Origin of the sequence: Burkholderia lata, assembly GCF_902499335.1 — a bacterium.
Classification (GTDB): Bacteria; Pseudomonadota; Gammaproteobacteria; order Burkholderiales; family Burkholderiaceae; genus Burkholderia; species Burkholderia lata_B.
This window is the reverse complement of sequence record NZ_CABVQK010000001.1, coordinates 673,851-730,298: the sequence shown is the minus strand read 5'-3', so window position 1 is coordinate 730,298 and position 56,448 is coordinate 673,851. Positions and strand designations below refer to the sequence as shown.

General features: G+C 64.8%; 52 protein-coding genes and 1 pseudogene (2 of these 53 running past the window's edge). 28 read left to right on the top strand and 25 right to left on the bottom strand.

Annotated features, from left to right (window positions below):
- The 5 genes from BCO18175_RS03380 to BCO18175_RS03360 all read right to left on the bottom strand — a co-directional run.
- Positions 1-1,407 carry the 5' portion of a PepSY-associated TM helix domain-containing protein gene (locus tag BCO18175_RS03380; RefSeq protein WP_174979373.1) on the bottom strand. The gene continues 57 nt to the left of window position 1, outside the view, so only the first 1,407 of its 1,464 coding nucleotides appear in the window; it begins with the start codon at positions 1,405-1,407; the stop codon falls past the left edge of the window.
- A 242-nt stretch (positions 1,408-1,649) separates the two neighbouring features.
- Positions 1,650-2,135, bottom strand: coding sequence for a hypothetical protein (locus BCO18175_RS03375; protein WP_174979609.1), 486 nt, complete (start codon positions 2,133-2,135; stop codon positions 1,650-1,652).
- A gap of 103 nt (positions 2,136-2,238) precedes the next feature.
- Positions 2,239-2,784 (bottom strand): hypothetical protein, encoded by a 546-nt coding sequence (locus BCO18175_RS03370; protein ID WP_174979372.1) that lies wholly within the window; start codon positions 2,782-2,784, stop codon positions 2,239-2,241.
- On the bottom strand, positions 2,781-3,020 hold the full coding sequence (locus BCO18175_RS03365; protein WP_174979371.1) for a hypothetical protein: 240 nt from the start codon (positions 3,018-3,020) through the stop codon (positions 2,781-2,783). Before BCO18175_RS03365 ends, BCO18175_RS03370 begins: the two co-directional genes overlap by 4 nt.
- 93 nt (positions 3,021-3,113) lie before the next feature.
- Complete coding sequence (locus tag BCO18175_RS03360) at positions 3,114-3,437, bottom strand: DNA-binding protein (RefSeq protein ID WP_174915765.1); 324 nt, start codon at positions 3,435-3,437, stop codon at positions 3,114-3,116.
- A 591-nt stretch (positions 3,438-4,028) separates the two neighbouring features.
- Here BCO18175_RS03360 and BCO18175_RS03355 point away from each other — a divergent pair.
- Positions 4,029-4,661, top strand: a complete 633-nt coding sequence (locus BCO18175_RS03355; RefSeq protein WP_174915764.1) for a LysE family translocator — start codon at positions 4,029-4,031, stop codon at positions 4,659-4,661.
- A gap of 18 nt (positions 4,662-4,679) precedes the next feature.
- On the opposite strand, the gene BCO18175_RS03350 is transcribed toward BCO18175_RS03355, so the two are convergent.
- Positions 4,680-5,648, bottom strand: coding sequence for a LysR family transcriptional regulator (locus BCO18175_RS03350; protein WP_174979370.1), 969 nt, complete (start codon positions 5,646-5,648; stop codon positions 4,680-4,682).
- Between the two features lie 271 nt (positions 5,649-5,919).
- Here BCO18175_RS03350 and BCO18175_RS03345 point away from each other — a divergent pair, with 271 nt between their 5' ends.
- Entirely contained in the window at positions 5,920-7,248 is a 1,329-nt protein-coding gene (locus BCO18175_RS03345) for an MFS transporter (protein WP_174979369.1), read from the top strand.
- 128 nt (positions 7,249-7,376) lie between these two features.
- On the top strand, positions 7,377-8,543 hold the full coding sequence (locus tag BCO18175_RS03340; protein WP_174979367.1) for a M24 family metallopeptidase: 1,167 nt from the start codon (positions 7,377-7,379) through the stop codon (positions 8,541-8,543).
- A gap of 67 nt (positions 8,544-8,610) precedes the next feature.
- Here BCO18175_RS03340 and BCO18175_RS03335 read toward each other — a convergent pair whose 3' ends face one another.
- Positions 8,611-10,239, bottom strand: coding sequence for an NADP-dependent glyceraldehyde-3-phosphate dehydrogenase (locus BCO18175_RS03335; protein WP_174979365.1), 1,629 nt, complete (start codon positions 10,237-10,239; stop codon positions 8,611-8,613).
- 931 nt (positions 10,240-11,170) lie between these two features.
- Between BCO18175_RS03335 and BCO18175_RS03330 the strand changes: the two genes are divergently transcribed.
- Both BCO18175_RS03330 and BCO18175_RS03325 read left to right on the top strand, forming a co-directional pair.
- Positions 11,171-13,300 (top strand): TonB-dependent receptor, encoded by a 2,130-nt coding sequence (locus BCO18175_RS03330; protein ID WP_174979364.1) that lies wholly within the window; start codon positions 11,171-11,173, stop codon positions 13,298-13,300.
- A 96-nt stretch (positions 13,301-13,396) separates the two neighbouring features.
- Positions 13,397-13,861: a hypothetical protein gene (locus tag BCO18175_RS03325; RefSeq protein ID WP_174979363.1), complete on the top strand. Its 465-nt coding sequence runs from the start codon at positions 13,397-13,399 to the stop codon at positions 13,859-13,861.
- A 19-nt stretch (positions 13,862-13,880) separates the two neighbouring features.
- Here the strand turns inward: BCO18175_RS03325 and BCO18175_RS03320 are convergent, their stop codons facing one another.
- Positions 13,881-14,828 (bottom strand): LysR family transcriptional regulator, encoded by a 948-nt coding sequence (locus BCO18175_RS03320; protein WP_174915758.1) that lies wholly within the window; start codon positions 14,826-14,828, stop codon positions 13,881-13,883.
- 225 nt (positions 14,829-15,053) lie between these two features.
- On the opposite strand from BCO18175_RS03320, the gene BCO18175_RS03315 reads away from it, so the two are divergent.
- On the top strand, positions 15,054-16,082 hold the full coding sequence (locus BCO18175_RS03315) for a DUF1338 domain-containing protein (protein ID WP_174915757.1): 1,029 nt from the start codon (positions 15,054-15,056) through the stop codon (positions 16,080-16,082).
- A gap of 202 nt (positions 16,083-16,284) precedes the next feature.
- On the opposite strand, the gene BCO18175_RS40830 is transcribed toward BCO18175_RS03315, so the two are convergent.
- Genes BCO18175_RS40830 through BCO18175_RS03300 form a run of 4 tightly spaced genes read right to left on the bottom strand, consistent with a single transcriptional unit; the run spans position 16,285 to position 17,256 of the window.
- Positions 16,285-16,416 (bottom strand): hypothetical protein, encoded by a 132-nt coding sequence (locus BCO18175_RS40830; protein ID WP_277403709.1) that lies wholly within the window; start codon positions 16,414-16,416, stop codon positions 16,285-16,287.
- A gap of 15 nt (positions 16,417-16,431) precedes the next feature.
- A complete protein-coding gene (locus BCO18175_RS03310; RefSeq protein WP_085040850.1) occupies positions 16,432-16,629 on the bottom strand; it encodes a CsbD family protein in 198 nt (65 codons plus the stop codon).
- Between the two features lie 56 nt (positions 16,630-16,685).
- A complete protein-coding gene (locus tag BCO18175_RS03305; RefSeq protein ID WP_174979362.1) occupies positions 16,686-17,036 on the bottom strand; it encodes a BON domain-containing protein in 351 nt (116 codons plus the stop codon).
- Positions 17,037-17,091: 55 nt separating this feature from the next.
- Positions 17,092-17,256 carry a hypothetical protein gene (locus BCO18175_RS03300; protein ID WP_167316044.1) on the bottom strand — a complete coding sequence of 55 codons (165 nt, stop codon included), beginning with the start codon at positions 17,254-17,256 and terminating at the stop codon, positions 17,092-17,094.
- 392 nt (positions 17,257-17,648) lie between these two features.
- Between BCO18175_RS03300 and BCO18175_RS03295 the strand changes: the two genes are divergently transcribed.
- The 4 genes from BCO18175_RS03295 to BCO18175_RS03280 all read left to right on the top strand — a co-directional run bounded on the left by BCO18175_RS03295 (position 17,649) and on the right by BCO18175_RS03280 (position 22,466).
- Positions 17,649-19,193: a helix-turn-helix transcriptional regulator gene (locus BCO18175_RS03295; protein WP_174979361.1), complete on the top strand. Its 1,545-nt coding sequence runs from the start codon at positions 17,649-17,651 to the stop codon at positions 19,191-19,193.
- A 140-nt stretch (positions 19,194-19,333) separates the two neighbouring features.
- Positions 19,334-19,525: a CsbD family protein gene (locus BCO18175_RS03290; RefSeq protein ID WP_174915753.1), complete on the top strand. Its 192-nt coding sequence runs from the start codon at positions 19,334-19,336 to the stop codon at positions 19,523-19,525.
- A gap of 421 nt (positions 19,526-19,946) precedes the next feature.
- Positions 19,947-21,098 (top strand): branched-chain amino acid ABC transporter substrate-binding protein, encoded by a 1,152-nt coding sequence (locus BCO18175_RS03285; RefSeq protein ID WP_174979360.1) that lies wholly within the window; start codon positions 19,947-19,949, stop codon positions 21,096-21,098.
- A gap of 195 nt (positions 21,099-21,293) precedes the next feature.
- Positions 21,294-22,466, top strand: a complete 1,173-nt coding sequence (locus tag BCO18175_RS03280; RefSeq protein WP_174915751.1) for an NAD(P)/FAD-dependent oxidoreductase — start codon at positions 21,294-21,296, stop codon at positions 22,464-22,466.
- A 103-nt stretch (positions 22,467-22,569) separates the two neighbouring features.
- On the opposite strand, the gene BCO18175_RS03275 is transcribed toward BCO18175_RS03280, so the two are convergent.
- Entirely contained in the window at positions 22,570-23,751 is a 1,182-nt protein-coding gene (locus BCO18175_RS03275; RefSeq protein ID WP_174979359.1) for a serine hydrolase domain-containing protein, read from the bottom strand.
- A gap of 277 nt (positions 23,752-24,028) precedes the next feature.
- On the opposite strand from BCO18175_RS03275, the gene BCO18175_RS03270 reads away from it, so the two are divergent.
- Positions 24,029-25,156 (top strand): aminotransferase class V-fold PLP-dependent enzyme, encoded by a 1,128-nt coding sequence (locus BCO18175_RS03270; RefSeq protein WP_174979358.1) that lies wholly within the window; start codon positions 24,029-24,031, stop codon positions 25,154-25,156.
- Between the two features lie 367 nt (positions 25,157-25,523).
- Here BCO18175_RS03270 and BCO18175_RS03265 read toward each other — a convergent pair whose 3' ends face one another.
- Positions 25,524-25,973, bottom strand: a complete 450-nt coding sequence (locus BCO18175_RS03265) for a hypothetical protein (RefSeq protein WP_174979356.1) — start codon at positions 25,971-25,973, stop codon at positions 25,524-25,526.
- Positions 25,974-26,475: 502 nt separating this feature from the next.
- Between BCO18175_RS03265 and BCO18175_RS03260 the strand changes: the two genes are divergently transcribed.
- Positions 26,476-26,886: a GNAT family N-acetyltransferase gene (locus tag BCO18175_RS03260; protein WP_174970490.1), complete on the top strand. Its 411-nt coding sequence runs from the start codon at positions 26,476-26,478 to the stop codon at positions 26,884-26,886.
- A gap of 61 nt (positions 26,887-26,947) precedes the next feature.
- On the opposite strand, the gene BCO18175_RS03255 is transcribed toward BCO18175_RS03260, so the two are convergent.
- Positions 26,948-28,177: a peptidoglycan DD-metalloendopeptidase family protein gene (locus tag BCO18175_RS03255; protein WP_174979608.1), complete on the bottom strand. Its 1,230-nt coding sequence runs from the start codon at positions 28,175-28,177 to the stop codon at positions 26,948-26,950.
- A 422-nt stretch (positions 28,178-28,599) separates the two neighbouring features.
- Here BCO18175_RS03255 and BCO18175_RS03250 point away from each other — a divergent pair, with 422 nt between their 5' ends.
- Entirely contained in the window at positions 28,600-28,935 is a 336-nt protein-coding gene (locus BCO18175_RS03250; protein ID WP_254607954.1) for a NucA/NucB deoxyribonuclease domain-containing protein, read from the top strand.
- 78 nt (positions 28,936-29,013) lie between these two features.
- Here BCO18175_RS03250 and BCO18175_RS03245 read toward each other — a convergent pair whose 3' ends face one another.
- Positions 29,014-29,472, bottom strand: coding sequence for a GNAT family N-acetyltransferase (locus BCO18175_RS03245; RefSeq protein ID WP_174979354.1), 459 nt, complete (start codon positions 29,470-29,472; stop codon positions 29,014-29,016).
- Positions 29,473-29,740: 268 nt separating this feature from the next.
- Here BCO18175_RS03245 and BCO18175_RS03240 point away from each other — a divergent pair, with 268 nt between their 5' ends.
- Together BCO18175_RS03240 and BCO18175_RS03235 are read left to right on the top strand one after the other, a co-directional pair.
- Positions 29,741-30,607, top strand: a complete 867-nt coding sequence (locus tag BCO18175_RS03240; RefSeq protein WP_174979353.1) for an AraC family transcriptional regulator — start codon at positions 29,741-29,743, stop codon at positions 30,605-30,607.
- An 87-nt stretch (positions 30,608-30,694) separates the two neighbouring features.
- Entirely contained in the window at positions 30,695-31,609 is a 915-nt protein-coding gene (locus tag BCO18175_RS03235) for an alpha/beta hydrolase (RefSeq protein WP_174979351.1), read from the top strand.
- 174 nt (positions 31,610-31,783) lie between these two features.
- On the opposite strand, the gene BCO18175_RS03230 is transcribed toward BCO18175_RS03235, so the two are convergent.
- Positions 31,784-32,488 (bottom strand): hypothetical protein, encoded by a 705-nt coding sequence (locus BCO18175_RS03230; RefSeq protein ID WP_174979349.1) that lies wholly within the window; start codon positions 32,486-32,488, stop codon positions 31,784-31,786.
- Between the two features lie 234 nt (positions 32,489-32,722).
- Here BCO18175_RS03230 and BCO18175_RS03225 point away from each other — a divergent pair, with 234 nt between their 5' ends.
- Both BCO18175_RS03225 and BCO18175_RS03220 read left to right on the top strand, forming a co-directional pair.
- On the top strand, positions 32,723-33,097 hold the full coding sequence (locus BCO18175_RS03225) for a VOC family protein (protein WP_174979347.1): 375 nt from the start codon (positions 32,723-32,725) through the stop codon (positions 33,095-33,097).
- 232 nt (positions 33,098-33,329) lie between these two features.
- Positions 33,330-33,968, top strand: coding sequence for a hypothetical protein (locus BCO18175_RS03220; protein WP_254607953.1), 639 nt, complete (start codon positions 33,330-33,332; stop codon positions 33,966-33,968).
- A 92-nt stretch (positions 33,969-34,060) separates the two neighbouring features.
- Here the strand turns inward: BCO18175_RS03220 and BCO18175_RS03215 are convergent, their stop codons facing one another.
- On the bottom strand, positions 34,061-35,032 hold the full coding sequence (locus BCO18175_RS03215; RefSeq protein ID WP_174979343.1) for a LysR substrate-binding domain-containing protein: 972 nt from the start codon (positions 35,030-35,032) through the stop codon (positions 34,061-34,063).
- A 136-nt stretch (positions 35,033-35,168) separates the two neighbouring features.
- Between BCO18175_RS03215 and BCO18175_RS03210 the strand changes: the two genes are divergently transcribed.
- Positions 35,169-37,469, top strand: coding sequence for an NADP-dependent malic enzyme (locus BCO18175_RS03210; RefSeq protein WP_174979341.1), 2,301 nt, complete (start codon positions 35,169-35,171; stop codon positions 37,467-37,469).
- A 425-nt stretch (positions 37,470-37,894) separates the two neighbouring features.
- Entirely contained in the window at positions 37,895-38,878 is a 984-nt protein-coding gene (locus BCO18175_RS03205) for a hypothetical protein (RefSeq protein WP_174979339.1), read from the top strand.
- A 40-nt stretch (positions 38,879-38,918) separates the two neighbouring features.
- Here BCO18175_RS03205 and BCO18175_RS03200 read toward each other — a convergent pair whose 3' ends face one another.
- Together BCO18175_RS03200 and BCO18175_RS03195 are read right to left on the bottom strand one after the other, a co-directional pair.
- Positions 38,919-40,613: an NfrA family protein gene (locus BCO18175_RS03200; protein ID WP_174979337.1), complete on the bottom strand. Its 1,695-nt coding sequence runs from the start codon at positions 40,611-40,613 to the stop codon at positions 38,919-38,921.
- A complete protein-coding gene (locus tag BCO18175_RS03195) occupies positions 40,610-42,568 on the bottom strand; it encodes a glycosyl transferase family protein (protein ID WP_254607951.1) in 1,959 nt (652 codons plus the stop codon). The genes BCO18175_RS03200 and BCO18175_RS03195 overlap by 4 nt, the downstream gene beginning before the upstream one ends.
- Before the next feature lie 970 nt (positions 42,569-43,538).
- Here BCO18175_RS03195 and BCO18175_RS03190 point away from each other — a divergent pair.
- The 6 genes from BCO18175_RS03190 to BCO18175_RS03165 all read left to right on the top strand — a co-directional run bounded on the left by BCO18175_RS03190 (position 43,539) and on the right by BCO18175_RS03165 (position 48,975).
- A complete protein-coding gene (locus BCO18175_RS03190) occupies positions 43,539-43,844 on the top strand; it encodes a hypothetical protein (RefSeq protein WP_254607950.1) in 306 nt (101 codons plus the stop codon).
- Positions 43,845-43,856: 12 nt separating this feature from the next.
- Positions 43,857-45,500, top strand: coding sequence for a DUF2334 domain-containing protein (locus BCO18175_RS03185; protein WP_174979335.1), 1,644 nt, complete (start codon positions 43,857-43,859; stop codon positions 45,498-45,500).
- 107 nt (positions 45,501-45,607) lie between these two features.
- On the top strand, positions 45,608-46,576 hold the full coding sequence (locus BCO18175_RS03180; RefSeq protein WP_174979333.1) for a hypothetical protein: 969 nt from the start codon (positions 45,608-45,610) through the stop codon (positions 46,574-46,576).
- 312 nt (positions 46,577-46,888) lie between these two features.
- On the top strand, positions 46,889-48,088 hold the full coding sequence (locus tag BCO18175_RS03175; protein WP_174979331.1) for a PLP-dependent aminotransferase family protein: 1,200 nt from the start codon (positions 46,889-46,891) through the stop codon (positions 48,086-48,088).
- Between the two features lie 12 nt (positions 48,089-48,100).
- A complete protein-coding gene (locus tag BCO18175_RS03170) occupies positions 48,101-48,292 on the top strand; it encodes a hypothetical protein (RefSeq protein WP_174979330.1) in 192 nt (63 codons plus the stop codon).
- 95 nt (positions 48,293-48,387) lie between these two features.
- Positions 48,388-48,975 (top strand): pyridoxamine 5'-phosphate oxidase family protein, encoded by a 588-nt coding sequence (locus tag BCO18175_RS03165; RefSeq protein WP_174979328.1) that lies wholly within the window; start codon positions 48,388-48,390, stop codon positions 48,973-48,975.
- Between the two features lie 16 nt (positions 48,976-48,991).
- Here the strand turns inward: BCO18175_RS03165 and gcvA are convergent, their stop codons facing one another.
- Positions 48,992-49,885 (bottom strand): transcriptional regulator GcvA, encoded by an 894-nt coding sequence (gene gcvA / locus BCO18175_RS03160; protein WP_174979327.1) that lies wholly within the window; start codon positions 49,883-49,885, stop codon positions 48,992-48,994.
- A gap of 134 nt (positions 49,886-50,019) precedes the next feature.
- Here gcvA and BCO18175_RS03155 point away from each other — a divergent pair, with 134 nt between their 5' ends.
- From BCO18175_RS03155 to BCO18175_RS40460, 3 genes and pseudogenes are all read left to right on the top strand, one after another.
- Entirely contained in the window at positions 50,020-50,724 is a 705-nt protein-coding gene (locus BCO18175_RS03155) for an SDR family oxidoreductase (protein WP_034188601.1), read from the top strand.
- A 204-nt stretch (positions 50,725-50,928) separates the two neighbouring features.
- Entirely contained in the window at positions 50,929-52,206 is a 1,278-nt protein-coding gene (locus BCO18175_RS03150) for an epoxide hydrolase family protein (RefSeq protein ID WP_174979325.1), read from the top strand.
- 66 nt (positions 52,207-52,272) lie between these two features.
- Positions 52,273-52,441 (top strand): annotated as a pseudogene (locus BCO18175_RS40460) (SDR family oxidoreductase); the annotation flags it as partial.
- Between the two features lie 2 nt (positions 52,442-52,443).
- Here BCO18175_RS40460 and BCO18175_RS03145 read toward each other — a convergent pair.
- The 4 genes from BCO18175_RS03145 to BCO18175_RS03135 all read right to left on the bottom strand — a co-directional run.
- Positions 52,444-53,826: an MFS transporter gene (locus BCO18175_RS03145; RefSeq protein WP_254607949.1), complete on the bottom strand. Its 1,383-nt coding sequence runs from the start codon at positions 53,824-53,826 to the stop codon at positions 52,444-52,446.
- Positions 53,827-53,917: 91 nt separating this feature from the next.
- Complete coding sequence (locus BCO18175_RS40825; protein ID WP_302480636.1) at positions 53,918-54,049, bottom strand: hypothetical protein; 132 nt, start codon at positions 54,047-54,049, stop codon at positions 53,918-53,920.
- A 68-nt stretch (positions 54,050-54,117) separates the two neighbouring features.
- A complete protein-coding gene (locus tag BCO18175_RS03140; RefSeq protein WP_174979322.1) occupies positions 54,118-55,284 on the bottom strand; it encodes a CaiB/BaiF CoA transferase family protein in 1,167 nt (388 codons plus the stop codon).
- A gap of 1 nt (position 55,285) precedes the next feature.
- Positions 55,286-56,448 carry the 3' portion of a CaiB/BaiF CoA transferase family protein gene (locus BCO18175_RS03135; RefSeq protein ID WP_174979320.1) on the bottom strand. 76 nt of this gene lie beyond the right edge of the window, so the window shows 1,163 of its 1,239 coding nt (coding positions 77-1,239); its start codon lies off the right edge, out of view; its stop codon occupies positions 55,286-55,288.

The following is a 56,448-nucleotide window of genomic DNA, read 5'->3' as shown; positions in this document are numbered from 1 at the left end:
GACGATCGTCGCGCCCATCAGCGGGAAGACGATGCCGAGCAGCACGAGCCCCGCGATCCAGCCTCGCATCGGCGGTGCGCCCCGTTCGCGCGACGGCGCGCCCAACTTGGCCGCCGGGCGGCGCTTCCACCACATCACGGTGCCCGTGACGGCCATCGCGGCGAGCCCGAGCGACAGCACCGCGCAGATGATCTGGTTCGCGAGCCCGAAGTATCGGCCCATGTGCAGCGACGTGCCGTACGACACGGCCCGCGACACCGCGCCGTAGTCGTCATAGCGGATGTCCTTCAGCACGGCCCCGCTGTACTGGTCGATGTAGATCGTCCGCTCGGCCTTCGGGTCGTCCGGGAAGTACGACGCGGTGAACACGCCGTCCGCGCCGGACGGCAGCGCGAGCGTGTAGCCGCTCGTCACGCCGAGGCCCGCGACGATCGCGATCGCGCGCGCCAGCGGCAGCGGTGCCGGCGTCGGCGCCGACGGCGAATGCGGGACGGGCACGTTGCCGACCGCCCATGGCGTTTGCGGCAACGGCAAGTCGTCCATCACCATCCCCGGCATCGACTCGCCGGATTCGTGGTGATGGCCGGCCGGCGCGGCGGCCTGGGCAGGCGCGGGCGCCGCGGCGGCACCGGGGCGCGTCGAGCGCACCGACCCGCCGCCCCATGCGCCTTCCGGCGCGCCGAGGTTCACGGTCGCGGCCAGCGCCTTGAAGTTCTTGCCCCACGAGCCCGACCACGGCAGCCCCGTCAGGATGAACGCGACCGTGCCGGCCGCGAGCCAGATGCCGGCCGTCGCGTGGAGGTTTTTCCACAGCGGCCGGCCGCGCAGCGACAGGTCGGGGCGCAGTGCCTGCCCGACGCGTGCCGTGCCGCGCGGCCACCACAGCGCGATGCCGGTGCCGATCATCACGAAGGTCCAGCATGCGGCGAGCTCCATCAGCAGCTCGCCCGTCTTGCCGAGCAGCAGCTTGCGATGCAGCATCCGGTCGATCTGCATGAAGCGGTTCTCGACGCTCAGCGTGCCGAGCACGCTGCCGTCGTACGGGTTCACGTACACGCTCTCGCGGCTGCCGTCGCGCAGCCGGAACACGTATTCGGCGCTGCGGTCCGGCGCGGTCGAGACCTGGACGGACACCGGCGTCGCGCCGGCCGGCATCGCGGTGCGCGCGCTCGCGAGCAGCGCGTCGGAATCGAGTCGCGGCGTGGCGCGCGGCTCGACGACGAGCCGGTGCGGATACAGCAGCGGCTCGATCTGCGGCTGGAAGCAATAGAGCGTTCCGGTGATCGCGAGGACCACCAGGAACGGCATGACGAACAGGCCGGCATAGAAGTGCCAGCGCCAGAGCGTCCGGTAACCGGCGTGGGCGGATTGGGCGGGCGAGATGGCTCGCTCGACGGTGGTCGACATGGTGTCAGCTCCTCGTGTTCGTTGAGCGGCCACGCCGGCGCGGGCCGGCGGACGTCAACGCGCGTTGCACCCGCCTGCGCGCAGCGACGGAACGGGCGGCGCGGCGCCATGCGCAGATGGGGCGCATGACGGCGTCGCCCGCGCGAGGCGGGCATGCGGGTGAACGCTTGAATCAGGTCGTGTGAGACGAACGGCATGCAGGCCCATGCACGTCGACGTGCACGAGCCGCTGGGCGGAACCGTCAGCAGAACAGGGGAGGCGCGCGGGAGGGGGGGCGATCGTCGAAGATCGATCGCACGATGGGAATACTGTCGAAGCGAATTCGGAAGCGCCGCGGCGCGGCGGCGGGAAACAGCAGCACCAACGCCACGAACGACGCCAGCGCCGTGAACAGCGCGGCACCGAATGCGCACAGGCTGTCGCCGTTTCCGGACGACGCCGTGTTGTCGACATGCGCGTCATGCTTGAGCGCATCGGCGAGCGCCCGCGCGTCGTTGGCCGGTGTGATCGGCGCGCCGGCATCGAAACGGGCGGCGAGTGCGGCCACATTGACGATCAGCGGGCCGCGGCCCGAACACAGCACCACCGAGCCCGCATCCGGACCGTCCGGATCGAGCATCACGGCGCCCGACATCAGCGCGCGGGACAGCAGCGTCACGAGGAGGAACCCCCACAGAAGCTGTCGCGCGACGCCTTGCCGGAGCAGGAAGCGGCGAAGTGCGTTCATGGCGCGCGATTGTACCTCCGTTTGCGGGGAGGGGCGGGCCGTCACGCTGATGCGCGGCATCAGCCCGGCGTGCTGCCGGAAGCGGATGGGGCGCGCGCGGCGGCTATTCGGAACCGAACGATCCGCTGTCGGGCGGCGCGTTCGCCGGGCCATACGACCAGGTGCCGTCCGCTCGGGCGGTCAGCACGTTGCCCGAGCGCCGGTCGTACAGATGCCACTGTTCGTCGGCCGGTTCGTCGCCGTACGGCCAGGTCGTCAGCTTGCCGCCGAGGTCGAAGTCGAACGCCCACGATCCCGGCTGGGCGCAGGGCGCGACCGATTGCAGGATCTGTCCGTCGAGCCGTTGTGCGGCGGCCGCGATGTCGCCGGATCGGGATTCGCTGTGCGCGAGCTCGTGACCGTCGAGCGCGATCGACCAATGGCAGTAGCAGATCCACAGATGCCCGTTGCCGGCCACCGTCACGTGCCGCGACGCGAGCCTGTCCCGCGCCGTCGCGGACAGGCCGGGCGAGCCGGCGAGCGGCTCCCGGACATGCAGCGCGGGTTGCCCGAATTCGAACGTGAGAAAGCTGCCCTGGCCTTTTGTCACGGACCAGGCAGGGGTTTCGCAGATGGCCGGCCAGATCTGGTCGAAGTCGACAGCGTTCACGGCGTGCGTCTCACATCGGCGAAACCGGCCTCGGCCTTGGCGTCGCCCGCGCTGCCGTCATCGTCGGCCAGCAGATCGGACAGGTCCGCCGGCGACAAGCGCCGCATCGTCCGCTCGACGTCGTGATCGTAGCGGCGATCGTTCGGGTCGAGACGCTTCTGCGCCTTGCGGCCGTAGCGTTTCACGAACACGCCGAGCGCACCGGCCAGTCGGGATTTCCGGTTCCTGGGGATCATGCGGCGAGGTTATCAGACATGCGCGCGCCGCGAATCGGGAAGGGCCGCCGTGGGCGTGCGTGACGCCCGCGGCAGCCGATGCATTGCGCCGGCTCAAGCCGGATACGCATCGTCGACTTTCAGGTTCGCGAGCCGGAACAGCGTGCGCAGTGTCTGCGGGTGAATGTCGCGGTGCGCGGCGAGCGACGTCAGCATGAAGTCGAGCACCTTCGCGTAGCGGAGCAGCACGAGGCAGCGCGCGAGATCGGGCGTGTGGCCGCGCATGTCCTCGGCGAGGTGGACCATTTCGGTGGACAGCGAGCGTGCCATCTCGAGTTCCATCTGCTGTTTTTCGGTCCAGTCGGGTAACGGCTGTTCGAGCAGCTTTGCGAGAAAGAGCTGGAACGACGTGTCGGACGAATTGGGCAGCGCATTCATGACGGGCCTCGTAACTTGCTCGGATCGTTCGGGCGTATCCGGTGGATGCGCCCGAGCGTGGGTTCGTGTATGCGCGGTGATCGGCGCGGTTGTCCCCCGAATGGAATGCAGGTTCCGTACCAGCGCCGCGAGACGATTGTTGAGTAATGTTGAGCCATGGTGCGACGCGGGGCGGCGAGTCCCGCCGGTACTGGATGGCGAAGGTGATCGAGGGGGCCATCTACATGCGCGGTGCGATACGCGTGAGGGTCGCGAGACGGTGTGGCGAGGCGAAATGCTTCATGGATGTAACGTAACGCCGCGATAAAACGCGTCGCGTGGTTCCCCGTTGGTCTGACGAAACGCACCGGCATGTGCGTGCCGCCTGCGCCTGCCAAGCGTTCGACGTGCCGGAGGCGGTGGTGCGGCACGGCCGCCCAGGTCGGCGAAAGCCGATGGCGAATGTGACGGGTGTTTCAAAACCGAGACGGATTCGCGCGGCGATCCGGTTTGGCGACCGCCCAACTGGCCCAGCGAATTGTCGGCCAATTGTCCATGGGCAGACGGCGCGTGTTTGCCAACAATCCCCTGATCATCCCTGCGAGGTTCGACATGAGCGTCCACGCCTTCTTCTCGGCCAACCTGCTGCTGGCCTACACGGCCTATTTCATCGGTACGGCCAGCCCCGGGCCGAGCAATCTCGCGATCATGTCGGTTGCCGCGAACCAGGGCCGCAAGGCGGCGCTCGCGTTCGCGCTCGGCGTCATTTCAGGGTCGATGTTCTGGGCGACGGTCGCGGCGCTCGGCGTGTCGGCCGCGCTGCTGGCGTGGTCGAAGCTGCTGGTCGCGATCAAGCTGTTCGGCGGGTTGTACCTGCTGTGGCTTGCGTTCAAGTCGGGGCGCACGGCGTGGTCGGGCAAGGCGGCGGCATCGCTGAATGCGGCAGGTGAACAACGGCTGTCGCGCTTCTATGTACGCGGCGCGATGCTGCACCTGACCAATCCGAAAGCGATCCTCGTGTGGGTGTCGATCGTCGCGCTGTCGTCGAACGGCGCGGGCGCGTCGCACGGCGCTGTCGTGCCGGGCTGCATCGTGATCGGGTGCCTGGTGTTCGGCGGTTACGCACTCGTGTTCTCGATGGACGGTGCGCGCCGGCTGTACGTGCGCGGCCGGCGCGCGATGGAAGCATGTCTTGCCGTCGTGTTCGGCGTGGCGGGAATCCGGCTGCTGGTGTCGAACGTTTAAGGCGGGACGCCCGCAGATCTAGCGGGCGGCGCGTCGCGTGGTCGAACGCACGGCGTCGCCCGGCGGCTCCGTCGGGCGCGTGAACAGCGACACGATCGTCTGCCGGAGCCAGCGGTGCGCGGGATGGCTGTCCCAGCGCTGATGCCAGATCACGCAGTAAGGCCGCGCGGGCATGCGCACCGGCGGTTGCCGCGACACCAGTTCCTTTTCGTGGATCGACAGATCGAGCAGCGTGGTCGGCAGCACGCCGATGAAATCCGACTCCCGGATGATCGCCAGCGCGGGCGAGTACGCATTCAGTGTGAGGACGAGATTGCGCTGCAGGCCGTGCGCGGAGAGCAGGCTGTCGTACACCGGCACCCGCATGCCGGAAAACCCGACGTCGAGATGCCGCGCCGCGAGAAAGCGCTTCAGCGTGAGCGGCCCCTTCGCGAGCGGGTGATCCTTGCGCATCAGGCAGCTCCAGTGGATCGGCCACATCTCGTGCGTGCGCACGCCGCTGCTCGGGCTCGAATCGTTCAGGTAGCCGCCGATCGCAAGGTCGACGCCGCCGCGGTCGAACATGGCCGGCAGGTCGGCGACGCTGAACGGCGTGAGCTCGATCCGCATCGATGGCGCATGTGTACCCATGTACTGCGCGAGGCGCGGCATGATGCGCTCGACCGAGTAGTCCGACATCGCGATCGTGAAGGTGCCCCGATGCTTTTGCGGGTCGAACTGGTCCGGCGAGATCGCCTGCTTCAATGCGTCGAAGTGCGGCTGGACCGCCGACCACAGCTCGCGCGCACGCGCGGTCGGCCGCACACCCGAGACGGTCTTCTCGAACAGCACGTCGTCGAGCGATTCGCGCAGCCTGCGCAGCGCATTGCTGACCGCCGACTGTGAAAGCGCGAGCCGTTCGGCGGCGCGCGTGACGTTGCCTTCGGCCATCAATGCCGCGAACACGCGCAGCAGGTTGAGGTCGAGCTGGCGGAACACATCCTTCATCGCACATCTCCCATTCGGGTGCCGGCATCCCGCGCGTGGCGTCGGGAGCCGGCACATCGTGGCGGCCAGTGTCCGGGCCGCGGGCCGTTCGTGCAAGGCCGCGTTTGCCCTTGCGGAGAGCCGGCTGGCGCCGCGACGAAGTCGCGCGCCGCGCTCGCACCGTTATTCACGCTGGTGATGATCATATTCCGGAAATCCGTTGGACGCGGTAACGGTGCGCATCGAACATGAGCCCGAAACCACTGCAGCCAGCAGAGGGAGGAGACAAACGATGAAAGAGGATGCAGTGAATCCGGCCGGCGCCATCGCGCTCGATCGCCGTTCGGCGGCGGCGCAGCCGTCCGCGCGGGCAGGCACGATGCGCGACGTCGCGGCGGCCGCGGCAGGCAACGCGCTTGAGTGGTTCGACTTCGTGATCTACGGCTATTTCGCCAGCGTGATCGCGAAGCTGTTTTTCCCGGTGGCCGGGCAGGTCGGGTCGCTGCTGCTCGCGACGGCAACCTTCGGCGTGGGGTTCGTCGTGCGGCCGCTCGGCAGCGTCGTGCTCGGGCTGTACGGCGACCGGTACGGCCGCAAGGCGGCGATGTCCGTCACGATCTGGCTGATGCTGGCCGGCACGGCCGCGATCGCGGTGGCGCCGCCCTATGCGCAGGCCGGCTGGCTCGGCGCCACGATCCTCGTGCTGGCGCGGCTCGTGCAGGGCTTCGCGGCATCGGGTGAATTCGGCAGCACCGTCGCCTTCCTCGCGGAAAAGGCGCCGCCGCATCGACGCAATTTCTTCGTGAGCCTGCAGATGTCGAGCACGATGCTCGCCATCGTGCTGGGCGGAACGATCGGCACGATCCTGACGACGTCGCTCAGCCCGCATCAGCTCGAAAGCTGGGGCTGGCGCGTGCCGTTCGTGGTCGGCCTGCTGATCGGCCCGGTCGGCTTCTACATCCGCAGGAGCGTGTCGGAAACCGATGCGTTCGTGCACGGCGAAGCGCTGCCGGTCGCGCAGGTGCTCAAGCGCCTGTTCGGCGAGCACCTCGCGTCGTTCCTCGCGGCGATCGGCGTGACGATCGTCAGCACCGCCGCGTTCTACATGTACCTGATCTACATGCCGACGTTCGCGGTGAAGCAGCTCGGGTTGCCAATGTCCGCGCCGTTCATGAGCACGACGGTCGCCGGCATCGTGATGGTTGCGATCGCGCCGGTCGCGGGCCTGCTCGGCGACATCTGGCGCCGGCCGGTCGCGATGGTCGCGGCCGCGATCGTCGTGCTGTCCGCGATCACGCTGCCGCTCTATTTGTGGGTCATCGCGAGCCCTTCGCTGCGCAACCTGCTGATCATGCAGGCCGCTGCCGCCGCGCCGATGGGCGTGCTCGTCGGGCTGGTGCCCGCGCTGGCCGCGCGCGCGTTCCCGGCCGCGGTGCGCAGCACCGGGCTTGCGGTGTCGTACAACATCCCGACGACGGTCTTCGGTGGTTTTTCCCCGCTGATCGTCACGTGGCTGATCGCGATCACGCACAACAAGGCGTCGCCCGCGCTGTACATCGTCGCGGTGTCGGTCGTGAGCCTGGTCGCGCTGCTCGGATTCCGACGCATGCCTAGCGAATAAGCGAGCTTGATTCAGTCGACGTTTGTGTTGTTGAAATGAAGGACAACGAATTAAATGTACAGGTACGGCGATATCGCAATGACCGGCTCGTGCGGCCGCCCCCTCACCCTCAACAGGAGAAGTCACGCATGAAGTTCAAACCCACCTTTGCACCGCCCAGCGAGGCGGAACTCAAAGGGCGCCTCGACCGCGTGCGCGCTCGCATGGCGGAAGCCGGCCTCGATCGCTATGTGGCGTTCTCGCCGGACAACATCTACTACCTGACGAATTTCGCGAACATCGTGCACGAGCGGCCGTTCGTGCTGGTCATCTCGCGCAGCGGCCCGCCGCAGTTCGTCGTGCCGCAGCTCGAGCAGCCGCATGTGCGAACGCGCTCGATCGGCGAACTCGAACTGATCCCGTATTTCGAATTCCCGGCGCCGGCCGGGCGCGAATGGAGCGACCGTTTCAAGGCGCTGTTCGGGCCGGGCGAACGCGTTGGCGTCGAGTCGGTGTGTCCGTTGCAGGTCTATGCGCAGACGCCGGGCGAGCGCGTGTGCATCGACATCATCGACGACGTGCGGATGATCAAGTCCGACTACGAGATCGGCCGCCACGTGTATGCGTGCGGGATCGCCACCGATGCGCACAACCTGCTGCTGAGCGAAGCGCGCCCGGGCCTCGGGATGGCGGAGATGTCGTCGCGTATTCGCGGTTTCATCATGCAGCGGCTGCTGGCCGACGATCCGTCGCTGAACCCGTTGGCCACGCGGATCGTCGCGGTGTTCCAGCCGGGCAGCGTGTCGCACGATCCGCACAACTTCAGCAACATCGACATGCGGATGGAAGAGGGCGGCCCGCACGTGTCGATCGTCAATGCGGTGATGAACGGCTACGGCGCGGAAGTCGAGCGGACCTTCTTCCTCGGTCACGTGCCCGACGCGGCGCGGCGCGCGTTCGACGTGATGTCGGAAGGGCGACGGATCGCGTTCGACGCAGCGATGCCCGGCGCGTTGCTGAGTGACGTCGATCGCAAGGTCAACGACTATTTTCGTCGCGCGGGGATGGGCGACCGGATGCTGCACCGGACCGGGCACGGGATGGGCGTCACCGCGCACGAGGCGCCGTTCTTCGCCGAAGGCTACGACCGGCCGATCGAGAAGGGGATGTGCCTGACGATCGAGCCGGGTATCTATATCGAGGGTGTCGGCGGCTTCCGTCATTCCGATACGGTGCTGATCGGCGATGAAGGCCCGGTTCAACTGACCGGCGGGCCGCTGGAGCTGGACGCGTTGACGTTCCCGGTTCGGGCGTAGTCACGCGCAGGCGCAAAAAAAGCCGCTGCACGGGCGTGTGCAGCGGCTTTTTCGCGAACGGCTCGCTTCAGAAAATAAAGCCCGTATTGATGAACTTCGAGTAGTGATCCGACACGATCGAGTCGAGCAGCTGCTTGCTGCCTTCGGTCTGCTTCGCCGCGACCATCGAGCGGATCGAGAACGCGCGCAGCGCGTCACTCACCGACAGCGTGCCTTCCGCCGAATCCTTGCGGCCGGCGAACGGGAATACGTCGGGTCCGCGCTGGCACTGGCAGTTGATATTCACGCGGCACACCTGGTTCACGAGCGGATCGACGAGCGCGCCGATCTGCGCAGGATCGGAACCGAAGATGCTGACCTGCTGGCCGTGATCCGACGTCGTCACGTAGTCGAGCGCGGTGTCGACGTCGTCGAACGTCGCCACCGGAATGATCGGCCCGAACTGTTCCTCGCGATACAGCTTCATCCCTTCCGACACCGGGTACACGACAGCCGGATAGAACAGCGTCTTGCTGAACTCGCCGCCCGAATGGTTGACGACCTGCGCGCCCTTGGCCTTCGCGTCGTCGATCGCGTCCGTCATGTAGGCCGTGCGATGCATACCGGGCAGCGGCGTGATGCTGACGCCCTTCTCCCACGGCATGCCGATCTTCAACTGTTCGAGCGCGGCGGTGAAGCGCTTCAGGAATTCGTCGACGATCGAGCGGTGCACGAGCAGCATCTTCAGCGCGGTGCAGCGCTGGCCGTTGAACGACAGCGCGCCGAGCAGGCATTCCTTCACGGTGAGGTCGAGATCGGCGTCGGGCAGCACGATCGCCGCGTTCTTCGCGTCGAGGCCGAGGATCGCGCGCAGCCGGTGCGACTTCGGATGCTGCTTCTTCAGGTGGTCGGCCACCTTGCTCGACCCGATCAGCGCGAGCACGTTGATCTTGCCCGACGCCAGCATGTGCGGCACGACCACCGCGCCCGGCGCATAGATCGTGTTGATCACGCCCTTCGGGAACGCGTCGCGGAACGCTTCGAGCAGCGGCTCGAACAGCAGCGTGCCGTACTGAGGCGGCTTGAACACCACGGTGTTGCCCATCAGCAGCGCGGGGATCAGCGTCGCGAAAGTCTCGTTCAGCGGATAGTTGTACGGGCCCATGCACAGCACGACCCCGAGCGGCGTGCGGCGGATCTGGCCGATCGTGCCTTCGGCGATCACGAAGCGCGAGTTCGCGTTGTCGAGCTCCTTCAGCGCGTCGATCGTCTGCGTCATGTACGTGACGGTGCGGTCGAACTCCTTCTGCGAATCGGCGAGGCTCTTGCCGATCTCCCACATGATCAGGTTCACCACCAGCTCGCGCTGCGCGACCATCCGCTTGATGAAGTCCTGCATGCACGCGATGCGCTGCTCGACCTTCATCGTCGGCCACTCGCCGCGGCCGGCGTCGTACGCGCGCACCGCGGCGTCGAGCGCCGCGTCGCTTTCCGTTTCGCCCATCACCGGGTAGCTGCCGATCTCGACCTGCTCGACGCTGCCGTCCGCCTGGCGCACGCACACGGGCGACAGCACGGTCTTGGTTGTGCCGTCCCACGGCCGCAATTCGCCGTCGACGAGCGACACGCGCTGGTGAATCGGTGAAGCCAGCCGATACTCGGCGGGGATGTCCTGAAAGGCGGGAAACAGCTGCTGCAGGGAGGCGGAATCGGGCATGACGGTCTCGTTTGACGGGGTGTCCGGGAAGGACGGGCGATGCGAATCCTGAGCTGGGTGATCCTCGATCCTGAATCGGCATCATGACGCGCGGACGACGACGCGTCACGCGTGACCATGGCCGAATCAACGAATGGAACCAGTTCCATTAAAAAGGAACGCCGACGCGAATGCAAGATTTACCGAGCCAAGCCGCATGCACCGTAAGCATTCAGAAAGACTGTTGCCGAATGCTTGGTATAACACGCCAACCGCACCCGCAAACGTTTCCCTTGGGCCGGATTGCGCGGATAATGGCGCTTCGCGGCGAAGAAAAAAATGAAGTGAGCCTGAGAGCATATGTAGTGAAGAACGGAAGTAGGTCCGCCGCGTTGCCGATGCGAGGTCGGCTGCCCGGAGCGCCGGGTCGGGGTTGCCCGGTCCGGCGCGCACCGGACATCGAATGCGTTCCGCCTGCTTCGACGGATGCTTCGTGATCCTCTCCAGTCTCGTCGCCGTCGTCTCCCGAATCCCGCCTTTTACCTTGCCTTTCATCGCCTGATGTGGCCGATGGAATTCTTTCGTTTTTATTACGCAAAAGTCGCATTAAAGCCCGAAACAGAAAGGCATTCGTCAGGAATGCAGAGCGCCACGCGCATGCACGTTGCGGGCAGGCGACATGTTGAAAATTAACTAAAAATACGAATCATTCTCGTTTAATATTTCGCTCCGTTACGGGCCGTGACGGAGCGTCACGGCTTCTTTCGTGCCGGTCCTGCCGGCCGGCAGCCATCCGCGCCGGCCATTCACGGGCCCGCCAGCGCGACGAGGCGATCCCTCGCGCGCCGCTTCTTGTTCACGGAAAGGATTTCGCCAGCCGATTCTCAGCGTGGTTCGCGCGTTGGCCGGATGCGTTTCCGTTCGCCGTTTTCCCTCAGCCTCTACTTCAACGATGAAACTCAACACGAGCGCGTGCCATGCGCTTCTGATCGCCACGTCGCTGGCCGGCGCACGCACCTCCTTCGCGCAGGCGAGCGATGCCGCGGCGACCTTGCCCGCGATCTCCATCAATGCGGCAGCCGAGCATGCGTCGTACGACGGCGGCCACTCGCGCGCGGCGACCAAGACCGACATGTCGCTGATGGACGTGCCGCAGACGGTGAACGTCGTGCCGCACGCGGTGATCGAGGACCAGAACGCGACGTCGATGCAGGATGCGCTGCGCAACGTGCCGGGCGTCGGCTTCTCGGTCGGCGACGGCCAGCGCGACCAGATCACGATACGCGGTTTCAACAGCATCACGGACCAGTACGTCGACGGCATCCGCGACGATGCGCTCTACTATCGCGACCTGTCGAACGTCGACCACGTGGAAGTGCTGAAGGGCCCGGCGGCCGTGCTGTACGGGCGCGGCTCGGCAGGCGGCATCGTGAATCGCGTGTTGAAGCGGCCGGAGGCGAACCCGGTGCGCGACGTGGGCGTGACGCTCGGCACGCGCGGCGAGCGGCGCGGCGAATTCGACCTCGGCTGGAACGCGAACGATGCGGCGCGTTTCCGGATCACCGGCGCGGCCGAGAACTCGAACAGCTTCCGCGACCAGTTCCAGCTCAACCGTCAGGCGATCGCGCCGTCCGCGCAGTTCAAGCTCGACCGCGACACCGTGCTGAACGTCGAATTCGACTACCTGCATGATCGCCGCACGTCCGACCAGGGCCTGCCCGCGTATCTCGGCCGGCCGGTCAACGTGCCGATCAACACGTACTACGGCTCGGCCGACGCGGCGAACAGCTCGTACAACGACATCTCCGCGAAGAGCGCGACGGTGTCGCTCGATCACCGCTTCAGTGATTCGCTGTCGTTCCATGGCGCGATCCGCGCGTACGACTTCTCGCTCGAACGCAAGAACTACGTGACGTACGAGCCGATCAAGACCGCCGCGCACCCGGTCGTGACGCTCGACCAGTCGACGCGCCAGCGCACCGACCACGGCATCGACGGGATGTTCGAGCTTACGCAGAAGACGTCGCTGTTCGGCATGCGCCACGAGCTGCTGTACGGGCTCGAGCTGTCGCAGCAGCAGAAGTTCGACACGATCTACAGCGTGTCGAAGGTCGCGACCTACGATCTCTTCAATCCGCAGCAGGTGGTGCTGCCCGGCGTGCCGACCGGCGCGCGGGCAAAGACGAACGCGTCGACCGTCGTCGGGCTCGCCGGCGTCTACGCGCAGGACCTGATCTCGCTGACCGAGCACTGGAAGGTGCTCGCGGGGCTGCGCTTCGATTACCTGAACCAGATCCGCCACGACTACACCGCGTCGAACGTCAACCTCGACCGCACCGATCACGCGTGGAGCCCGCGCGTCGGCCTGATCTACGAACCGCTCGACTGGCTGACGCTGTACGGGTCGTTCAGCCAGTCGTTCTCGCCGCTGGCCGATACGCTGATCAGTGCCGGCGCGTTCTCGAACGGCGCCGCGCTCGCGCCGCAGAAAACCACCGCGTATGAAGTCGGCTCGCGCTTCGACCTCGGCGGCAAGGCGACGGCCAGCGTCGCGCTGTTCGACATGCGCCAGACCAACCAGCAGATCGGCGACCCGGCGAATCCCGGCTATGCGCTGCCGATCGGCACGCAGCACGTGCACGGGATGGAACTGGGCTTCACCGGCGAGATCGCGCCGAAGTGGTCGGTGTATGCGGGCTACGCGTACCTGAACGGGACGGTCGACGGTTCCGCGCAATCGACGGCGGCCGGCGTCGCGGTGTCGAGCAACACGCCGGGGCTGATGCCGCGCCACAGCGCGAACCTGTGGGTGAAGCGCGAGCTGCCGTACGGCTTCTATGCGGCGGCCGGCATGCAGTTCCAGTCGGCGCGCTATACGTCGGCGAGCGACCTCGTCACGCTGCCGTCGTTCACCGTGTTCAACCTGGGCGCCGGGTATCGCAGCAAGAAGGTCGACGTCACGCTCACGCTCGACAACCTGTTCGATCGCCGCTACTTCATTGCCGCGCACGGCAATGCGGACCTGTACAACATGCCCGGCGATCCGCGTACGCTGACCGCCACGGTGAAGTGGCACATGTAATGCACGCGATGCGCGCGTCAGGTGACAATGCGGGTCTTCGTCACGACGCGCCGCACGTTACTGCCCATGATCCGCCAATCGCTTGATGTGTTGAGCATGACCGGCCGCGCCCGCGTGCTGTGCGCGCTGTTGTGGCTCGCTTGCGGCGCGGTCGCGGCGCGCGCGCAGACGATCCCGGCCGATGCCGAACCCGAATGCCATTCGGTGCACGTCGGCCGGACGATCACGCTGTCGGGCCGTTACGCGCTCGATTACGGCGACGAAACGATCGGGCCGGAGGTGTGGTTCGAGGAGGACGACGCATCGGCGCGGCGCCTGCCGGACCGTTCGCAACGCGCCGGTGTGATCCGGTTCATGAACCAGCGCGATGCACGGCGCAGTTTGCGGCTGCCCGCCGCGCAACCCGAAGGCGTGTGCCGGTTCGACGGGAGCGCGACGCTCGTGATTCGCGATCTGGACACGGTGTGTCCGGGGCTGGAGGAGCCTGATCACGCGCGGCTGGTGAAGGTCGTGAAGGCCAGTCCGCCGACGCGACATGCGTGCGGCGCCACCGCGCCATAAGACTGGCGCGGCCGCGCCGTTACTCGACGTCCTCGTCATCCACCATATCGTCGCCATCCGCATCGGGATCCGGCGACGCATACGCGCTCGCCTGCTCGAGCAGCCAGCCGCGAAACAGCTCCAGCGGCTTGCTGTGGCTGAACTCCGTCGGATACACGAGGTAGTACGCGGAATCGCCGACGGTTGCCGCGTCGCACGGCACCACCAGCCCGAGCTGCTGCAACTGTTCCTCGACGAAGAATTTCGGCACGAGCGCGATGCCGAGCCCGGCCGCGGCCGCGCTGATCAGCATCGTGTGCAGCTCGTAGCGCACGCCCTGCATCGTGCGGATGTCCTCGACCCCGTGCGTCTCGAACCACTGCGCCCACGCGCCGGGGCGAGTCGTCGAGTGCAGCAGCGGGTACGCGAGCAGATCCTCGACGCTGTGCACGGGCCCGTCGAGCAGCGCGGGCGAGCAGATCGGCACGACTTCCTCGCCGAACAGGTAGTCGGACGACGTGCCGGGCCAGGTCGGCTTGCCGTAGTGGATCGCGGCCTCGAAGTGCGTGTCCTCGAACGAGAACAGGTCGGTGCGGCTGCCCATGTTCACGCGTACATCGGGCGTGCGGTCGTAGAAGCTCTTGATGCGCGGGATCAGCCAGTGCGACGCGAAGGTCGGCAGCACCGCCAGCTCCAGGTAGCCGCCGCCGCTGCCGTGCGCGATGATCGACAGCGTGTCGCGGTCGAGCGCCTCCAGCGCGCGACGCACCTGCGTGCCGTACAGCTTGCCGGCGCGCGTCAGCACGACGCGCTGCTTCACGCGGGCGAACAGCCGCACACCGAGGCTGGCTTCAAGCGTCGCGATCTGGCGCGATACCGCGCTTTCGGTCAGGAACAGCTCCTTGGCCGCGTGCGTGAAGCTTTCGTGGCGCGCGGCGGCTTCGAAAGCCACGAGCGCGCCCATGTTGGGGATCTTGAATTTGCGCATGATGTTCGATTCGTCTGACGAACGGGCCTGCCCGGTGCGGGCCGGCGAGCGGAGCCAGGGACAGTCAATAATTCCAAAAACTCATCACATATCAATTTAATCTCGCTTTACGCCCGGCTGCAACCCTTTGAATAATGCTCCCCACGCAAGGTCAGGCGCCCGTAGGGCAGCCGGCCGACGAGTTGCCGGCACGTTTGCCGGCGGTCCCCCGAGACGAGAATCCTGATGCGCAATCCGAATATCGAGAGCTTGCTGACGAAGCTGCTGGGACAGGCGAAGACCGACGCCCTGTTCTCGACCCTGAACATGCCGGCCATCCTCGAAGAATGGGAAGACGGCGTCGTGACGCGCGCGGAAATCGCGCAGGCGATGAACATGGCGCTGTTCGAAGGGCTGCTCGAACGGTCGGCGAACGGCCGTGCGTATACGGCCGACGCGATCGAAAGCGGTGGCTCGGTCTATTTCGACCACGGCGCGCTGCGCACGGTGCGCTGGCCGAACACGGGCGCGCTGCCGCCGGGAGAGGCCGCGTTCACGCGCATCCTGCGTCCGCTCGGCTTTCGCCTGAACGGCCGCTACCCGCTCGACAAGCTGGGCATGACGGGCCGCGCGTATGCGCATGAAGACGCGCCGGACGAAATCGCGCAGTTCTTCGTCAGCGAACTGCATCCGGAACGTTTCTCGAAGGAATTCCAGCAGGCCGTGACGAACGTCGTGAGCACGTCGCGCGATCCGCTGTCGCCGGCGGCTGTCGCGTTGCTGTGGGAAGTCGAGCGCGAAGGCTGGCTGTCGCTGGAGGCCGCGCACGCGCTGCTGCCGGAGATCGTCGGCGCGTTCGCGCGCCAGCACGACCTGCCGAACGAGCTCGACTACGAAACGCTGCTGCTCGAATCGGCGGAAATGGCGTGGATCTCGACCGAAGGCAATGCGTTCAACCACGCGACCGACCGCGTCGCCGACGTGTTCAAGCTGTCCGACGACGAGAAGGCGAAGGGCCGGCCGATGAAGCCGGAAGTCGAGCGTTCGCGCTCGGGCCGCGTGTTCCAGACCGCGTATCGCGCGGATACCGTCGAGCGCGAATTCCGCACGCGCGACGGCGGCACGGTGAAGCGCAACGTGCCGGGTTCGTTCTACGAGTTCATCACGCGCAAGCGCACGTTCGACCAGGCGGCGCGCCGCTGGGTGACCGACCTGCGTTTCGATGCGGGTAACGCACAGGGCATCTTCAAGATGACGGCGAACGCGGCGAAGTAACGCAGCGAAAGCGGGGCGTACCGCTTACGGAAGAAGTGAGCCGATCGGGCAGGACGCACACGCGTCCTGCCCGATTTGCGTTGGGCGGCCCGTCATGCAGAGCGGAATGCGTGCGACCGGGCGAACGCCGGATCACGGCGTCACGGTCGTCAGTGAGATGGGGAGACAGGAAGGCGGCTGGCGCATGCCGCGCGCCGTGCCGTCAGAAGATGTGCGTGATCAGATAGAACAGCACCAGCAGCCCGACCGGCACGCCGAGCAGCCAGGCGATCAGGTATTTGCCCATGTCGTTGTCCTGGTGGCCGCGACGCCGTCGGCGCCGCGGTGGTTGCATTGATGCGCTATCGCATCACAGCTCGCGGTCGAATTCCTTCAACTGTTTCTCGGCCGCGTCGCGGGCGATGCCGTAACGCTCCTGGATCTTGCCGGCCAGATACTCGCGATTGCCGTCGGCCACCTTCAGGTCGTCGTCGGTCAGCTTGCCCCACTTGGCCTTCAGCTTGCCGGCGAGCTGCTTCCACTGGCCCTTGATCTTGTCCTCGTTCATGGTGTGCTCCTTGTCGTGCGGGGATAAAAGGCGCGGTGGCGTGCCGCGCCGGGAGGTCAGGCCTTCGCCTTCAGGCCGGATGCGTCGACGTGCTTCACGCCCTTGACCGCGCGCGACACGGCGATCGCCTTCTTCACGGCGATCTTGGTCGGCAGCACGCCCGCGAGCGTAACGACGCCGTCGACGGTCGTCACGCTGATGTCGACGCTCTTCAGGCCGTCGACGGTGGCCAGCCGGCCCTTCACCTTGGTCGTGATCCACGTGTCGGTGACGGGCTGGTTCGATTCGGTCTTCATGCCGTTGTCGGTCGATGCGTCCTGCGCAACCGCGTTCGTGAGCGGCGCGGCACTCAGCAGGAAAGCCGCGCTGACGGCGAGCAGCGTCGAAAGGTGGCGGGTCTTGTTCATGGGTGTTCTCCTTCGCTTGGCGTGATGAATCGATGAATGCGGACCGCGCCGCGCATCACCTGACGATCGGCGTGTCGTAGCCGGGCTCGCGTGGCGGGATGTCCGGGCGCGGTACGTCGGGCGGTAGCGGAACCGGCGGATCGGTGCCGGGCGGCGGTTCGGGCGGACTGTCCGGAGGCGGTTCGGGCCGCGTCGGATCGGGTGTCTGATGCAGCTTCATCGTGCTTCTCCTCTGCGGTTCGGAAGGCAGCGCATGAGCGCCGATGCAGGACCAGCGTACCGGGGCGAACGTGCGCGGACATCGCGCAAATTCACCTGATCGGCTAGTGCGTTTGCACGGGGCGTCGTGAAGGGCGGGAGACGGGCGGGGGAGTGGCGCGGCGCGTAGCCATCGCACGCGCGGCGTGGAATGGCGGGCCAGCCGGATGCATGGCGGATCGGCGGGGTGCCGAACGATAGCGCGTGCCGTGCGAATGTACTATGGCGGATAGTGCATTCGCGCCTGTCGCGCACCGGTGCGGCACGCGATCATCGCCACACGCGCCGGCCGGCGCGTGTCGACGAAGCGGCAACCGGGCCGGCGGTCATGCTGACGACAGGGACAACCATTCGATGAACGAACAGGTCAACGAACAGGCAAACGAGCAGGCGCTCAAGTCGCATACCGACCGGCGCCAGCTGCACCAGATCATCGCGGGGCTCACCGAGGGCGTGATCCTGGTCGAGCCCGACCAGCGGATCGTGTGGGCGAACGAAGCCGCGCTCGCGATGCACGGCGTGACCGAGCTGAAAGCGCTCGGCGCGACCGTCACCGATTACCGCGAGCGCTTCCGGCTGCGCTACCGGAACAACCATCCGGTGCGCGACGGCCACTATCCGATGGATCGCGTGATCGCGGGCGAGGAGTTCAGCGACGTGACGGTCGAAGTCGAATCGGCCGCCGACGAAACCGTGAGCTGGGTTCATCGCATCCGCAGCCTCGTGCTGACGAACGCGGCCGGCGAACCGGACTGCCTCGCGCTCGTGCTGCACGACGCGACTGAATGGGCGAGCGCCGAGGAGCGCTTCGAGCGCACCTTCAACGCGAACCCGGCGCCGGCCGTGATCTGCCGGCTCGACGACCTGCGCTACGTGAAGGTCAACCAGGGCTTTCTGGACATGACCGGCCACGCGCGCGACGACGTGCTCGGCCGCTCGGTGTACGAGATCGACGTGCTCGAACAGGCCGAGCGGCGCGAACTCGCGATTGAGCGGCTCGGCGAAGGCGCAACGATTCCGCAGATGGAGGCCGTGCTGAAACTCGCGGACGGCACCGCGAAGGCGGTGGTCGTCGCCGGGCAGCCGATCGACATGAACGACGAGGCGTGCATGCTGTTCACGTTCATGGATCTCGAGCCGCGCAAGCAGGCCGAGCGCGCGCTGCGGCAGAGCGAGGAACGCTTCGCGACGGCGTTCCGGATGGCGCCGGTCGCCACCGCGATCGTCACCGCCGACCGCTTCGAATTGCTCGACGTGAACGGTGCGTTTGCCGCGATGACGGGCCATGCGCAGGACGACCTGCTCGGCAAATCCGCGGACGAGCTCGGGCTGTGGGCCGAACGCGGCGCGTGGCCGCGCATCGAAGGCCGGCTCGCGCGCGACGGCAACGTGCGCAATGCCGACGTGCAGATCCGTACGCGCGAAGGCGACGTGCGCGATTGCGTCGTATCGGCCGACCCCGTCGCGATTCACGGGCGCGACTGCCTGCTCGTCGCGCTGCTCGACATCAGCGATCGCAAGCGAACCGAGATGGAGCTTGTCTATGCGATCGAAACAGCGATGCAGGATGCGTCGTGGTTCAGCCGCACGCTGATCGAGAAGCTCGCGAACGTGCGGCGCGCGAATGCGCCGGACGCGGGCGCTCAACTGTCGGACCTCACCGCGCGCGAGCGCGACGTGTTCGACCTGCTGTGCCATGGCCTGGCCGACAAGGAGATCGCCGGCCGCCTCGGGCTCGCGCCGAATACCGTGCGCAATCACGTCGCGACGATCTACGCGAAGCTCGACGTGCACAGCCGCGGCGAGGCGATCGTGTGGGCGCGCGAACGCGGGATCGTCGGCGCGGCCGAAGCGAACGGCGCGCGCGGCGAGAAGGGCGGCGCGAAGGGCAAGGATTGACATCGTCGGTACGAATGCACCATCTGCGCTGGTGCATCCGCATCTGCCGCGCGCGGCGCCCGCTTGCGATGCTGTCCACTCGGCGGTGCGGCGCTGGCCGTCACGTCGCCGGCTCTCCCCAACCATCGCAGGAGACGACCATGGACAGGAATCGCATCGAGGGCAAGCTCAAGCAGGTCAAGGGTTCGGTCAAGGAAGCGCTCGGCAAGGTGACGGGCGACCGCAAGACGGAAGCGGAAGGCGTCGCCGAACAGCAGGCCGGCAAGATGCAGGAGCAGGCCGGCGAGGCGGCCGATGCGGTGCGCAAGCAGACGGGCGCCGATCGGCACTGACTGATGACGCGGCGCCGCCGGCGCCGCGATGGCCGGCCGGGCCGTTATTGCCACGATGATGCGCCGCCGGCATGACCGTGGCCGGCCTTGATGGACGGGCGCCGGCGCGGCTTCACGCGGCAACGATCCACCCACGGCGCACCGATGCGCGGGCCGCGGGCCGGCGGCGAACCCGGAACTTGATGATAAATCCTCACAACATAGTTCCGATATTTCGTTTGCTGGACGGGTATTGGCTACCCACAATCCCTTCACCTCTTTCGCGATGAAAGGCTCTTCGGAGACGGAGCCGCGGCGATCGACCGGCCGGTTTGCGGGCATTGCATGACGCCCCGGCGGCGGACGAGATGACCGGCACGCGGGAGGTTGCCGACGCGCGGCGATCGCGCGTTGCATCCCGGCCCCCAGAACAAGGATTGTCATGACGTTCCGCATTCGTTCGCTTTCCGGCGTCGCATTGACCGCCGCGATCCTCGCGCTCCAGACGGGCGCGGCTCACGCGCAGGAGACGGTCGTCAAGGTCGGCGTGGCCGGCCCGCTGACGGGCGGCGGCGCCGCCTACGGCAAGGACATCGAGAACGGCGTGCGCATGGCCGTCGATGAAGCGAACGCCGCGCATACGACGGTGGGCGGCAAGCCCGTGAAGTTCGTCGTCGCGTCGCAGGACGACCAGAGCGATCCGCGCACCGGCGTGCAGGCCGCGCAGCAGCTCGCCGACGCGCAGGTGGCCGTCGTGATCGGCCACTTCAACTCGGGCACGACGCTGCCCGCATCGAAGATCTACGCGAAGGCCGGCATTCCGATGATCACGCCGTCGGCGACCAATCCCGACATCACGCGCGCCGGGCTCGGCACCGTGTACCGCGTGATCGCGACCGACACGCAGAACGCCGGCAACGCAGGCGCCTATGCGGCGAGCGTGACCAAGGCGAAGCGCATCGCGATCATCGACGATCGCACCGCGTTCGGCCAGGGCGAAGCCGACGAATTCGAGAAGTCCGTGAAGGCGAACGGCGGCACGATCGTCGCGCGCGAATTCACGAACGACAAGGCGGTGGACTTCAGCGCGCAGCTCACGAAGATCAAGAGTACCAATGCCGATCTCGTGTTCTTCGGCGGCCTCGACGCGCAGGCCGCGATGCTCGTGAAGCGCATGCGCCAGCTCGGCATCCGCGCGCAGTTCCTCGCGGGCGGCGGCGTGATGAACGCGAACTTCATCAAGCTGGCGGGCAATGCGGCGGAAGGCGCGTCCGTTTGGGAATACGGGCAGCCGCTGGCGCGTCTCGCGAAGGGCAAGGAGTTCGAAACGAAATTCAAGCAGAGGTACGGCATCGACATGCTCGCGTACGCGCCGTTCGCGTACGACGCGACGTGGATCGCGATCAACGCGATGCAGAAGGCGAACTCGACGAAGCCGGCCGATTTCAACGGCGCGCTGAAGGGCACGCGCTACGACGGCATCACGGGCACGATCGCGTTCACGAACACGGGCGACCTGAAGAATCCGAGCTCGACGCTGTATGAGGTGAAGAACGCCGCGTGGCAGCCCGTCACGACGAAATCGGCGGATTGAACGCAACAGGCGCGCGCGGACTTTCGCGGCGATGCCGGACGTGCTGAAATGCCATCAGCGATCGGTTGCGATCGCGGCGCACGCCGGTGTGGCAGCCGCACGAGTCCGCCCGCGCGACGCCGCGCGTGACGCGGCACGAACAACCTACGGGCGGGGCCGGCTGGCCGCGCCCAACCTGTGCAACTGGAGTCAGTCGTGAGTTCTCAAGTCGTCATCGTCGGCGGTGGTGTGATCGGCAGCTCGATCGCCTATTTCCTGCGCGCCACCGATCCCACGGTATCCGTGACCGTCATCGAGCGCGACCCCACCTATGCGCGATCGTCGTCGGCGTTGTCGGCCGCGTCGATTCGCCAGCAGTTCTCGACGCCGCTGTCGATCGAGATGTCGCTGTTCGGTATCGACTTCCTGCGCACGATCGGCGAACGCCTGGAAGTGGACGGCCACCAGCCGTCGATCGACCTGCACGAAGGCGGCTACCTGTTCCTCGCGACGCCGGCCGGCGATGCGACGCTGCGCGAGAACCATGCGCTGCAGACGAGCCTCGGCGCGGATATCCGGCTGATGGATCGCGATGCGCTGCGCGCGAAGTTTCCGTGGCTGAACGTCGACGATCTCGTGTCGGGCGCGTATGGCGTGAGCGGCGAAGGCTGGTTCGACGGCTACGGGCTCGTGCAGGCGCTGCGCAAGAAGGCGCAGGCGCTGGGTGCGCGCTATGTGCCGTCCGATGTGAAGGAAGTGGTGCGCGACGGCCGCAAGGTGACGCAGGTGGTCACGGCCGACGGCGAACGCTATGCGTGCGACACGCTCGTCAACGCGGCAGGGGCGTGGACGCGCACGCTGTCGTCGATGATGGGCATCGACATCCCGGTGTATGCGCGGCGCCGCAGCATCTTCAACGTGTCGTCGCCGGCGAAGCTCACGGATTGCCCGCTGCTGATCGACCCGACGGGGGTGTATTTCCGGCCGGAAGGGCGCACGTATATCTGCGGGACGTCGCCGAGCCCGGACCGCGACCCGGACGACCTGCCGCTCGACGAAGTCGACCACGACCTGTTCGACGAGGTGATCTGGCCGACGCTCGCGAATCGCGTGCCGGAATTCGAGGCGCTCCGCGTGGAGAACTGCTGGTCCGGGTACTACGAGTACAACGTGTTCGACCACAACGCGATCATCGGGTATCACCCGGAACTCGACAACGTCGTGTTCGCGAACGGCTACAGCGGCCACGGGCTGCAGCAAGGGCCGGCGACGGGGCGCGGGGTCAGTGAACTCATTCTGGGCGGGCGTTATGACACGCTCGACCTGTCGACGCTCGGCTGGGCGCGCGTGCTGGAAAACCGGCCGATCGTCGAAAAGAACGTCGTGTAGCGCGGCGTAACCCGCCCGGTGTGGTGGGCGGGATTCTCCTTGTGTCTCACCTCATTGGCCCGACTGTGTCGGGCTTTTTTTGTTGCGCGTGCAATTGCGCGTGTCAGCCGACACCGTAGATCGCGTCGCGCAGATCGAGCGTGTACGGGCCGTTCATCCCTTCGTAGAGCGTGTTCGACAGCGATACGACGGTGAGCCCGCGTGCGCGGTCGACGAACCACGAATGACCGTAGACACCGCCCCAGCGCCACGTGCCCGGGGACTCCGGCGACAGCGCCGCGCGCGGGTCGCGCAACACGGAAAACCCGATCCCGTAACCCGCACCGGGCAGGTCGGGCAACTCGAGGTTGCCGGTGTGGACGCGGCCCATCTCGTCGACCAGGTCGGCCGGCAATACCGCGCCGCCGCCTGCCCGCAGCGTGTCCAGCACGTTCAGTACGTCGCCGGCGGTGCCGACCATCCCGGCGCCGCCCGATGCGAATGCATCGGCATTGAGCGCGCGCGACGGCGAGTACGTCACGCCGACGGTGCCTTCGAAGATGGGTACGGTTTCGTTTTCGGCGAGCCGGTGTGGCTGCGGCGTGTCGTTGACGTAAGGCGTCGCGAGCCGCGCGGAATCGCGTGCGACGAATCCCGTGTCGCGCGTGCCGAGCGGGCGGAGCACGAGCGTATCGACCGCATCGGCAAGCGGCAGCCCGCTGGCGGCCTCGATCACCGCGCCGACCACGTCGATCGAGAGCGAATAGTTCCAGCCGGTGCCGGGCGCGTACTGCAACGGCACGCTCGCGATCCTGCGCATGTTTTCGGCGAGCGTGATCGATGCGCCATCGAGCCCGTCGGAGACGCCCGCGCGCGCATATGCGCAGGTCGCGTCGGCTTCCGCGAAGCGATAGCCGAGGCCGGCGGTATGCGTGAGCAGGTGGCGCACCTTGATCACCGGCACCCTGCCGTCACGCAGCGCCGGACGGAACTCGGGCAGCCAGCGCGTGACGTCGTCGTCGAGCGACAGCTTGTGCTGTGCAACGAGCGCCATGGCGGCCGCCGAGACGATCGGCTTCGTCACCGACGCGAGCCTGAACAGCGTGTCCTCGCGCATCGGCGTGCGTGCTTCGCGGTCGGCGAACCCGGCCGCGCGGCGATAGACGAGTTCGCCGTCGCGTGCGACCAGGACGACCACACCGACGAGGCGTTGCGTGTCGAGTTGGCGGGACAGGACCGCATCGACGCGCTCGGCGAGCGCGGGATCGGTAGACGGCTGCAGTGACGAAGCTGAAGAGGAGGTCATCGAAGGTTCCGTCGTGAAGAGTCTGGTCGACATGTTATGGGCTGCGTGCCGCACGCGTCGTTAACCCTTACACGGAACAGGGCTACGTGCACCCCACTGGCCGGCGCCGACGCGCATCGAACCGGATTGCGGACAAAATATGCCCCAATCGGCCGGCGGCGTTCGTTAGAATCTGCTTTCGTCGAGGAAATGACGCAGTTGCATTGGTGCAGAGCAGTATCGAGTCGCAGGCGCTGCGCGCCCGGATTCCATCGTTCATCTTTCACCGGAGGCGAGCATGCCAGGATTACTTCCCGATGTTGACCGCGAGGGGCTCCTCGAATATTCGGTGGTGTACACCGATCGCTCGGTCAACCATATGTCGCAGCGCTTTCAGGGTGTCATGCGCGACATCTCCGGCACGCTGAATAAAGTCTACAACGCGAAGTCCGTCGTGATCGTCCCCGGCAGCGGGACGTTCGGCATGGAAGCCGTCGCGCGGCAGTTTGCAACGAACAAGAAGTGCCTCGTCATCCGCAACGGCTGGTTCAGCTTCCGCTGGTCGCAGATTTTCGACATGGGCAGCATTCCGTCCGAAACGACGGTGCTGAAGGCGCGCCCGGTCGAAGCGGGACGGCAAGCCGCGTATGCGCCGGCTCCGATCGACGAAGTGGTCGCCGCGATCAAGGAGCACAAGCCGGATCTGGTCTTTGCGCCGCACGTCGAAACTGCTTCCGGGATGATGCTGCCCGATGGGTATCTGCGTGCGGTGGCCGACGCCGTGCATGCGGTCGGCGGCATGTTCGTGCTGGATTGCATCGCGTCCGGCACGGTGTGGGTCGACATGCAGGCCAGCGGCGTCGATATCCTGATCAGCGCGCCGCAGAAGGGTTGGAGCGCGTCGCCGTGCTGCGCGATGGTCATGCTCAGCGAGCTTGCCCGCGAACGTATCGATGGCACTACCAGTACCAGCTTCGCGTGCGATCTGCGCAAGTGGCTGCAGATCATGGAAGCGTATGAGGGCGGCGGGTTCGCGTACCACGCGACGATGCCCACGGACAGCCTCACGACGCTGCGCGACGTGATGAAGGAAACCGAGGCGTACGGCTTCGACAAGGTGAAGGCGGAGCAACTCGAGCTCGGCGAGCGTATTCGTGCGTTGCTGGCTGAGAAGGGATTCCGGAGTGTCGCGGCGGAAGGGTTCGAGGCGCCGGGTGTCGTGGTCAGCTATACGGACGACGACGGGATTCGAACCGGGAAGAAGTTTGCAGACGTTGGTTTGCAGATCGCGGCCGGCGTTCCGTTGCAGTGCGACGAGCCGGAGGATTTCAAGACCTTCCGTCTGGGGTTGTTCGGTCTCGACAAGCTGCATGATGTCGATGGGGCGGTTGCGCGGTTTGCGGACGCGCTGGAGCGGATTCTCTAGGTCGACCGCGCGAAGCCCCGGAGCTGAGGATGAGCGCCGCGTCGTGCGCCAATGGCGCCCGGGGACTACACGCTAGCCGCGCTCGCTTACGAATACGGGGTTCCCCTGTCGAGCGACAAGCGCGCAATCTATCCCGCAGAAGAGCGCGCTCAGCCGGCGCGCATTCCGTAACAAACAGTTGTGCAGAGAGGGGACGGGGAGCATGCGACACCGCTTGCGCTCCCCGTCCCCGGTGATACTCGCTACTCGGTCCGGCAGGCCGCGCGGAGCCGTACGACAACCGCCACGATCCGCGTCCAGGCAGTCGCTCTAAGTCGCCTTTTTTACGGCCGGACACTTCTGACGCCTGGGGCCCATCGCCGAGCAATTAACCGATGTTTTCTCCTTGAGGAATCTGGCCAAGAATGCCATCGTCAATGCTCTTGACCTTCTTGGGATCAAAGTAGAAATTATCGAATGTGGCTTGGTCCGGAATCAAGCGCTTCACGCCATTGGTCACCAACCAAATCGATGAAGACGACTTTGCGCCTCGATAGAGTCCGGCTTCGTTGGTCAGCGGAATGCTGGCAGGGATTTGGTCGATCAGATAATCGCTTTGCTTGACGCCGCTCCAGGACGGGAACAAATTGTCGTATGTAATCGAATCCGGAATCGCCTGGCGTAAACCATTGATAACGAGGTAGATGACAGGGCTGATGCTCGATTTGACGCGTTGTCCGTCGTATTGAAACGGATTGCTGCCGACCAAGCCTTCTTTTGCTTCCTTTTCGGAGACGGTGACGACGTCTTTTTCGGAGTATGCGACTTGCGTGCTCATGTTTATCTCCAGCTTTCTATTGGTTGATTGGTAACCCAATTAAAGAATGAAAACAACCGGCCTTGTCATGATTGGGCTGCCGATTGACTCAAGGTGAATCGATTCGGCAGCTTGATTCTATATGTGTGCTATCCGAACGCAAGATGAAAATCGTCATATATTAATTCTCTTTTATTCATTTGTTATTAATATTCCTGGTTGGTTGTAATAATTTACATTCCTGGTGTAATTATTTCGTTTGGGTAATCTATTGGACAAATTGTGTAGAATGCTGTGCATTCATCGATTAAGGGGTGAATCAGGTTTTTGTAACCTGTGGGACGAGCACGATGTCCGATCTCGACACGCTGCCCGTTCCATGATGGTGGACAGGTATGCCCCCGGGCCTGCCGCGTCGCCAGCTTCATTGCCTGGTTCGACGCACGCGCTCGGGTTTTGTGTTCGCTGTACCCGTGCGCCGCGAGATCGATCTCCATCGACACGGCCAACCTGAAGGGTTCGCATGGAATACGTTGTTCGACAGGAAGTCCCGTCGGTATCCGACTACATCGACATTCGTCTTGCCGCGGGGTTGAGCAGGAAGTCGGAGCGGGCCGCGGCGATCGGGTTGAGGAATGGCCTGTTCAGCGTCGTGGCTTACGGCGATGGCGCCCCGGTCGGAATTGGCCGGGTCATCGGCGACGGCGGCTGTTTCTTCGAGATCGTGGATATCGCGGTATTGCCGGCGCACCAGAAGAAGGGCTTGGGCGACCTGATCATGCGCGCACTCATGCGCTACGTTCACGAAAATGCGCCGCCGACCGCCTATGTCAGCCTGATGGCGGATCACGGCACACCGAAGTTCTACGAGCGCTACGGTTTTCAACCTTCGGTGTTGCCCGAGAAGGCGGGGATGTTTCTGCGCATCACGTAACGTTGAGGCGTCGTATTCCCTGTCGCGGTGCGGCGGCCCGGCGTACGCCGGTGCGCCCGCGCTAATTCGCGCATTCCGGCACCACAGGGTCGTTGCTGCCCGTGTAGATAAAGCCGTCGGAGATCCATTGATTCGAGTCGAGTCGATACCAAAGCCGTGTGGCGCCCCAGTTGCCATTCACGGAGTCGCCATACTTGTGGCAAGCGAGCTGCACGGTGCGCCCATTCTCGAGCGAACCGACGATCGGCGCCGACAATGAAGGCGCGCTGCGCAGATTCGCCTGACCCGGTGCCTGTACACGCGCGCTGACGGGCGTGGACGGATCGCCGGAATCCGCGCTCCCGTAGTTGACCAGCCATGCCTGCGGGGAGACGCGTCGCTGATTGCGAACCGCGTATCCGGAATACGGCGAAGTGCCCTCGAAGAATTGCCAGCCGCCGATCGTCATGCCATTGACGGACACGTCATTGCCATCCTTGCTCAATGAAAAGTGAACATGCGGCCCCGTCGTTTGTCCGCCGCACGGCAGGCCGTTTCCGACGCTGCCGAGATATTCCCCCTGACGGACACGCGTACCGCTGTTCAGCGACGTCAGCTGGACCATGTGGTAATAAGTCGTCGCATAGCCATTGTCGTGAACCACCTTCACGATGGCGCTGCCGTCGCGCTCGCAGCTCTTGTAAAGATAGCCGTCTCGCGCCGCCAGCACGCGGCCGTTGCCACCCGAGAAATCGAGGGAGTTATACGGCCTGCTTTGTCCGGACCAGCCGTGTGCACCGCCCGTCCAATACCATCCGGCATTCGGTTCCCACGGCAACGCAAGGCCCGGTTGCGGCAATGCAGCCGACCGCGGTGCAAGCGATGCGCGTTTCGACGCCAGATTTTTCCGCTCGTCGGCCGCGAGCAGCGTGGGTGGCGCCGCATCGAGCAATTCTGCAAACTTGCTGCTGCCTTCCACACCTGAGATCCATCGGCCATTCACGTTGCGCGCAATGAACAGCTTCGTGACGGGATCGGCGGATTCATCTTCGCGCAGGATTTGTGTCGCAGTGCCAAATACCCACCCGGAAACGTCGTCGGTTTTTATTGCCTCGACCAGGTTGTCGTCCGACCGCGCCGGCAGCGTCAACGTCCTGCCCGATCGCGATTCAAGCGCCTGCCCGATCGAGCGTTGCAACGACGTCTCGATTGGCGCCGCATGAGCGATTTCGGCGAGGCTGGCTGCAATCAGCAGGATTCCAATGAAGTATTGAATCGAATTCGATGCAGAACGATCAAATAAATTGCGCATAGTTAAATGCACCACTGAGAGAGTTTGCAGGAAGTTCATGGCAGCGCCAGCAAGCCTACATCATTCGCCATTCATTGCGAGGAAAATGAAATATATATTGGTGTATTTTTAAATTGGCTGCTTCAGATGAAATTGTTGATGCGATAGTTTTAAAATTATTTGATCACTCGGGAAACCGGAGTCGATTGATCTGGAATCGCCGTACGGGGGCAGCCTCAAATCTGAGGTGCAACACTTTAGCCATCCATCCATGTTCGCGAATGGCAAAGAGAGCGTACCAACAACGGCAACCTGAAGAACGCATGTGAGATCCCGACGTCGACGAATCCGCGATCCATATACGCGAGGCGCAAGCCGCCGGGCGGCCCGGCAAGTTCGTACCGAGGGGCGATGGGACGACCTTTCCGGCCTTTGAAGCAAGGTTGCTGACACGCACGCGCGACGCAGCATTGCGGCGGGCCAACCGGAGCGATTCCAAGGCTCAATGCATCGTGAAATTCGGCGCGGTCACTGGCCAGTGCACATTCACCGGCGATCCGGACGAAACGCCGACCGATTGCGATTGCGACGAGTATCCGTTTGCGTCGACCGAGCAGGGCGCATCAAGTGACCCGGAAGTGTCGGTCAAGCGTATCAATGCGAGCGATAATCGACGCGCAGGCGCTTTTCTCGGAAATTTCTATTTGAACCGGCGCATGCTCGACCAGGAGGCGTTTTACGTCGATGTTGGATCTCCGCAGCCTGCAGCAAAACGTTGAGCCACGGGCGACGAAAACCGCATTTTTGCCGTGGTTCGCAGGCAGCCTTCGAACCACGGCATACAGGCGTTTCGTGCGCTACCGTGTCAAGCAGTACAAGACGTCAGGACACCCTTCCTCGTTCCTGCTTCCATCGCTGTATGTAATCGCAACGAACCCGTGCCGCTCATAAAACGCAGCGGCATCGTGATTCATCTGGAACGTATAGAGCTGGAGCTTGCCAACCGTCTGCGACTTCACCGATTCCAGGAGGGAAGAACCAATCCCTCGTCGCTTGAATTCGGGGCACACATACAACTGGTCAAGCCAGGCTACGCCATCCGTGACAACGTGTGCGGCCATGCCGACTATGCGCTGATCGTTCACGGCAACGGTAACGTTGCCCGACGGCACAAGTATGTTGGCAACCCAATCGCGGACGGCGGATTCGGCGTGCGCGAGCGGCGCATAGGAGGCCAGCGTGTTGCGCGACCGTAGATAGACTTCGGCCACCTCTGCGGCATCAGCTGCAATTGCGCGACGCAAGATCAAGGGCATGTATCTCCCGTTCCGAAGTCTTCAAAGGGTGCACAACGATAGCAGCACGGAATCGAACTTCCAAGATCGCGCAGACTGCGCTGAAACCGGCGAGATCAGATATTCAGCGCGACGTATCGAATGTGCGGTACAGCAAATTAGTAGCGAGATCTCGTTACCGGTTCGCTGCTTCATTCCTGGATTTCCGGGACTCGACATTCCCGTATCATCTGTCCGATTCGCGGGACCCACACGAACTGGCGATTCCGTACAAACGAGAGGACGAGCGATGAAGGGCGAAGGGCGCGGCCAAGGTAAAGCGATCGGGCAAAACGCGGCGGCAGATCCGAAGCGCGCCGGCATCGTACCCGTCACGAAGAGTACCGACCCGCGCGACTACCAGCATGCACCCGGCATCGCAGCCGTCATGCCGAAAGCATTCCCCGACGGCTTTGTCGTCGCAGAGCACCGTCACCCGCGGGCACAACTCGTCTACACCACGACGGGCATCGCCGAAGTCATCGCCTGCCAGTCGCTCTGGATGATTCCGCCGCATCGCGCACTCTGGATTCCGCCCGACCTGCCGCACGCGATGCGCGCCCACGGGCAGCTCGAAATGCGCACCGCTTACGTCGACCCGCAAGCGTACCGATCGGCAACCCCGAATCGGCCAAGCCTGGTCAACGTTTCGCCGCTGCTGCGCGAGTTGATCGTGCGCGCGTCGTCTTTCCCGGTCGAGGTGAAGCCTGACGGACGCGACGATCTCGTCATCCAGCTCATGCTGGCCGAAATCGAATGGTCCCCCGAGCAACCCTTGCGGCTGCCGTCCGGCCGGGACCGGCGTCTTGCCCGAGTCTGCGACGCGATGCTGGCGAATCCGGCCGATCAGCGAACGCTGACGGAATGGGCCCGTGAAGTCGGCGCATCGAGCCGGACATTGGCCCGGCTGTTCACCGCCGAAACCGGCCTGTCGTTCAGCCAGTGGCGCCAGCAGGCCCGGATTTCGGCTGCGCGTCCGCTGCTGGCATCGGGGCACTCGGTGATCACCGTCGCGGCCGAACTCGGCTACGAAACCACGAGTGCCTTCTCGATCGTGTTTCGCCGGTTTGCCGGCATGACGCCCAGCGCGTACGCGAAACTGTCCGATTCCGCGTAGCAAACGTCTTTCCAGCACATGCCGGGCGTGGCGCGTGCCCTTATCGTGTCGGTCATCGAACCCACTGACCGAACGAGGCAAGCCGACATGACGCGACACGACATCGAATTCCTGTCCGAAGCCGCCACGCTGCGTGGCTGGTACTACGAGCCGGCGCGGCGCACCGCCGATACGCGGACGTATCCGGCCATCGTGATGGCGCACGGCTTCTCCGGCGTGAAGGAACAATATCTGGACCGCTACGCCGAGGTGTTCGCCGCCAGCGGCTTTGGCGTGCTGCTCTACGATCACCGGAATTTCGGCGCGAGCGACGGGTACCCGCGTCAGGAGATCGACCCCGTGCAACAGAAGCGCGGCTATCGCGATGCGATCAGCTATCTGCTCACACGCCCGGACGTCGACGCCGGACGCATCGGCATCTGGGGCTCAAGCTACAGCGGCGGCCATGTGCTCGAAGTCGCGGCGATCGACCGGCGCGTCAAATGCGTGGTGTCGCAGGTGCCGACGATCAGCGGGTATCAGTCAGCGTTGCGCCGTACGCGTTCCGATCTGGTGCCGGCGATGCTGGCGCGCTTCGACGCAGATCGCAGGCAGCGATTCGCGGGCGGTCCGCCGGCGATGTTGCCGGCAGTCAGTGCCGATCCCGTGGTGGCCTGTGCGATGGCCGGTGCGGACGCGTACCGGTTCTTCACCGAGTCGGCGGCGCAGTTCGCGCCGAACTGGAAAAACGAAGTGACGCTGCGCAGCGCAGAGATGTCGCGCGAGAACGAGCCGGGCCAAAATGTCGAACGCATCTCGCCCACCCCTTTGCTGATGATCGTGGCCGACCAGGATCTGGTGACGCCAACCGACCTGTGCCTCAAGGCGTGGGGAAGCGCGCTGGAGCCGAAGCGGCTGCTCATGATCAAGGGCGGACATTTCACGCCGTATATCGAGCACTTCGACGCAACCAGTCAGGCGGCGGCGGAATGGTTCAGGTTGCATCTGTCCGGTGTGCGTTGATCGGGCATGTTGAGGCGTTGGCGGTGTTCTCCGCTTGTATGAAAGTCGCCACCGGTTTTGATGGTGGCTGCGTTTGCCTCGCAAGTGGAAAGTTGATGCGCGACCGCGTCGGTCCGACAGCCTGAAGCGACGCTGGCGTACGACACGCGGCGCCGCGCGGTTACACCGGCCGGCTCACGGGCGATGTGTCACCACTTGGCCGCACGCAACCGCGTCCGATGCCTCGTTATATGGAGTAATAGCTGTAATTTGGCCTGAAATTTTCTGTCCGGCGACTCGGGCTAGACTGGTCTCGCCTTGATACCCCCCCAAGGTGTTGTTGTGTTCTCGGCTTGGCCCGCGCTTTCCGGTGCGGGCCAATTTTTCGGGCGGGCGCCACTGGTGGCCGAACGATCGCCGACCGGATGCACATTGGAGGAAACGTAGCGTGACAGCACGCCCGACAGTCCGCGATACCGCCTCGCTCGTGCGGATCGCCGCGTTGAGCGCGGCGGCGGCCGCGACGATGTCCACCATGCCGCCTGCGTTCGCGCAAGCCAGCGAGCCCGTGACCAGCAGCGTATTCGTGCACCGGTCATACGACACGGGCAATAGCGCGATCAACGAAAACTTCCAGTACATCGCGCATCCGCCGATACGGCCGGTTGCCACGAGCGCGCCTCCGGTCACGCGTGGCGCGCACCGCGGCCGACGCGGACAAACGGGCACCACGAATTCGGCAGGTGCAACGGGCGGTGGCGCGAACAACGGGTCGAACAGCGCGGCAATGCCTTTGCCGACCATGCCGGCGGACGGGTCATCCGGCGCGCCCGTTTCGCAGTAGCGGTTATTTCCGAATCCTTTCAGACAAACCTGTCGATTGACGATCCGCCGCAACACCGTGCGCGATTGCCGGTTATCGCCAGGATCATGATGACGTCAGGTAGCACGGTGTGACCGCTCGATGAGGGGTGAGCGGGATGTCTCCTTGTATCTCGCTCGTTGGCCCGACTGTGTCGGGCTTTTTTTGTTGGGTCGCGCACGGGTGTGCCGGCGACGGCTACGTGTGGCAACATCGCGGTGATTTGCACAATCCATCCGGGGCCGGCAGACCCATCTATCCGAGGGGGAGTCATGTTTGACCATGTCAAATTCGGCGTGAGCGACTTTGCAGCCAGCAAGGCGTTTTTCCTGAATGCACTTGAACCGCTTGGCGTCGTGGTGCAGGGGGAGGGCGAGCCTTCGTACGGCATCGAGATTTCTCCGCCGGGCAAGCCGTCGTTGTGCCTGTTCCAGACGTCGGAGAAACCGGCGCATCTTCACATCGCGTTCGTGGCCGATAGCCGGCAGCAAGTCGAGGCGTTCTATCGCGCGGCGCTGGCGGCAGGCGGGAAAGACAATGGCGCGCCGGGGCTGCGGCCGCATTACCACGCGAATTACTACGCGGCGTTCGTCATCGGGCCGGACGGACACAATATCGAGGTGGTTTGTCATCAGGCGGAGGGGTGATCCGCGCAAGCGTGTGGAACGCGGCCATCAATGGAGCGTCCATCTCACGCACTGAAGAACCCGCGCTATCTCGCGAACCGCGTCGACGGGCTCCATGTCCGCGCATTGCCCGGCCGCAACCCTTCATTCGACAGAAGCGGCCGGATCATCGACAATTCGCGGCGATCAAAACATGAGAGAAGGGGGCAGGTGCATGCGCGGGTTCTGTAAAACGCTCGGAGTGATCCTGAGCATGTCAGTCGTTGGCATCGCGGCGGCTCAAGCCGCTTCCAGCGAACTGGCATTTCCGCGTTTCACCCAGGCGGAGGGCCGGACGGATAGCGACGGCCTCCCGCTATCCGGCGCGAAACTCTGCGTGCTTCCCGAGCGTGCGCCGTGCTTCCAGATGCCGCCTGTGCCGCTTCCCAATTCGCCGAAGGAGTTTTACCAGTTCGGACTGATGCCACGCTCCGAACGGTTGCCGATTGCGTCGGGCGGTTCCTGGGTGTTCTTCTCGGGGATGTTCTCGGGTGGCGGCAGCGGGATGCTGGAGCGGGTGGCGATCTTGCGTTATGGCGCGAACGGCAAGATCGAAAACGTGATGCCGGAAGTCACCCAGACGGAGTCGGCCGACCGCGCGATGTGGAAGGTGCCGGACGTGTCGCCCTACCCGGTGTTCGTTCGGGCGGACTTCGTGTGGGCCGACAACGAGGATCATTTCGGCAAGCACTTCTTCGAAGTCGATGCGTGGGTGTTCGATCCCGCAGCCAGCCTGTACAGGAAGCGGTTTTCCTACCGGACGACCAGGCGCTATGAGCGCGGCGACAGCTCGGATCATGTACTGAGCGCCGAGCGTGTGGAAATCATGCGGCGCCTTACCGCCAGCAAGTAACCTGCAGCCGGTGCGCCGGGTATCCGTCGAGACGCATGGCCGTCTTCGGCGGGCCCGGCCGGCCGTTCAACGCAAGGCCGGCTCGTGAAACCCTATCGCTGCGCTTCCCCGTAAGTCTCCCTGCACACCTCGCGCAGCGCCTCGACGAGCAGATCCCGCGCGGGCGAGCGCGAATCGGCCGCGCGAGTGAACAGCGCGATAGGTGGAAGCGTCCACACCAGCGAGTAAGGCACGATCGCCACGCCGGCGATCCGCACCAGTTCTTCCGCGATATCGGCGGGCACGATCGATACGGCCTCGTCGCTCGACGCGATCATTTCGCCGATCAGCTTGGACGAGTAGCTTTCGACGATCGGAACGGGCGGCGCGATGCCGGCCGACAGGAACAGGTCGGTCACCTGTTCGCGCATCGGCGTATGCGGTGCGCCGAGAATCCAGTCGAGCGCGTGCAGCTTGTGCCAGTCGAGCGCGGTGCGGGCCAGTTTCGCGGCAAGACGCCGGCTCGCGATCATGCGCGGCTGCTGCTGGTACAGCACCTCGAAGGAGACCTGGCCCAGGTCGATTGCCGACGACGCTCGCCCGATCACGATGTCGACGCTGTGGTCCCGGAGCTGCAGCAGGAGCTGATCACTGGTGCCTTCGTGAATCGTCACGGTCAGGCGCCGCTCCATGCGCGCTTGCAGCCGCTTGAGCGCCGCCGACAGCATCTGGCCGGAAATGAACGGAATCACGCCGATGTGCAGGTGCGCCGCATGCCCGGCGGCGACGGCCTCCATCTCGCGGGCGAGGTGGTCGAGATCCTTGAGCATCGCCTTCGCCCGCTCGAGCACGACCGCGCCGAGCGCGGTGGGCCGCATTCCGCGCGACGAGCGCTCGAAAAGCGGCGTGCCGAACATGCTCTCCAGCTCGGAGAGGGCGTTGGTCACGGCCGGCTGGCTGCTGGCCATGTGTTCCGCGACGCGCGTCAGCGATCCGTGCTGCTGGATCTGCAGCAACAGCACCAGGTGCCGCATCTTCAGACGCGCGCCCAGCCGCCTGACCACGTCGTTTGCGTCAAAAGTCATTGACTGGTCACGTATGCATCATGAAAAGGTGATGGGCCGATATTAAAACAGAATCATCGCCTTATGGCGGATCCCTAGAATCACCTTCATGGATCGCGCCGGGACTGGCCTGGCGCCCGTGCCCGGATCGAAAAACATGAAACAGACTGAGACGCAGCAGCAGGCAGCCTTCGACTATCACGAATTTCCGACCCCGGGGAAGATCTCGGTCGTCGCCAGCAAGCCGCTCGTGACCCAGCGCGATCTCGCGCTGGCCTACACGCCGGGCGTGGCGAGCGTGTGCGAAGCCATTGCCGCCGATCCGCTGCAGGCGCACCGTTTCACGAGCCGCGGCAACCTGGTGGGCGTGATCACGAACGGCACGGCCGTGCTGGGCCTGGGCAACATCGGCCCGCTCGCGTCCAAGCCGGTCATGGAAGGCAAGGCCGTGCTCTTCAAGAAGTTCGCGGGGATCGACGTGTTCGATATCGAGATCAACGAAACCGATCCGGACAAGCTGGTCGACATCATTGCCGGTCTCGAGCCGACTTTCGGCGGCATCAACCTCGAGGACATCAAGGCGCCCGAGTGCTTCACGGTCGAGCAGAAGCTGCGCGAACGCATGAAGATTCCCGTCTTCCACGACGACCAGCACGGCACCGCCATCACCGTCTCCGCCGCGTTCATCAACGGGCTGAAGGTCGTCGGGAAGTCGATCTCGGAAGTGAAGGTTGTGACGTCGGGAGCCGGGGCGGCCGCGCTGGCCTGCCTGGACCTGCTGGTCGACCTCGGGCTGCCGGTTGAAAACGTCTGGGTGACCGACATCGAAGGCGTCGTCTATCGCGGCCGCACCACGCTGATGGACCCGGCGAAGTCGCGCTTTGCGCAGGAAACCGATGCGCGCAAGCTGGCCGAAGTGATCGGCGGGGCGGACGTGTTCCTGGGCCTGTCGGTCGGCGGCATCCTGACCGCCGACATGCTGAAGGCGATGGCGCCGCGCCCGCTGATTCTCGCGCTGGCCAATCCCACGCCGGAGATTTTCCCGGAACTGGCGCATGCGACGCGTGACGACGTCGTCATCGCGACGGGCCGCTCGGACTACCCGAACCAGGTCAACAACGTCCTCTGCTTCCCGTACATCTTCCGCGGCGCGCTGGACGTGGGCGCGACGACGATCACCCGTGAAATGGAGATCGCCGCGGTTCACGCGATCGCGGGGCTGGCCGAGGAAGAGCAGAACGAAGTCGTCGCGGCCGCCTATGGTGCGTACGACGTGGCGTTCGGCGCGCAATACCTGATTCCGAAGCCGTTCGACCCGCGCCTGATCGTACGTATTGCACCGGCCGTGGCCAAGGCGGCGATGGAAGGCGGCGTGGCGAAGCGTCCGCTGACCGATCTCGACGCGTACGTCGAGCAACTGCAGCAATTCGTCTACCATTCCGGCGCGTTCATGAAGCCTTTGTTCGCGACGGCGCGCCGGCTGGTGCGCGACGGCGGCAAGGCGCGGATCGTCTTTACCGAAGGCGAGGACGAGCGCGTGCTCCGCGCGGTGCAGGTGATCGTCGACGAGAAGCTGGCGCGTCCGATCCTGGTCGGGCGCCCGGAGGTGCTGCTGGCGCGCATCGAGCGATTCGGCTTGCGGATCCGGCTCGGCCAGGATGTCGAGGTGACGAACCCCGAGTATGACGAGCGGTTCCCGCAGTACTGGACGACGTATTGGGAACTGCGGTGCCGGGATGGCATCTCGAAGGAAATGGCGCGGGTCGAGATGCGGCGCCGCCTGACGCTGATCGGCGCGATGATGGTGCGGCTCGGCGATGCGGACGGGATGATCTGCGGGACGGTGGGCGAGTATCACAACCACCTGCGTTTCGTCGACGAGGTGATCGGGAAGAAGCCGGGCGCTTCCACCTATGCGGCGATGAACATCCTGTTGCTCGACCAGCGGACGGTCGCGTTGGTGGATACGCACGTCAACGACAATCCCGACGCGGAGCAGATCGCGGAATTCACGATTGCCGCGGCTCGTCAGATGGAATGGCTGAACCTGACGCCGAAGGCGGCGTTGCTGTCGCGGTCGAACTTCGGGTCGGGGAGTGCGGCTTCGGGCGTGAAGATGCGCCGGGCGCTGGAGATCGTCCGCGAGCAGGCGCCGGATATCGAGGCGGACGGCGAGATGCATGGCGACTGCGCGCTCGACGAGGGCTTGCGGTCGAGGCTGCTGCCGATGTCGCCGCTCAAGGGGGCTGCCAACCTGCTCGTTTGCCCGAACGTGGATGCGGGGAATATCGCGTACAACCTGCTCAAGACCGAAGCGGGCAGCAATGTGGCGGTGGGGCCGTTCCTGCTGGGCGTCAACGCGCCGGTGAACATTCTCACGTCGAGTGCGACGGTGCGGCGGATCGTGAACATGACGGCGTTGACGGTGATCGAGGCGAATCGCAACGCGTCTGCCTGAGCAGGCAGAGGAAGGGGCGGTGGCGGCTCCGCAAGGCGCCGGATAGCGGATTCCCGGGTGTGGCGGGTTCCGCTATCCGGTTGCCTGGTGTGAGCGCTGGTGTCGCTGGCCGTTCCTGTCGCGGTGGTGTGCTTGTCTGACGATGCTGGCGACAACCAGCTTCGGACGTCGGCAATCGTTTGCCTGCAGCCACCCGAACCTCGGCTTTACCCTGAACCGGATACCTCGAGTACCCGCACCGACGTCCCGCCCCGGTGCTGCGAAGCAATCGATTTGATCAGTATCACGTAATAATTGCCTCGTTACGACGCCGCGCAGCCCTCACTATTGATACCAATCCTAACAATGTTTTGGGGCTCGATACTTTCAATATCATCCGATAATTAGCTTTTATTTTCGTCTAAAATCGCGCTTCTTCTTACTTTATGACGGGAAACGTTTTGATTAAGCTGACGAAAAATCTCTCGCGCACGGCCATCGCCGCATGCGTCGCTTATGCCGGGCTCATGCCCTTGTCGCAATCCGCGAAGGCTCAGGTCGAACCTCTGAAGAATCCCGTCTACGGTGTGACCCTCGACGACCTGACCAAACTGGACGCAATCGTCGCGTCGTTGCAGAACCTGCCGTACAAGCCCACCGTGCGTGTCGTGTTCGATCCGGGTACGTCGGCCGCCGACTACTACGCACCGCTGCTGCGCCTGCACGCAGTCGCGTACGTGATGGGCGAAGTCTACGATTCTTACTATTTCCCTACGGATCTCGCCACGTATCAGGCACGAACGCAGGAACTGGTGTCGCAGCTGAAGAACACCGTCGACGTCTGGGAGATCGCGAACGAAATCAACGGCGAATGGCTGCGTAACGACCCGAGCGGCACGAACAGCGTGGTCAACTCGCAAGAGCAGCAGATCGGCCAGATGGTTGCGGCGGCGAACCAGATCGTCAAATCGAACGGCGGCAAGACGGCCATCACGCTGTACTACAACGACGACAGCAAGGGCAACAACTGCTGGGAGAAGCCGCAGGATTACTGGAAGACGTGGCCGACCACCTTCCTGTCGTCGACGGTCCGCCAGCAGGCCGACTACGCGCTGTTCAGCTACTACCCGTACCAGGATTGCCCGGGACTGAGTCCGTCGTGGAAGAACGATTTCGCGGCGCTGGAAAGCATCTTCCCGAACGCGAAGGTCGGCTTCGGCGAAATCGGTACCTCGGAAATCTCCGCGCCGGCGTCGGTGCAGCAGAACCTGATCAAGACGTACTACCCGATGGTCAACAGCATGACCGATCCGCGTTTCATCGGCGGATTCTTCTGGTGGAACTACGTCGAGCAAATGCTCCCGTATTCGACGAGCTCGTACTTCCAGCTGCTGCGTCAAACGATCCTTCCGCTCAAGGCACCCAACTAAGCGAAAAGCGCCGTTCAAGAGCAAGCGTCAGCGTCGATGGCTAGAACCACAATGTCGCGCGTACCACGAGACCACGTGCGCGTGCCGCTGACGTCAACCCGAACCGGTATTGCACCGTGACATCCAGATAGCTTGCCGGCGCGCTATACCGCCCTTCGCGAAACCAGTACCGAACCTGGATGCCGGGCCCGGCACCGATCGCCGTCTTGTCCGGCTGCCGGTTGTCGTGATCGCCGGCCACCGCGGCGTGCGGGTAGATGGTCAGCCGATCGCTGATCATCGGCAAACGCCAGGTGTGCCCGTAACGCAACTCCGAATAAATGATGTATCGCCCCGCGCTGATGAAGTACGCGCCTTCGACATACGCCTGCCAGCTGCGCCAGCTCGGTTCGGTGACCCTCAGGTCGGTCCCGCCTTCCGACGAATAACCCAGGCGCATCAACCAGTCCGTCATCGACAGGCTGCCGACATGGAACAGCCGCTCGGCGGTCAGCACGACGTTCTGGTCGGGTAGCGGCTTGTAGCGCGCGCCCACCGAACCCTGCACGGTCGGCAGTCCGGTCGTGTTGCCCGATCCGTCGTAGGCCGTGCCGTATCCGCGCACGAAGAACTGGAAGATGCGGCCGTTCTGGTAGCCGATCTTCGGCGGCTGCCAATACACTTCTACACCCGGCTGCAACACGCTGATGGTGCCTTGCGAACCGAACGCAGCCTGCTGGTACGGCGCGCTCAGCACGAAACCCCAGCTGCGCTGAAGCTGCTCGACCTCCCGCCGATAACCGAACTTGTGCTGCGCATCGAAGGTGTGTTCGTTTTCATCGGCGTCGAGGCTGTGCTCGAACAGATCGATGGATTCCTGGTTCAGCCCGATCCGCTTGGCGGCGTAGCCCGCGTCCGCGTAGTTCATCGCGTTGCCGGCACCGCCGGAAAATCCCTCCTGAAATGCGTCGAGCGCCTCGCGATCCTTGTGGTCGCGCAGGAGGTCATAGGCCTCCTGCAACTTCTGTTGCGCGGTATTGTCCACCGGCGCCTGAGCGGACTGATCGTCCTGCCGCGCCTGCGCCGCGATCGACGCCGCCATGTTGCGCTCGCCGTCGTTCGTCGCGTCGCCGGCCGCCAGGTCCGCCATGCGGATGGCGGTGTCGCGGTCGCCTGCCTGCAGGCTCATCTGCGCGATACGCAACTGGACCACGGCCGATTTTTCATCGGCCAGCGGCGCCAGCGCAATGCCGGCTTCATGCGGAAGCTTCGCTGCGAGCGCGCTGTCCGCCCAGGCGAGACGCAGGTTGCGCTGCTGTTCCTTGCTCCACTTCCCGGTTGCGACGGCAGCCGAGAAATCGCTGCAGGCGACGTCGTAGTGCATCTGGCGCTGCGCCAGGTAGCCATGCTGCGCGCGTACCGCCGCACTCTTCGGAAAACGAACGAGCAGCGATTCCACCAGCGCGTCCGCTTCGTCGACCTTTCCTTCCCGTCTGTATACGTCGACGAGCAGCAGCCCGAGCTGTTCGCTTCCGGGCTGAATCTTGATGGCGCGCGACGCATACACTTCCGCGAGAGGCAGGTCGCCGGCATTGATCGCCTTGTAGGCGCTGTCGGCGAGCTTGTAGGCCTTGGGCGTCAGTTGCTGCGCAGCGGATGCCGGCGCCTGCCAGGCCAGCGACACGGCGATCGCCAGTGCGCTCAACCGCGCGCAGCGTTTGAGGCTGGTCGCGATCGGGAATGTCGAATGCTTCATGCCTGTTCTCCCGACGGTTTTTTCACGGGGGAGCCTTCCTGCGCCGCCGGATCGCCGTCGCGTACGCGGGCGAGTTCGACGAAGCGTGAGTGCCGGGAGAGTTCGGCGGCAATCTCCGCATCGCAGGCGATGAAGTAGGCAACATTCGATCGCGCTCCCCGTCGCACGACATCCTGTTCGTCCTGACTGAGCGGTCGCCCGACCGCCACGTTCAACGTACCGTCATCCGCCGTCGAAAACGGGACGGCACGGTACGCGTACTGCAGCTCGAATGCCAGCGAATCCGCGAAGTGGCCCACCGCGACGTTGTCGAGGCTCACCCGCGGCAGCTCGGCTTGCTCGGCGATTGCATCCGCCAGCGATTCGGCGGAGATCGCGCAGCCTTCGACCAGCAGTTCTCCCAGTCGCCTGCCGCAAGTCAGCTGTTTCTCCAGGCTCGCCTGCAATTGCTCCAGTGTGACCACGCCCCAGCCGACTAGGATCTCGCCGACTTTCAGGCGCGCCTTCCCGAGCGCTTCGTTCGACAGGTAGATGTGACTGGTCTTGTCCCAGGCGATCGGCTTGCCGGTCACCAGGTAGCGGATATAGATGCGCCACGCACGGCACACCGCGTAGAAATTGATCAGGTTGTTGACGAACATCCGCGGAATCGACAGCAGCCCCTGGGTCGGGCCGTTCAGCTTGCTGACGAAATGGAAGCGCTGCCCGGCGCGCGCAAACAGCATCGCGGTGTTGATCCAGAGCAGCGGTGCGACCCATTGGCTCGCCATGATGACCGAGGCGCCATTCGGGATGACGTGGCTGGATCGCTGAAGCGCGCCGAGCAACAGGAAGTTGATCAGCACGCCATAGGCAATGACCGAGAACAGCGAGGTCACGATGCCCTTGCGATCATGGAAGAACATGTATCGGGTGAGCAGATTGCCTTTCCAGCCGAGTTGCTCCCAGCCCTGAAAGGCAATGCCGAGGATCCAGCGCGTGCGCTGACGGTACGCGGTACGAAATGTCTTTGGAAAGTACTCGCGCGTGGCCAGCAGGTTTCGATTGACGGCGACGCCCGGTGCGGGATCGTCCGCGGCATCACGCGTGATCCCGGTCAGCGGAATGCACGCAAAGGTTTCCTTCATCCCCAGTTCTCTCAACCGGAAGCTGAAGTCGTAATCCTCGGTCAGCGAACTGGTGTTGAACGGCGAGCCGTTGCGTTCCTTCATCGCCGCTTCGATCGAGCGCCTGCTATAGCACGACGCCACGCCCGCGCCCGGGACGATGCCGGTCAGCCGGGCGCGCACCGGTATATCCTTCTGGTGCGTTTCGCTGAAGTCGTCCATGTAGCATCCGGCGACGAACTCGTTCCATTTCCGCGGCAACGACAGCACGGGAAGCTGGACCAGGTCGCTTTCCGCGACCGCGTGGTTGAGGTACTTGAGTTCGACCGGATGAATGACATCCTCGCAGTCGTGCATCACGACGCCCGCGAACTGAATGTGATGGACCGATTCGTAGCGCAGGATGGCTTCGACGATCCAGTTCAGGCAGTCCGCCTTGCAGGTCGGCCCGTCGTTCATCACGGTCGCGCGCGTGACCCTGCCCGGGTAGCGGCGGACCATCCGCTCGACCTCGGCCGTGGTTTCGGCATCGTTGTGATAGGTGCCGACGAATATCACGTATCGCTCGTACTCGAGGGTCGCCAACGTGTTTTCGATCATCTTGGCGATGACGTCGTATTCCTTCCAGGCGGGCACCATCAGCGCCAGATACTGCTCGTCCAGCGCGCGCAGCATGCCGATATCGACCGTTTGCGATTTTTCGCGGCGCAGGATGCGCCGAATTTCGAATGACCAGTAGCAGGCGTCCAGCGTGAGGTCATCCAGTGTGCTCACCAGGATGACGATTGCGGTCACAATGGCGACAAGGTTAAGTGCATATAAATATGCACTCCAAATCATGTTATCCATCATTTTGTCCGCGCTTTTGTCTTGTATTGGATTATTTCCCCTCGTACCGACGCATGACGAAACGTTCCCCGTCTTCGTCGCCCCCGTCACGTCCACTCCGTGGCTTGCGCCACGCGAATTCCTGCCGATCGAAAAAGCGCCGCGCAAGACGCGGACTTCCTCGATACGGCCACGTCACATCGCGAACGAGGCAATGTGTTCAGTGGATGACTTTCTGACAGCCCGTTTGCCGCTTGCCTGCCTCCGTCCCTGCATTTCTCGACGCTTGCAGCCGCTCTCCACCCGACGCACGCGCAGTGCCCCCGCGCACCGACTCCGCAGCACACAGCTCATGTAGCAAGTCGTGCGCCATCGCTGCGCGACCCTTGAGCGCGCGGGCGCCGCGGGACGCCTCACAGGATTGGCCCGCCGAATCCGAGCCAAATGTTTCAGTGCTGAAACACGCGCTCGATCGGCCGGATGACACGTCGTTTTCAGACCCCCTGCCGGGCCCCGGCAGCCGCGCTCTGCAAATCGTCACGCGATTCCGGCCGTGACCGGCCGGATGGATTGGCGTGGAACCCGAAAATCCGGCGTGTCGGTCGTTGTGACGCATGCGAGCGTGCGACCCACGGCGATCGTCGCATCACGATCCGCGAGGCATGGAGCGCAACAGGTCTTACCTGGGGCGCAAGAGCAGGTTTCGCGCGTTTGTCCGATTAAATTCGTGACACCGCCGCGTTGCATGCCTGAAACGTTTTATCGAAGCATTTTCGAGCTGCCACGGCGCGCCATTTTCGGCGCCTTGGCGCTATGCCCATTTGCGACGGATGGTACGGTTCTAGCTTGAAAGTAAAGCCATCTCCTCCCGGATTTATTTGTCTGGTTTCAATTGCGCATCAAAAACTTCACGACATAGCGCCCCGATTCCGGATGGTGATTAGCCGTGTTCGTTTCGCGAGCGAGATGAACTTATTTTGCATATCAAAGGATGAAAATCATGCCTTCGCATCGCAATCAATCTTTTCGAAACGGGTTGAGCGCCGCCGGATCGATCGTCGCATTGATCACCACGCTCGTCTTCGCCGTCGGCGTTCAGGATGTGGGTGCGCAGCAGACGAGTAATTCTTCTGCCCCGAAGATCAAGCCGCCTCCGCTGCCGAACGGTTCGGCGCACGTCACCGTGAAAGCCGGCATGTCCGATGAGGATTGGGAAAAGGCGTACAAGGAAACGGGCCGCCCGAAATTCAGCAAGAAGTCTGTCAGTAAAACCAACGGCAACGTGGAACGTGACTAGGGAGAAACGGCCATGAAAAAGATCTTGCTCGTCATCGCCCTGCTTGCGGGACTCGCGCAAATGACATTGCCGGGTACCGCGCACGCGCAGGCCACCACCGCCCATACGCTTATCCTGTACGACAATCCGGCCAACGACCCGTATTCGAAGCTGGGCCTGATGTACAGCATCATGCTGAGAAACCTGCTGGGTCACTTCAATACGACGGTCGATCTGGTTCCGATCCAGAACTACACGTCCGGCATGGTCGGGAATCACGACGCTACGTTCTATATCGGCGATTACTACAACAACCCGATTCCGGCGGCGTTCATGAGCGATGTGATGACCACCAAGAAGACGGTGGTCTGGTTCAAGTACAACCTGTGGCAGCTGGCATGGAACACGGCCTACACGTTCAACCAGACCTTCGGGTTCAGCTTCCTGGGCCTCGCCGGGATGAACGCGACGCCGTCGTCGAGCAATCCGAATCCCGGCTTCTACGATACGGTCACGTACAAGAACCTGTCGATGGTCAAGTACTACGCGTATAACGCGTCGACCGGCGTGATCAACGCGGATCCGGATGTCGGCCTGACCCAGGTCGTCGACGCCACCAAGGCGCAGGCGCTCGTCACCATCCAGAACAGCCAGAGCGGCGCAAGCGCGCCGTACATCATGCGCTCGGGCAACTTCTGGTACTTCGCCGACATGCCGTTTTCCTACATCGGCCCGACGGATCGCTACCTGGTGATTTGCGACATCCTGCACGACATCCTGCAGACCAATGCACCGGTGAATCATCGTGCGCTCGTCCGCCTGGAGGATCTCGACGCGTACACGACCACGAGTTCGATGCAGCTGCTGACGAACTACATGTACTCGAAGAAGATTCCGTTCACGATGGCAACCATCCCGCTGTATACGGACCCGAACGGCTATTACAACGGCGGCGTGCCGGAGACGATCCATCTGGCGCAGGCAACGGGCCTCAAGAAAGCGCTGAATTACGCGCTCTTGCGCGGCGGCTCGATCGTGATGCACGGCTATACGCACCAGTACGATTCGACGCCGAACCTGCTGAATGCAGTCAGCGGCAGCGACTACGAGTTCTGGTACGCAGTGCAGAACCGGCCGGTTGATGAGGACTCCATCCCGTGGGCGGAAGGCAGAATGGCTGATGGCCTGCTCGAGTTCACGACCAACGGCTACAAGATCGTCGGTTTTGCCGCGCCGCAGTACCAGATGTCGCCGGCCGCATCGGCAGCTACGGCCCTCACGTTCCCGACCACGTTCCAGCGAGCCGTGTATTACACCGCGACCAATCCGCAACTCGGAACGGGTGCCGCCAACCAGGACTTTTCCGCCGGGCAGTTTTTCCCGTACATCATCAATTCCGATTACTACGGGCAGCGGATCGTTCCGGAGAACCTGGGCAGCGTGCAGTACAACATCTGCAACATCGACCCGTTCTCGTGCATCACGTACACGTGGCAGCAAATCGTGACCAATGCCCAGTATGGTCTGGTAGTGCGGGACGGTTTCGCGTCCTTCTTCTTCCATCCGTACTGGCTCGAGCCCGATCTCGGATTGCCGGCATACCAGGACTTCCAGAGCATGATTACCGGCATTACGAATCTCGGCTACAAGTGGGTGGACGGCACGACGGCCAAGTAACACAGGCGTAGCGACAGCCGCGTGCGACCCGCATTGGCAATGCGGGTCGCACGTTTGCGTTTGATCGGCTACGATGACGCGCAGGCATGTTTCCGGGGAGCCATGCGATGACCAGGTACGCGATCCCGGCCTTGCGCAGGATTCAACGGCGTATGGGCCGGCTTCGGCTCGCAGGGAGAGCGGGCCCGCTCGCCGCCGCGCCGCGTTCGCCCCGGGCGGCGACGCTCGTGGCGATCGGCGCATCGCTCGTCGTGGCCGCCTGCAGCTGGACCGCACACGATGTGCACGCGGACGGCATCGTCTGGCAGGTGGACAACTCGACGACGAATCCGGTCGGCAACTGGCAGATGCTCGGCATACACGATCTGCTGATTCAATGGGCCGTCGTCGACGATACCGCGTTCATCGCCAACACCCGCATCCAGCCTGCTGCGCACCTTCCCGACTGGGAACGTATCAGTCGTGAGCCATGGGCCAGAAACGTGATCCTGGGGCTGGCCGGCTACCAGGACGAAAAGCGTGCGCGCACCCATCTGTCGACGCTCGCCGACCAGTCCCTGGAAGTGGCGCACGCACCGGTTCCGCTGCACGTCACCGGCTACTATTTCCCGGTCGAAATCGATCCGACCTGGCAGGACGCGCCGAAGCTCGCCGCGATCCTGCAACGGTTGCCGAGGCCGCTCTGGGTGAGCGTGTACGACCAGACCAATATCGGCGGAAAGGCGCTCGCGGAGTGGCTCGCAGCGTGGCTGCCCGCGGACGTCGGCGTGTTCTTCCAGGACGGCTGCGGCGTCTATGCCCGCGAGCCGTATGTCGCACGCAGCTACCTCGACGAGCTGGTTGCAAGATTGGGCAAGCAACGCGTGCGGGTCATCGCCGAGGCGTTCCGGCCCGCCGAGCGGGGCGGGTTCCGTTCAGCCAGCGCCGACGAGTTGGGCAAGCAACTGGTGGCGTATCGCGGCTATCCGGTCTATCTGTTCGATGGTCCGCACTATGTGTCGGACGATCTCACGCGCGCGCTCTCGACGTGGAAGCCCAAGCCGCCGCCGGCCGAGCCTTCCGGGACGCCGCACTGATTCGGCTCGATGCCGGCAAGCGGGGCGGGCAGGGTACGTGCATCGCGAAACAATCGGGCGGATTGGCTTTCTCGCGGCAACACGTGCCCGGAACCCGGTGCCGGCGCGCTGGCGCACGGGGCGTTTCGCGTCTCCCGCCAATCCTCCATTTGATGACCAAACCGCAAGACCTAGTGCATAGATATCGTTTGCCGCGGCCTTAATGACTATCGACAATCGTGGCTCGATTTCACCGCCGTGGCGCCAGAAGCGCCGCGGTGGCAGGCATCGGGCGGCTATCCCGGCCGTCCGCGCCATCCAGCTCACGACGACATGTACGCGTTCACTCCCTCATTCCAGAATCCCGCCGGCTCGCCGATCCGCGAACTGTTCAAGTACCTGTCCGAACCGGGCATGATTTCCTTCGCGGGCGGCTATCCGGCCAGCGACCTGTTCGACGTCGACGGCCTGAACGCAGCCGCCGAGCGCGCGTACGCGCAGCCCGTGCGCTGCCTGCAATACGGCCCGACCGACGGCCTCGCCGAACTGAAGCAGCAACTGATCGCGCTGATGGCGCGCCGCGGCGTGGCGTGCACGACGGCCGAACTGCTCGTCACGACCGGTTCGCAGCAGGGCCTCGACCTGCTGCTGCGCGTGATGGTGTCGCCCGGCGACGTCGTGCTGACCGAGCAGCCGGCTTACCCGGCGACGCTGCAGGCGATGCGTCTGCAGCAGGCGCGCATCGTGACGATTCCGGTCGACGGCGCGGGCCTCGACGTCGATCGTCTCGGCGAACAGCTCGCATCCGGTGCGATCGCGCAGCCGAAGCTGCTGTACACGGTCCCGACCTTCGCGAACCCGACGGGCGCGACCCTTACGCGCGAGCGCCGGCTGAAGCTGCTGCGTCTCGCGGTGCAATACCGTTTCCTGATCATCGAGGACGATCCGTACGGCGACCTGCGTTTCACGGGCGAAGCCGTGCCGTCGATGCTCGCGCTGGCCGACGAAGTGGACGGCGCGCGTGACTGGATCGTGCATTTCGCGAGCCTGTCGAAGATCGTCGCGCCCGGGCTGCGCGTGGGCTGGACGATCGCGCCGGCCGAGATCGCGCGGCGCTGCGTGATCGCGAAGCAGACGGTCGATCTGTGCAGCACGCCGTGGACACAGGCGGCCGCCGCCGAATACCTGGCCGACGGTGCGCTCGAACGCCATCTGCCGCGCATCACGGCCGCCTACCAGCGCAAATGCGACGCGATGTGCGACGCGCTGCGCGACGGCCTTGGCGATGCGATCGAATTTCATCGTCCCGAAGGCGGGATGTTCGTGTGGGCGCGGATCGGCGCAGTGTCGTCGGACGTGCTGCTGCAACAGGCGATCGCTAACAAGATCGTGTTCGTGCCGGGCAAGGCATTCTTCGCGGACAACGTCGACGCGGCATCGCTGCGCCTGTCGTTCGCCGCGCCGGACGTCGACGCGATCCGGGAAGGCGTCGCGCGCCTCGTGCGCGCGTATGGTGCGGCGCTGGCCGCGTGAGGAGACATCAACATGCATATCACCGTCAACGACACCGTATCGATGGGCGAAGCACCGGGCGCGGGCGATAGCCGGCCGGTTGCGCACCGTTCGTCGCAGATCAGCGCAGGGCCGCAGTACGTGGCCGACGTGCTCGGCCGTTTCGGCGCGGAGCCGGCGACCGACATCGGCGACGCGGCACCGGTCGTACTCGGCTACAACTGACCCGCACGGCAGCGGCCGGCCCGCCGCGCGCGTGCCGCTGCCGCCGCGAACGGTTAAGCTTGCGCGATCGCAACCCGCCCGTTCGCTGCCTCGTCATGCCCGACTCCACTTCCGAATCGCTCGCGCAAACGTACGAGCGCCTGTGGTCCTGCCTCGAATCCGGCGTGAGTGCGCAGCGCTCGCCGTTCACGATGCTGCAGGCCGCGACGCTCGGTGTCGACGGTGCGCCGAAAGTCCGCACGATCGTGTTGCGGCAGGTGAGCCGCGCCGATCGTGTGCTGTCGTTTCATACCGATGCGCGTTCGGAGAAGGTCGCGGAGCTGCGCCGCGATCCGCGCATCGCGCTCGTCGCCAATGATCTCGATGCGCTCGTGCAGATTCGCGTGGAAGGCGTTGCATCGATCTGCGACGACGAAGCGCAACGGCGCGCGATCTGGCAATCGAGCCGTCCGCATACGCTGCTGCTGTATCGCGCACCGTTGCCGCCGGGCACGCCGGTCGAGTCGCCTGAAGCGGCGCAGGTCGGCAGCGCCGCATCAGCCGATGACGGCTACGACAACTTCTGCCTGCTTCACGTGACCGTGACGCGCATCGACTGGCTCGACCTCGCGCGCACCGGCCATCGCCGCGCGGTGTTCGACCTGCACGAACGCGGCTACGACGGCCGCTGGATCGCGCCCTGACGCTGCCAAAGCCCGCTCAAGGGCGCCTGTCCGACACGGCCTGCGTGGCCATCCACTCACGCATCATGACGATTGCGTCGTCGTCGCGCCGCTCGGCTGGATACACGAGATAGAACCCCACCGACAGCGGAAACGCGAAATCGAACGGCTTGCACAGCCGGCCCGCGGCGATGTCGCGTTCGACGAGCGGATCGGTCGCGAGCGCGATGCCCTGGCCGGCGACGGCCGCATCGATCGCGAGCGACGTCTGGTTGAAGCGCAGCCCCTTGTGCGGATCGATGTCGACGGGCTCGGGCATCGCGGCGAGGAACTCGGGCCACAGGTCGTGCGCGTCGTGCAGCAGCACATGGCCCGCGAGCGCGCGCGGCGACGCGGGCGCGGCCAGCAGCGCGGGGCTGCACACCGCACACACGTCGAGCGGGAACAGCGCATGCGTGGCGAGATGCTTGCCGAACGGCGGCTTGCCGTAGCGGATCGCGAGATCGACGCCGTCGTGGCGGAACGTCGCGATCTGCGAGTCGGCGATCACGCGCACGTCGTAATCGGGATGCGCATCGGTGAACTGCGCGAGCCGCGGGATCAGCCATTTCGACGCGAACGACGGCGTCGTGCTGATCGTCAGCGCGGCGCGCCGCTTCACGAGCTTGTCGGTCGCGTCGGCGATCGCATGCAGCGCGCGCTGCACGTCGGAGAAATACGCGGCGCCGTCGTGCGTCAGCGCGAGGCCGCGCGGCAGGCGTTCGAACAGCTTCAGGCCGAGCACGTCCTCGAGGTGGCGCACCTGCTGCGCGACGGCGCCCTGCGTGACGCCGATCTCGTCGGCCGCGGCGCGGAAATTGAGGTGCCGCGCGGACACTTCGAACGCACGAAGCGCATTCAGCGGCGGCAGGCGGGAGGGGCGAGGCGGCATCGTCAGGCTGTAGAAAAACTATCGGCTGGAGGCAGAAATACTGGTTCGACAGTCGTGATTGATGCGCCTACATTACCACCATGGCGCGCCGAACGGCGGCTGCGCGGCGGCAGGATTCGAACCAGGAGCAAATCGTGACTGTAGAAAAAGTGGCGTTGATCACGGCGGCGGGCAAGGGCATGGGCGCGGCGATCGCGCGCGAACTGGCGGCGACGGGCTACCGCGTCGCGCTGATGTCGCCGTCGGGCAGCGCGGTGGCGCTCGGCGAGGAACTGGGCGGGTTCGGCATCCAGGGCTCGGTGACGGAAGAAGCCGACATCGACCGGCTCGTGCAGGAAACCGTCGCGCGCTACGGCCGCATCGACGCGGTCGTGAACAATACCGGGCACCCGCCGAAGGGCGATCTGCTGGCGATCACCGACGACAACTGGCACGCGGGGCTCGACCTGATCCTGCTGAACGTGGTGCGCGTGATGCGCCGCGTGACGCCGATCTTCCAGAAGCAGGGCGGCGGCGCGGTGGTCAACATCTCGAGCTTCGCGGCAGACGCACCCGAGCAGCCGATGCCCGTTTCGTCGGCGCTGCGCGCGGCGTTGAGCGCGTGGACGCGTCTTTACGCGGAACGCTATGCGGCCGAGAACATCCGGATGAACGCGGTGCTGCCCGGCTTCATCGACAGCTGGCCGGAAACGCCGGAGATCGTCGCACGCATTCCGGCCGGCCGCTTCGGCAAGACCGGTGAAATCGCGAAGACGGTCGCGTTCCTGCTGTCCGACGGCGCGGGCTACATCACCGGGCAGAACATTCGCGTCGACGGCGCGATCGTCAAGGCGCTCTGAGCGTCGCGCGGGCGAGCGGCCGCACGGGCCGCGCCGCTCGCCGCGCAACCGCTACAAACGCGTACAAATCAGACAAATCCGGGATACATCAGACCTTTCAAATGTGCGACGCCGCGTGACGAGGGCGCGCCGGATTGAAAGCGAAGGCGCGTTTTCCGCGCGCGGCATGTTCACTTTCCACTTCACGAAAGGAGATGCCGAACGATGTCTTCCACACCGTTTTCCCCGATGCGTCGCCACCTGCTGGCCACATCCGTGGCCGCCGGGGTCTCGGCGATGCTGCCCACCGCGCTGCATGCGGCGACCGGTAACAGCGGCATACGCCCGTTCACCGCGCACATTCCCGATGAAGCCGTGGCCGACCTGCGCCGCCGCATTGCCGCGACGCGCTGGCCGGGCCGCGAGACCGTCGCCGACGAATCGCAAGGCGTGCGGCTTGCCCGCATGCAGGCGCTGCTGCGTTACTGGGGCACCGACTACGACTGGCGCAAGGGCGAGGCGCGCCTGAACGGTTTCCCGATGTTCATCACGGAAATCGACGGGCTCGACATTCATTTCATCCACGTGCGTTCGCGGCACGAGAACGCGATGCCGATGATCATGACGCACGGCTGGCCGGGCTCGATCTTCGAGTTGCTGAAGGCGATCGGCCCGCTGACCGATCCGACCGCGCACGGCGCGAGCGCGGACGATGCGTTTCACGTTGTCGTGCCGTCGTTGCCGGGCTTCGGCTTCTCGGGCCGGCCGACGCAGACCGGCTGGGGCTCCGACCACATCGCGCGCGCGTGGGGCGAACTGATGGCGCGGCTCGGCTATACGCGCTTCGTGTCGCAGGGCGGCGACTGCGGCTCGGTGATTTCGCACCGGATGGCGATGCAGCGCGTGCAGGGCCTGGCCGGGATTCACGTGAACATGCCGGCGACGGTGCCGCCGGATATCGCGACGCTGCTCGCGACCGATGCACCCGCGCCGGCTTCGCTGGCGCCGAAGGAGAAGGCCGCGTACGAGAAGCTCGCGACGTTCTATCGCGACAACTGCGGCTACTCGGCGATGATGGTCACGCGCCCGCAGACGGTCGGCTATGCGCTCGCCGATTCGCCGTCCGGGCAGGCTGCATGGATGTACGACAAGATCTCGCAGTGGACGTACAGCGGTGGCGTGCCCGAACGCTCGATTCCGCGCGACGAGATCCTCGACGACATCTCGCTGTACTGGCTGACGAACACCGCGACGTCCGCCGCGCAGATCTATTGGGAGGATCACTCGAACAACTTCAACGCGGTGGACATCTCGCTGCCGACCGCGATCACGGTGTTTCCGGGCGAGATCTACCAGGCGCCGCGCAGCTGGGCCGAGCGCAGTTATCACAACCTGATCTACTTCAACGAAGTCGACAAGGGCGGGCACTTCGCGGCATGGGAGGAGCCGGAACTGTTTGCTCGTGAAGTGCGTGCCGGGTTCCGGCCGTTGCGGCGCGTGTAAGCGGAGGAGGGACGGGCGAACGCGGGCCGGCGGTTATGCGGCCGGCGTTCGTTTTCGTGGGTGTGACGCGTGGTGTCGAGCGCGTGGCTGTGCCCTTGCCCGGAGCGCCATGTGGCCGGGAGCATCCGGATGAGCGCGGTGCTGCCGGGCTACATCGACGGCTGGCCGGAAACGCCGGAAACCGTCGCGCGTGCCGACCGGCCGCTTCGGCGAGATCGCGAAGCCGGCCGCGTTCCGTCAATCAGCTTTGTGTCCACGCTCTTCAGCAAGCAAGCGCCGGTAAGGCGGCAGCGCCGTGAACAGCAGCCAGGCGGCCAGCACCGCCGCAATCGTGCAGACGATGCCGATCGCGTTGCCGGTCATCTTCGGATTGCCGAACACGCGGTCCGTGACGAGCGCAATCAACGTCGGCCCGAGTCCGAAGCCGATCAACTGGGCAAAGAACGAGTAGAGCGCGCCGACGATGCCGCGCATCCGGCTGGGTGCGACGTTCTGCAGTGCCGCAGCCATGCAGCCGGTCGGCAGGCTGAAGAAGAACACGGTGCCGGCCGCGGCAGCCAGCGCGCCCGTCGTGCCGGTTGGGAACGGAATGCTGGCGCAGCAGATCATCATTGGAATCATCGAGATTGCGGCGGTGCGAAGCGGCGCATCCTCGTAGCCGCGTCGTTCGAGCCGGTGGGAAATCCATGGCCCGGTCAGCACGCCCGCGATGCCGAAGCCGACGACCAGCACGCCGAAGCGGAATCCGACCTGTGCGGCGGGCATCCCGTGCGCGCGAATCAGGTAAGCCGGCATCCATGCCGGCATGCCGAGCACGACGATCGCCAGCATGCCGACACCCAGCAGGATGCGCGCGTAGAACCTGCGTCGTTCCCAAAGAAACGAGAGCGATTCGCGGGTCGAGAACTGACGCTCGTCCGTGTTGCTGCCTGCGACCTTGCCGCGCACCGGCTCTCGCACCGTCAGCCCTACCAGTAGCGCGAACAGAATGCCGGGCAGACCGATCAGCACGAAGGCCAACTGCCAGGTCTCGAATCCGGCGAGCACGGGGATACGCTGGTGGACGTCGCGCGCGAACGAGATGACGAGGCCGCCGGCGACGAGCGAGAGCCCCCCGCCGAGCAACGGGCCGAGGACGAAGACACTCATTGCGCGTGGCATCTGCTTTGCCGAAAAGCAGTCGGCGATCATCGACAGTGCAATCGGGAACACGCAGGCTTCGCTGGCGCCGACGCCGAAGCGCGCGAGGAACAATCCTTCGAATGTCGTGGCCTTGCCGCACAAGGCCGTGAAACTGCACCACAGACAGATGCCGATCAGCAGGATGTTGCGACGGTTGGTGATGTCGACGAGACGGCCGAACAGCGGCGACGCGATCAGGTACGCGGAAATGAATGCAATACCCTGGACTAGGCTGAGCTGGGTGTCGGAGATCGCCAGCGAATGGCGGATCGGGTCGACGAGCAGGTTGAGGAGCTGACGATCGATGTAGGCCAGCGAATACGCGAGCATCAGGATGATCAGGATGTACCACGACCGCAGGCTGTCATGCCCGGTCTGGACGGCGGTTCGTCCCGCCGGCGAGTCGCTCGGGCCGCCGACAGGCGGGACTTCATTCATGGCATGCTTCATATCTCCTCCAATGTCATCATTCAGTTGTTTTAACTATTATTTTTCGGACCCGGAAGACGCGGCGTGAGTGGCGGTGGGTTCATGCCGTCAGTCGAAGTAGCGTCAAACCGGTAAAGCGCGGCTTCGTCGAGCCGGTGATCATGTTCTCGAGCCGGCAGGCGACGAACTGAGCATCGTCGTCATGCGGATTGCCCACGTCGCCGACGGACATGCGCGATGGGCACTTGTGGGTTGCCCACCGCAAGCGTGACGGTTCAGGCCGTCACGCCCTCGTCGTCATCAGATGAACGCCCCCTGCGCGCGATAGGCGTCGATGCGTGCTTCAGGCAGCCAGTCCTGCAGCGCGGCGACGGCATTCTCGGTACTCAATGTCGCGGGCGCCTCGGGCTGTGCGGCCGGCGTGCGCGAAAAGCGCGGGCCGGGCGCCGGGTGCGTCACGCCGTCCACGTCGACGAACATGCCGCGTGCCTGGGCGTGCGGGTGGCGCGGTGCTTCGTCGAAGTCGAGCACGGGAGCCACGCACACGTCGAGATGACCGAGCCGTTGCGCCCATTCGTCGCGCGTGCGTTCGCTGAATTTTGCGGCCAGCACCTGCTTGGCCTGCGGCCACTGTGCACGATCCATTTGCGCCTGCAGCAGCGGGTGGTCCTGGAGGTCGAGCTGTTCGAGCAGCAGCCGGTAGAACTTGACTTCGATGGGGCCGACGCTCACGTACTTGCCGTCGGCGCACGCGTAGACCTCGTAGAAGTGCGCGCCCGTGTCGACCAGGTTGGTGCCGCGCTCTTTGCCGAGCATCCCGGCGGCATGCATGCCCATCATCACCGTCGTGATCGACGCGACACCGTCCACCATCGCGGCATCGATCACCTGACCCTGGCCGGAACCGCGTGCTTCGAGAATTCCCGCAAGCAGCCCGAACGCGAGATACAGCGAACCGCCCGCATAGTCGCCGAGCACGTTGAGCGGGGGCGTCGGCGCTTGCCCGGCGCGGCCCATCGCATGCAGCGCGCCGGTGATCGAGATGTAGTTCAGGTCGTGCCCGGCCACCTGCGACAGCGGGCCGTCCTGCCCCCAGCCGGTCACGCGGCCGTAGACGAGGCGCGGGTTGCGCGCGAGGCAGGGCTCGGGCCCGAGGCCCAGGCGTTCCATCACGCCGGGGCGAAATCCTTCGATCAGCGCGTCGGCTTCGGCGATCAGGTCGAGCACCATCTCGACGGCGGCCGGATCCTTCAGGTCGACGCGAATCGACTTGCGGTTGCGCAGCCCGAGATCGAACTGCACGGGGCGCGGTGCGCCGAGGCCGGACGGCTCCTTGCGATCGACGCGGATGACGGTCGCGCCGAGGTCGGCCAGGAACATCGCTGCCAGCGGCCCGGGGCCGATGCCGGCGATTTCCACCACCTTGATGCCCGCGAGCGGACCGGAGCGGGTTCGCGTGTCAGTCATCTCAGATCACTCCGTCCCTGCGCAACTGCGACAGCTCGGCTTCGGAGCGCTTGAGCAGCCCCCGGTAGATTTCGTCGTTGGCGGCACCGAGCGCCTGCGCGGGCTGGTCGAACTGCACGGGCGTCCCGGAAAGCTTGATTGGCAGCCCCATGCCCATCGCGTCGACATCGGCGAGGCCAGGGTGCTCCAGCCTGACCACCGCACCACGCTCCCGCAGCGCCGGGTCATGCAGCACCTCCTGGGGCGAGCGCACTTTCGCGGCGGGAACGCCGCGCTTCTCTTGCAACTCGTGGATGACTTCGGCGCTGGTGAGCTGCTGCGTCCACGCTTCGATGAGCGTGTTCAGCCCGGCTGCGTGTGTCATGCGCGGGCCGCGCGTGGCATAGCGCGGGTCGTTCAGCAGCTCGGGTTGTCCCATCGCTTCCGTCAGGCTCTGGAACCAGTCGGGCTGGAACGCGACGAGTGCGACGTGACCGTCTTTCGTGCGGTAGACGCCGAACGGCACCAGGCGGTCCTGGAAGTTGCCCGAACGCTTGGGGTAGCCATGCGCGTGGAAGATGTCGAAATGCTCCTCGGCCACCAGCGACGCGAGGCAATCGAGCATGGACACCTGCACCTGTTGCCCTTCGCCCGTCCTGCCTCGATGAATCAGCGCGGCGAGGATGCCGTTCACCGCGAACAACGGCGCGATCATGTCGGCCATCGGTATCCCGATGCGGGTGGGCGGACCGTCGGCGAACCCGGTCACGTCCATGATGCCGGACAGCGCCTGGACGATGATGTCCATCCCCTTGAGCTTCGGGTATGGGCTTGGCTCGCCAAACGCCTTGACCGATGCATAGACGATCTTCGGGTTGACCTTGCGAACGCGCTCGTAGTCCACGCCCAGTCGCGCCGTGACGCCTTCGCTCGCGTTCTCGATGACGACGTCGGATTCCTTGACCAGTTCCATGAACAGCGCGCGGCCCTGTTCGGATTTCAGGTCGAGCGTGATGCTCTTCTTGTTGCGCGCGCGGTTGAGGGTAGTCAACGACACTTCGTCGTCGCCCTTCACACCGAAGTGGATGCCTTCCTTGCCGACGTACGGGGGATTGTTGCGTGCGATATCGCCGCCGCCGGGTGACTCGACACGAATGACCTCGGCGCCCAGGCCACCGAGCAACA

Excerpts from the sequence above, each read along its gene's own strand:
- BCO18175_RS03320 (WP_174915758.1), bottom strand. The coding sequence starts at position 14,828 with ATGCGCAAATTCAAGATCCCCAACATGGGCGCGCTCGTGGCTTTCGAA.
- BCO18175_RS03150 (WP_174979325.1), top strand. The coding sequence starts at position 50,929 with ATGTCTTCCACACCGTTTTCCCCGATGCGTCGCCACCTGCTGGCCACA.
- BCO18175_RS03315 (WP_174915757.1), top strand. The coding sequence starts at position 15,054 with ATGCGCAATCCGAATATCGAGAGCTTGCTGACGAAGCTGCTGGGACAG.
- BCO18175_RS03225 (WP_174979347.1), top strand. The coding sequence starts at position 32,723 with ATGTTTGACCATGTCAAATTCGGCGTGAGCGACTTTGCAGCCAGCAAG.
- BCO18175_RS03195 (WP_254607951.1), bottom strand. The coding sequence starts at position 42,568 with ATGGATAACATGATTTGGAGTGCATATTTATATGCACTTAACCTTGTC.
- BCO18175_RS03220 (WP_254607953.1), top strand. The coding sequence starts at position 33,330 with ATGTCAGTCGTTGGCATCGCGGCGGCTCAAGCCGCTTCCAGCGAACTG.
- BCO18175_RS03140 (WP_174979322.1), bottom strand. The coding sequence starts at position 55,284 with ATGACTGACACGCGAACCCGCTCCGGTCCGCTCGCGGGCATCAAGGTG.
- BCO18175_RS40830 (WP_277403709.1), bottom strand. The coding sequence starts at position 16,416 with ATGCAACCACCGCGGCGCCGACGGCGTCGCGGCCACCAGGACAACGAC.
- BCO18175_RS03180 (WP_174979333.1), top strand. The coding sequence starts at position 45,608 with ATGACCAGGTACGCGATCCCGGCCTTGCGCAGGATTCAACGGCGTATG.
- BCO18175_RS03175 (WP_174979331.1), top strand. The coding sequence starts at position 46,889 with ATGTACGCGTTCACTCCCTCATTCCAGAATCCCGCCGGCTCGCCGATC.
- BCO18175_RS03310 (WP_085040850.1), bottom strand. The coding sequence starts at position 16,629 with ATGAACGAGGACAAGATCAAGGGCCAGTGGAAGCAGCTCGCCGGCAAG.
- BCO18175_RS03200 (WP_174979337.1), bottom strand. The coding sequence starts at position 40,613 with ATGAAGCATTCGACATTCCCGATCGCGACCAGCCTCAAACGCTGCGCG.
- BCO18175_RS03350 (WP_174979370.1), bottom strand. The coding sequence starts at position 5,648 with ATGAAGGATGTGTTCCGCCAGCTCGACCTCAACCTGCTGCGCGTGTTC.
- BCO18175_RS03210 (WP_174979341.1), top strand. The coding sequence starts at position 35,169 with ATGAAACAGACTGAGACGCAGCAGCAGGCAGCCTTCGACTATCACGAA.
- BCO18175_RS03265 (WP_174979356.1), bottom strand. The coding sequence starts at position 25,973 with ATGAGCACGCAAGTCGCATACTCCGAAAAAGACGTCGTCACCGTCTCC.
- BCO18175_RS03295 (WP_174979361.1), top strand. The coding sequence starts at position 17,649 with ATGAACGAACAGGTCAACGAACAGGCAAACGAGCAGGCGCTCAAGTCG.
- BCO18175_RS03340 (WP_174979367.1), top strand. The coding sequence starts at position 7,377 with ATGAAGTTCAAACCCACCTTTGCACCGCCCAGCGAGGCGGAACTCAAA.
- BCO18175_RS03165 (WP_174979328.1), top strand. The coding sequence starts at position 48,388 with ATGCCCGACTCCACTTCCGAATCGCTCGCGCAAACGTACGAGCGCCTG.
- BCO18175_RS03375 (WP_174979609.1), bottom strand. The coding sequence starts at position 2,135 with ATGAACGCACTTCGCCGCTTCCTGCTCCGGCAAGGCGTCGCGCGACAG.
- BCO18175_RS03235 (WP_174979351.1), top strand. The coding sequence starts at position 30,695 with ATGACGCGACACGACATCGAATTCCTGTCCGAAGCCGCCACGCTGCGT.
- BCO18175_RS03335 (WP_174979365.1), bottom strand. The coding sequence starts at position 10,239 with ATGCCCGATTCCGCCTCCCTGCAGCAGCTGTTTCCCGCCTTTCAGGAC.
- BCO18175_RS03255 (WP_174979608.1), bottom strand. The coding sequence starts at position 28,177 with ATGCGCAATTTATTTGATCGTTCTGCATCGAATTCGATTCAATACTTC.
- BCO18175_RS03300 (WP_167316044.1), bottom strand. The coding sequence starts at position 17,256 with ATGAAGCTGCATCAGACACCCGATCCGACGCGGCCCGAACCGCCTCCG.
- BCO18175_RS40825 (WP_302480636.1), bottom strand. The coding sequence starts at position 54,049 with ATGTCCGTCGGCGACGTGGGCAATCCGCATGACGACGATGCTCAGTTC.
- BCO18175_RS03270 (WP_174979358.1), top strand. The coding sequence starts at position 24,029 with ATGCCAGGATTACTTCCCGATGTTGACCGCGAGGGGCTCCTCGAATAT.
- BCO18175_RS03345 (WP_174979369.1), top strand. The coding sequence starts at position 5,920 with ATGAAAGAGGATGCAGTGAATCCGGCCGGCGCCATCGCGCTCGATCGC.
- gcvA (WP_174979327.1), bottom strand. The coding sequence starts at position 49,885 with ATGCCGCCTCGCCCCTCCCGCCTGCCGCCGCTGAATGCGCTTCGTGCG.
- BCO18175_RS03325 (WP_174979363.1), top strand. The coding sequence starts at position 13,397 with ATGACCGGCCGCGCCCGCGTGCTGTGCGCGCTGTTGTGGCTCGCTTGC.
- BCO18175_RS03285 (WP_174979360.1), top strand. The coding sequence starts at position 19,947 with ATGACGTTCCGCATTCGTTCGCTTTCCGGCGTCGCATTGACCGCCGCG.
- BCO18175_RS03185 (WP_174979335.1), top strand. The coding sequence starts at position 43,857 with ATGAAAAAGATCTTGCTCGTCATCGCCCTGCTTGCGGGACTCGCGCAA.
- BCO18175_RS03260 (WP_174970490.1), top strand. The coding sequence starts at position 26,476 with ATGGAATACGTTGTTCGACAGGAAGTCCCGTCGGTATCCGACTACATC.
- BCO18175_RS03355 (WP_174915764.1), top strand. The coding sequence starts at position 4,029 with ATGAGCGTCCACGCCTTCTTCTCGGCCAACCTGCTGCTGGCCTACACG.
- BCO18175_RS03215 (WP_174979343.1), bottom strand. The coding sequence starts at position 35,032 with ATGACTTTTGACGCAAACGACGTGGTCAGGCGGCTGGGCGCGCGTCTG.
- BCO18175_RS03365 (WP_174979371.1), bottom strand. The coding sequence starts at position 3,020 with ATGATCCCCAGGAACCGGAAATCCCGACTGGCCGGTGCGCTCGGCGTG.
- BCO18175_RS03360 (WP_174915765.1), bottom strand. The coding sequence starts at position 3,437 with ATGAATGCGCTGCCCAATTCGTCCGACACGTCGTTCCAGCTCTTTCTC.
- BCO18175_RS03145 (WP_254607949.1), bottom strand. The coding sequence starts at position 53,826 with ATGAATGAAGTCCCGCCTGTCGGCGGCCCGAGCGACTCGCCGGCGGGA.
- BCO18175_RS03330 (WP_174979364.1), top strand. The coding sequence starts at position 11,171 with ATGAAACTCAACACGAGCGCGTGCCATGCGCTTCTGATCGCCACGTCG.
- BCO18175_RS03190 (WP_254607950.1), top strand. The coding sequence starts at position 43,539 with ATGAAAATCATGCCTTCGCATCGCAATCAATCTTTTCGAAACGGGTTG.
- BCO18175_RS03275 (WP_174979359.1), bottom strand. The coding sequence starts at position 23,751 with ATGACCTCCTCTTCAGCTTCGTCACTGCAGCCGTCTACCGATCCCGCG.
- BCO18175_RS03205 (WP_174979339.1), top strand. The coding sequence starts at position 37,895 with ATGACGGGAAACGTTTTGATTAAGCTGACGAAAAATCTCTCGCGCACG.
- BCO18175_RS03305 (WP_174979362.1), bottom strand. The coding sequence starts at position 17,036 with ATGAACAAGACCCGCCACCTTTCGACGCTGCTCGCCGTCAGCGCGGCT.
- BCO18175_RS03240 (WP_174979353.1), top strand. The coding sequence starts at position 29,741 with ATGAAGGGCGAAGGGCGCGGCCAAGGTAAAGCGATCGGGCAAAACGCG.
- BCO18175_RS03290 (WP_174915753.1), top strand. The coding sequence starts at position 19,334 with ATGGACAGGAATCGCATCGAGGGCAAGCTCAAGCAGGTCAAGGGTTCG.
- BCO18175_RS03170 (WP_174979330.1), top strand. The coding sequence starts at position 48,101 with ATGCATATCACCGTCAACGACACCGTATCGATGGGCGAAGCACCGGGC.
- BCO18175_RS03245 (WP_174979354.1), bottom strand. The coding sequence starts at position 29,472 with ATGCCCTTGATCTTGCGTCGCGCAATTGCAGCTGATGCCGCAGAGGTG.